We start from the raw sequence: 55,994 nt of genomic DNA, 5'->3' as shown, positions 1-55,994 counted from the left end.
GCTCGTTGGTGAACAGTGCGTAGCGCTGCTTGAATTCGCCCAGGTCGACGATGTCCACCGGCACGATGGTTTCCAGCGCGGCGGCAGCGTCAGCGCCCAAGAGGCGCACTTGGCCCATGTGCGAGACGTCGAACAAGCCTGCGGCGGCACGCGTGTGCTTGTGCTCGGCCATCACGCCCGTGGGGTATTGCACCGGCATTTCGTAGCCCGCGAAAGGCACCATCTTGGCGCCCAGTTCGAGGTGCAGCGCGTGCAGCGGGGTGGTCTTCAAAGCTTGGGGGGTGTCAGCAGACATGGTCAGGCAATTCCGAGGGCATTGAGCAATCACCCTGTCACGTTGGAATGCCGTAACCGGGGTGGATGATGCCCTCGCTGTCCGCTTTACCTGAGAGATTGGCCAGCGGCATACAACTGCCGCAGGCTTGCCCCTTCGGTGGGTGCTGCGGCCATGTAAAGCCGCGGCACCTCTCTCCAGTGAGGAACGCCCACGCATGGGCGTTTTGCCAGTCCTTTTGCCTGAGCGTTCGAAGCTGCGGGGCGAACCCTGCGGCCACTGCGCCTTCGGCGGCTCACCTCAGCGGGTGGGCTCTCTCCTGGCGGGGCGCATTGTAGCGGTGGCGCTGCTTCACGCGGGGGAGCTTTTGGGCCGCGCCACTGCGAAGCGTGCGCTGGGCAATGCGTTAAGAAATTCACGCTTTGTGCCGATACCCCCATCACGGCAGCGCCATGCGCGCAGACATGGGCGCCGCTCTCTGGGGAGGGCAACACGTCTAGCTGAGGTGGGTATGGAAGTCTGGACTACGGCGCTGCGGCAATTGCTGCTCATGGCGCACACCCTCGCGTTTGCTTTTGCCATCGTGGCCTTGCTCAGGGCCGATCTGGCCATGTTGCGCACCCAGCGCATTGATGCGGCCAAACTCGCGGCGACCGAGAGTTTGATTGCGCGAATGCTGGGCTTGCTGTGGCTCACCGGTGGGGCTTTGGTGTTGCTGGACCCCAATTTGCAATGGCATGCCTTGGTGCTGCCGCCCAAGCTGGCGACCAAGCTCACGGTGGTGACGCTGCTCACCATCAACGGCGCGGTGCTGCACTGGGTGGTGTTTCCCAAGCTGACCCAGCCGCAGGACTCGCCGCACGCGGCGGCGGCCCTTTGTGCGGTGACTGGCGCCATCAGCTCGGTGACGTGGCTCTATGCCACTTTCCTGGGCGTGGGTCGGCTGATTGCGCCCATCATGAACTACGGCCTTTTCATGGGCCTCTATGGCTTGGGCTTGATGGTGGGAGTGCTGGTGGCGATGCTGTTTGTTCGGCCGCGGCTGGAGCGGCTCATGGCCAGCGGCGGTCGGCCTGAGCTGCGCCAGGTGCGGGCCTGAGCTCAGTAGCGGCCCAGCACGTTTTTGTCGTGGTAGTGCTTGGCCAGGGAGGCCTTGAGTTCCGCACCCTGGTGGCGCACTTGTGCACTGGCTCCGAGACCCACACCGAAGAAGTAGAGGTCGTGGCTCTCGTAGTCGGTGTTGAAGGCGTGTTCGCTGAACCAGGCGGTGGGCGGGCATAGCGCGCTGAAGTCCTCAGCCGCCAGGTTGCGGTAGTAGTTTTGGCTCATGCCCACGGTGAGGGGTGAGTCGCCGGGCTGGAACTCGGCGGTGCCGTGCTGGCGCCGGCCGTGGGTGGCGCAGGTCATGATCATCAGCCCGTCGGGCTTGAGCATGCGCAGCATGTTCAGCCAGGTCGTGCGCCAGGCGGGGTTGTGCTCCATGGCCTCGCAGCTGATGATGACGTCGTAGCTCTCCGCCGTGGCACCGTGGTTCTCGCCGTGGCAGACCAGGTCCACATCCCGGCCCGGGCCGACATCCAGGCCCAGGTAGTCGCAGTCGGTGAAGAACTGGCGCACCGAGCCGTTGAGGTTCAGGCTGCCGATCTCCAAGACCTTTTTGCCCTGGAAGTGCTGAGGCAGAAACTGCTTGACACCGTTGACGAAGAAGAACTGCTGGATGTGTGCCATGTGGTGCTCTTGAGTGTGTGAAGGGGTGAGGGGTCAGGCGGCCAGACGCTGCACGCGCGCTTTGAGGCGCTCGGCACTGGCGGGTGCCAGTTGTTCCAGGGCGGGGAGCAAAAAGCCTGAGCGGCTTTGAATGATTCGGTCCGAGAGGTGGTCGACCAAGAAGTCCGGTGCGTTGCGATAGACCTGGGGCAGCCAGAAAAGGCCGTGAAAGCCAAAGGTCGGGTAGGGCACGGCAGGGAACTCCACCGAGAAGTGCGAGGCCACCGCGCGCGGCGCAAAACGCATGCCCTGCGCTTCAAGCTCTGGCCGCAGGCGCTGGCAGATCAGCAAATCTTCAACATCGATGGGGCCGGGCGGGGTCAGCGCGGCGGCGGCTTGCACCAAGCGGCGCGAGCGCCAGGAAAAACCGCCGTTGCCAACATCGTTGTGCTCGTCTTGGCCGGGCCAGGGGGCGCCGATGTAGTCGTAGTGATAGAAGTGCGGCGAGAACTCTTTGGAGTCCAAGATGAAGCCGTCGTACTGCACGGTCAGCACAAAGTCGGTGCGCAGGTGCTGGGCCAGGCCGCGCACGGCGATGTCGTTGTAAGCCTCGATGGAGCGGATCTTGGGGGTGGGGATGACGGGCAATCCCTCGAAGGCCTCAGGCAAGTCGCTGAAGATCAGCACCTCGTCAAAGTGCATGCTTGCCAGGCACTGACGCACGGCCTGGTTGGCCAAGACGTGCAGGTCTGTGTCGGCAATGAACAGGCTGAGACTGCGCTTATTGGGCATGGGAATGCACGGGGGATAGGGTCACCCAGCTTAAGCGCCGGTATCGCAGCGCTATGGCTTGAAAAGGGTGCCGTAGAGCGGACATTCCGGTGCTTTGCGCACGGGACTTCGCGCCTGAAGTGAGACCGTCGCAAAGTCTCGTGCGGGTCGCAGGTACTGGCCCGGCCGTAGCTTGCGCTGGGCACCTGGGTTAGGTAAGGCCTGGGTCGGCTATGCACTTGAGGCGGGAAGCGGTGACGCTGCCATGTCAAACGCTCATTCAGGGGGAGGGAGTCTTCGCGCCTAAGTCCTAGCCTTGCACTCGGCGGCGCCGTGCCTGCGGCCGCAGCGGTAACACAACGGTCCAAGGTTTCGGATGAAAGTACCCCAACCCACCGGGCGCACGAGGCTGTCCGGTCGCTTTTTGCGCCGCGTGGCCTTGGACGAGCTGGATCGTCCCGTGGGAGCGTTGCATCGGGGCTACCTCTTTGCGCTGAGCCTGCTGGCCATCTTGGCGCTGGCGAACTTCCTGATCTTGCGCTCCATGATCGCCGCGCAGAGCCAGGCGGTGGAGATCACGCGCATCGCCACCAATCAGCGCCAAACCTTTGCCCGTGTGGCCCGTATCGTGGAGCTGATCTTGCGCACCCAGGATCAATACGCGGGCGGCGGCAAGTGGTTGGCCGCCACGCGTGAGGAACTGCAGCTGCTGGCCCAGCGTGTGCGCGCCAACCAGACGCAGCTCAACGCCATGCTGCCGCCAGACGGGAAGTCTTGGCCGGCTTGGCTGAATTTTCGTGGTGGCGAGGACGGGGAGCCCGCTTATGCGGCTGTCACGCCAGAGCGCTTGGCAGACTTTTCCCGGCTGACCGCCCAGTTGGCGGACCAAATCGAAGATTTTTCCAAACTCGACGCCCAGCAGGTTGAATGGCACTTTTCACTGTGGGCGCCGATTGAGTTGACGCTGGCTGATCGCGGGGCGCTGGTCAGCGAGGTCAACGCATTGACCCATGACCTCTACGCCGCAGCACTCACTGGGGCGCGGCGCTTTTCGAGGGTGCACGAGTTGCTTGCGGCGGTGACCCTGCTGACTCTGCTGGCCGAGCTGATGTTCATCTTCCACCCGCTGCTGCGCCGCTTGGGTCAGCGCAACCGGCGCTTGTTGGTCACAGTGCGCAAGCTCCGCCAGGTGGTCACCCACGACATGCTCACCGGGTTAGGCAACCGGCTTTACCTCAACAGCCGTTTGCAGGAGCTGTTGGGGGAGCCAGTTCCCAAGCTCGCGCTGGTATTGGTGGACGTGCGCAACTTCCGATCTGTCAACGATGTGTTTGGCCACCACATTGGCGACCAATTGCTCAAGACCTTGGCGCAGCGTCTGAGCCGCGTGGAAGTTCCCAGCGAAGGGCATGTTTTTCGCACTGGCGGCAATGAGTTCGCGGTGATTTTTCTGCAGGACCTCAATGCAGCGGCTTTGTTGCAACGTGCACAGCGGCTCAGGGATGAGCTCAATGAGCCCATCTTCGAAGGCGGGCGTGAGCTGCAGCTCAAAGTCAGCATTGGTGCGGCCATTTTTGAACCCGCAGCATCAAAGTGTGGCGAGGACGACGAGGACGTTTACGCGCGGGTGGGTCCTGACTTGATGTCACCCGCTCCTGCTGACGATGTCAGTGGCCAGACTGCTGTGCAGCAGCAGGTGTCGCGGCTCATGCATCAGGCGGGCTTGGCCTTGCGCAGTGCCAAAGCGTCGCGCGCCGATACCGTCAGCTTGTTTGGCTCTGAGGACGAGGCCATGAGCTTGGTGCGCGACGCCCTGGCTCAGCGCTTGGTGCGCGCTGTGGGCGGGGGGGATATCGTGCCCTACTACCAGCCCATTGTGGAGGCTGGCAGCAATCGGTTGGTGGCGGTGGAGGCCCTGGCGCGCTGGATCACACCCATGGGCGTGGTGTTGCCACTGGAATTCCTGCTGGTCATGGAGGAATATGGGCTGCTGGACGCTTTGACCGATTGCATGCTGCAGGCCGTGATTGCCGATCGTGCGCGCTGGCAGGCTGCCGGTCTGCAGGTGCCGCGCATCGGTGTGAATTTTCCGGAGGTTACGCTGGCCGATCGACGCTTGCTCGCGCGGCTCGAGCGGCTCTCGGGCAGCGCGGATTTGAGCTGGCTGAGTGTGGAGATTGTGGAGACCGTTCTGCTGAGTCGCGCGCACGGGCTGGTGGAAGGCAACCTCAAGCAGTTGCGCCGCGCCGGGGCGCATATTGCGCTGGACGACTTCGGCACCGGACACGCCTCGCTCACGCATTTGCTGAGCCTGCCGTGTGACACCATCAAGATCGATCGCAGCTTTGTGTCCACCATGCTTAGCGACCACAGCAGCATGCTGATCGTGCGCGGTGTGGCGGACATTGCCACTGGGCTGGGCATACGCATCACCGTGGAGGGTATCGAATGCGCCGAACAATGGGCCGTCTTTCAAGCCTGGCCGGGCGTCTCAGGGCAGGGCCTGCTGTTTGGGGCCCCCATGCCCGCACAACAGCTGGCGCAGCGTCTGAGCTCCACGCACGCGGCCGTCTAGCTTGTGCCGCCCTGGCCGGATGGGTGCTGTGCTGCTCAGTGGGCGCGCTGCAAGCGGCCGCGCCTGAAGGGGCAGCCATGGATTTTGCGCACTACTGGATCTCGCCCAGCGAACGTGCCAGTCTGGACCAGGTGGCTCAGCGTTTTCGTGCCGCGGGTGGGCGCTGGACGGAGTCGGTCTCGCAAGACTATGAGTTCATGAAGCGCGACGCCGTCATGCGCATTGCCACCGGGTTTGCGCCGGGCGCCATGTGGCTGGGCGGCGAAGACATTGCACACATCGGTGCGCTGGGCCTGGTTAAGGCCATGGACGCACAAGCTACGCAAGACCGTTGGCCCGCGCTGATGCACGACTTTCTGCTGCAGCCGCCGCGCTATCGTGGCACCCTGATTGCTCAGCCCGTCACGCTGCACAACGAAAACTGGGCCTGGTTCAATGCCCGTATCTATCGCCGCCTCAAGCTGCCACTGCCCACCACCTGGGACGAATTCCTGGCCCAAGCCCCCAAGCTCAAGGCCGCCGGCGTGAACCCCCTTGCCATCAGCGACCAAGCCTGGAATGTGCGGCTTTTGTTCACCACCTTGGTGGCCGGTGCGGGCGGCCCAGCCATCTACAAGCGCTTGTTTGTGAACGAGGACGCCAGCGTGCTGGACGAAGCGCGCATGCAGCGCGTGCTGCGCTTGTTGGCTGAGTTGCGCCAATGGCGTCCTGCATCGGGTCAGATGCGCACCTGGGACCAGGCCACGCAGCAGGTGATCAAGGGGCGCGCGGCCATGCAAGTCATGGGTGACTGGGCCAAGGGTGAATTCAAGGTGGTCGGTGTCAAGCCAGGCATGGACTACATCTGCGCGCCTGTGCCCGAAGCGGGGGGGAGCTTCATCATGGCGCTGGACATGGTGGCTTATCCGGTGTCGAGCCAATCGGTCACCGAGGCGGGGCAAGGCCTGCTGGCCAAAACCTGGCTGGACCGCGATCTGCAGCTGGCTTTTGCCCGCAAAAAGGGCTCGCTGCCCGTGCGCAAAGACATACGCGCTGAAGACCTGGACGCCTGTGCTGCCGACAGCCTGCCGCGCCTGCTCGACGCCAGCAGGCGCCTGTCCGCACCCCGCCTGACCATGTCCGAGCCGGTGCGCACCGAGTTGCAGGCAGCGCTGGCTGCGTTCTGGGTTTCACCCCAGATGAGCGTGGAAGATTTGGCGCAACGCATGCGACGGGCGCTGTCGCGCCGATCTGACAAGTCCTAAGTCCCTGTGGGTGTGCCGGGTCCCATGCACAATGTGCGCCACCTCACCAGCACCCCTAGGAGCACTGCTTTGACCACCATCTTGGCCCTCAGCGGCAGCCTACGAGCTGCATCTCGAAACACTGGTTTGCTGCGCTGTGCGCAAGCCCAGGCACCACGCGGGGTGAGCGTCGAAATTGCAGACCTGCGCGACATTCCCTTCTACAACGCAGACCACCCCGAACCCACGCCTGCCGTGGCCCAGTTCTTCGCTCAGCTAGAGCGTTGCGACGCATTGCTGCTGGCCTGCCCGGAGTACAACTACTCCATCGCCCCGGTGCTCAAGAACGCGCTGGACTGGGCCAGCCGCGCGCCCAACAACAGCCTGCTGGCGGGCAAACCCACGGCCATCGTCAGCGCTGGCGGTGGCATGGGGGGCTCGCGCGCGCAGTACCACCTGCGCCAAGTCGCGGTGTGCCTGAAGCTCAATGTCTTGTTGGCGCCGGAGCTGTTCGCCAACGCCTTCGGGCCTGACTTCAACGAGGCTGGCGATGTGGTGGGCGAGCGCACGCGGGCTCTGGTGGCTGGGCAGCTCGACGCTTTGCTGGCCCTGCGATGAACTTGCGCTCATCACCCTTGGCTCTGGCTGCGGGCCTGACGCTGTCGGCTCTGTGTGCTGCGGCCACAGCGCAGGCACCGGACGCCACATCCAGCAGCGAGGCCCCCGCCGCCACACCCGAACCCATGCCCCATGCCAATGCTTCTAGCAGGCCGCTGTGGGAGCTGGGCCTGGTCAGCGTGGCCGCCTCGCAAACAGCATGGCCTGGCGCCCAGCAACGCGTCGGACGCTTCCTGGTGCTGCCCTATGTGGTGTACCGCGGCGAGCATTTGCGCGCTGACCGCGACAGTGCGGGTTGGCGGGCCTATAAAACCAGCGGCTTCGAGCTGGACTTGGGCGTGGGTGGCTCGCTGGGTGGAGCTGCCACCAACGAAGGCGTGCGCCAAGGCATGCCGCAACTCGGCACCTTGCTGGAGCTGGGGCCGCGCGCCAGCTGGACGCTGACGCAGCACCGTGACGAACAGGTGGTGCTGGAGCTGCCGCTGCGCGCCGCCTTGGACCTGAGCCACCGTGGCAGGCATCGCGGCTGGACGCTGGAGCCCAAGCTGCGCTGGGAACGCGCGCTGGCGGGCAACACTTTTGTGGCGGTGAGCACCTCGGCTGTGCTGGCCGATCAGCGCTTGGCCAGCTATTTCTATGGCGTGGAGCCACCCTACGCCACGACACAGCGCCCAGCCTACCAGGCCCGCGCGGGCCTGGTGGCCTGGCGCCTGTCGGCTTCCGGGGCCTGGCGCATTCACCCGCAATGGCGCGTGTTTGGCGCGCTGCGCGGCGAGGTGCTCAGCGGCGCGGTCAATCTGGACAGCCCGCTGGTGCAGCGCAAAACCGGCTATGCGGCAGCTCTGGGCTTGGTCTACACCTGGAAGCAATCCGAGCAACGCGGCGCCGATTGAGGGTGCGGGCGGGGTGCGCAAAGCACCTGCCCAATTTGCGCTGCGCGCTTTTCCCAATGTGTGGTACATTCGAGAGATAGATTCGCGCAAGACCGTTCTACCCAGGTCACATCTGCAGCCCCGCTGGCCTCCCCTAGGCCTCAGTTCGCGAGCGGCTCGCTTCAGCCCAACACCCGCTGATTGCTCTTGAGTGTTTCTGTCTCCGTAACGCATTCGCGTGCTCGGAGTCCCTTCTTCATCTATCCCTATTTATCAAGGAAACACCATGACAACTCAGTCCGGTACCGTGAAATGGTTCAACGACAGCAAGGGCTTTGGCTTCATCGCCCCGGCTGATGGCTCCAAGGACCTGTTCGCCCACCAAAGCGAAATCCGCAACAACGGCGGCTTCCGCACCTTGGCCGAAGGCGCGCGCGTTGAGTTCGAGGTGAAGGACGGCCCCAAGGGTCCCCAAGCCTCCAACATCCGCGTTCTGTAAGCACAAGCTGCAAGCCGCAGCATCCGGGCCTCAAGGCCCGGCCCAAAACCGCGCCAAGACGGTTCTCGCCGATCAAGGCGCACACCTCAAGCCATATGCATAACAACAGCATTGAGGTGGGGCGCTTCACTGTCTCACCCATGACTCATTCCGAAGCTGACGGTCGATTCGTCGCTTCGGTGTCTATCCGCTCCGGAAGAGGGATGGCCAGCACGGACCGCGTTTGGCGGTTCGAACAGCGCTTCCCCTGCTCGGAATCAGCCCTGCGTTTCGCAGCAGGCGAAGGCGTTGCTTGGGCCACCCAGCATTGACGGCGCCAGCCTTTCGAACAGGGCACCACCATGAGAGGTCTTGGTCGGCACCGACCGGGAGCTTTCCTTACCAAAGGGTCACATGGCCAAAGAAGAACTCATCGAGATGCGCGGTACTGTGGACGAGGTTTTGCCCGACTCCCGGTTCAGAGTGAAGCTTGAAAACGGCCATGTGGTGATCGCGTACACCGGCGGCAAGATGCGCAAGCATCACATCCGCATCCTGGCTGGCGACAGCGTGACCCTGGAGCTGTCGGCTTACGACCTCTCCAAAGGTCGCATCACCTTCCGGCATCTGGAGCGCCGCGCGCCCACGCCCAATCAAGGCTATCAGCGCCGCTGAAGCACTTGTGGCGCTGCACGGCTGCAGCGCCCCCGCTGCGGCCACGCCCGCAGCGCTAATTCATCACACATCGACGTGTTGCCAGCACAGCAAGAGATTGTTGGCTGGCATTTCCACGTGCTGGCGCAACTGCAGGCCCGCGGCCTGCGCAGCTTGTTCGGCGCTTCATACGTGGGCCAGAACCTTGCCCAGTTGCACCATGGGCGTGCCAGTTAAACCATTGGGCCGTGGTCGACCAAGCTGTAGCCGTGGCCTTGGTAGAGCTGGATCAAGCGCTGGTTACTGCCCGACTCGCTTTCGGCTTCAAGCGCCTGCAGCGTGATGATCAGCGGTGTTCTCGCTGGTGGTGTCTGCCATCCTCGCACGAAACAAGGTCAGGCGGTCCGATATGCCTGGACGTTGGATGAAGAAGAGTTGCATAGGGGTGAGTCGACGTCAGCGCTTGCCCAGGGCCCGCGCCAAAAAGTCCACCAGTACGCGTGTGAACTCAGGTGCCAAGGGCAGGGATGGGTTGCCATAGGAGGCCATTTGCTGCTGTGGATCGGCCTCGACCTGTTTCAACACATGGTTCATGCCTGTCACGATGCTCAGTTGGCAGCGTGACTGAGCGGCGCTGAGCCGTTTGGCATCACTGACTTGCACCTGAATGTCCGTATCCCCTTGGAGGATCAGGCAGGGGGCTTTGGTTTTGGCCAGCTCCTGCTCCGGTTGAATCTTGATCCACGATATCAGATAGGGTTGGACTGAGGGGCGGTAGAGTGCGGCCAGTTCGGGCGGAGCGTCTGGGACTGTTTTGCCTTGCTCCAGGGTTTTGAGCACTTCTTCGTTGCGTGCCGCAAGCGTGGCGGGGAGCCGCCCCGCCAACTGGCGCCGCAGTGTCGCCCCTGCGCTCTCGCCCGCGCCGGCGATCAGAACCAAGGCACTGAGTGAGCGCTGGGTCTGGGCGGCCATGGTGGCAATCAATGCGCCCTCGCTGTGACCGATCACACCCACGCGGCTGAAACGTTTGTCGGTGCCCAGCATGGCCAGCCAGTCCGCAGCGTCGCGCACAAAATGGTCAAAGCGCAGGTCGGCTTCGGCGGTGGCTGCTGCAACGCTTTCTGCCACACCCCGCTTGTCATAGCGCACCGAGGCAATGCCAGCGCTGGACAGCGCATCCGCGAGTTGCTTCAGGTTGTTGGACTGCAGTTGCGCGACCGGCCCGTTGCCGTTTCGGTCGGTAGGGCCCGAGCCCGCGATGATCAGGACCACCGGTGCAGGCGCACCAGTCTCGGGTTCACTCAGGGTGCCAAAGAGGCTACCCGTTGGCGTTTTCAATTCCATGGCTGACTCAGCGCCCAGCGCGGCAGTCAGCGAGCAGCAAAACAACGTGAAGGCCAGTAGAGGGGTTCGCATGGCACAAGGTCCAACACCTAGGGTGCAGGGGGAGTGGACATGTGAGCCACTCTACTGCAGTGCAACATGACCAGGCTGCGGGAATACCAGTGGCGAAGTCGATGCTGCGGGCACAAAAAAGCCCGCCGAGGTGGCGGGCTGCTTGGGTGCTCAAAGCGGCATGGGCCGCTTCGTTCAGGCGTTCACGCCCTTGGCCACGTCGGCGTACTCTTCGATCTGGTCGAAGTTCATGTAGCGGTAGACGCTGGCCTTGTCGGCGTCGATCACGCCCATCTCCTTGAGGTACTCCTCCTTGGTCGGCAGGCGGCCCAGGCGCGAGGCAATGGCTGCCAGCTCGGCCGAGCCCAGGAATACATTGGTGTTCTTGCCCAGACGGTTGGGGAAGTTGCGGGTGGAGGTGGAGATCACGGTGGCGCCTTCGCGGACCTGCGCCTGGTTGCCCATGCACAGCGAGCAGCCCGGCATTTCGGTGCGCGCACCGGCGGTGCCGAAGGCGGCGTAATGGCCTTCCTTGATCAGCTCGCTCTGGTCCATCTTGGTCGGCGGGGCGACCCACAGCTTGACCGGGATGTCGCGCTGGCCGCCCAGCAGCTTGGCTGCGGCGCGGAAGTGACCGATATTGGTCATGCACGAACCGATGAAGGCTTCATCGATCTTGGTGCCGGCCACTTCGGAGAGGAACTTGGCGTCGTCCGGGTCGTTGGGGCAGCAGACGATGGGTTCCTTGATGTCGGCCAGATCGATCTCGATCACAGCAGCGTACTCGGCGTCCTTGTCGGCTTGCAGCAGCTCGGGCTTGGCCAGCCAGGCTTCGACCTTCTCGATGCGGCGCTGCAGGGTCTTGGCGTCGGCATAACCGTCGGCGATCATGTTCTTCATCAGCACGATGTTGCTGGTGAGGTATTCCTTGATCGGCTCGGGGTTGAGCTTGATGGTGCAGCCAGCGGCCGAGCGCTCGGCTGAGGCGTCGCTCAGCTCAAACGCTTGCTCCACCTTCAGGTCGGGCAGACCTTCGATTTCCAGGATGCGACCCGAGAACACATTCTTCTTGCCGGCCTTGGCCACGGTCAGCAGACCGGCCTTGATGGCATAGAGCGGAATGGCATGCACCAGGTCACGCAGGGTGACGCCGGGCTGCAGCTCGCCCTTGAAGCGCACCAGCACCGACTCGGGCATGTCCAGGGGCATCACGCCCGTGGCGGCGCCGAAGGCCACCAGACCGGAACCGGCCGGGAAGGAGATGCCGATGGGGAAGCGGGTGTGCGAGTCACCGCCGGTGCCCACGGTGTCGGGCAGCAGCAGGCGGTTCAGCCAGCTGTGGATCACGCCGTCGCCCGGACGCAGGGCCACGCCGCCGCGGTTGGAGATGAAGGCAGGCAGCTCGCGGTGGGTCTTGACGTCTACGGGCTTGGGGTAGGCGGCGGTGTGGCAGAAGCTCTGCATCACCAGGTCGGCCGAGAAGCCCAGGCAGGCCAGGTCCTTCAGCTCGTCGCGGGTCATGGGGCCGGTGGTGTCTTGCGAACCCACGGTCGTCATCTTGGGCTCGCAGTAGGTGCCCGGGCGCACGCCCTGGCCTTCAGGCAGGCCGACTGCGCGGCCGACCATCTTCTGCGCCAGGGTGAAGCCGGCCTTGGATTCGGCAGGGGGCTGGGGCAGGCGGAACAGGGTGGAGGCGGACAGGCCCAGGAACTCGCGCGCCTTGGCGGTCAGCGAGCGGCCGATGATCAGGTTGATGCGGCCGCCAGCGCGCACTTCGTCGAACAGCACATCGCTCTTGAGCTTGAACTCGGCCACGGTCTGGCCGTTCTTCACCAGCTTGCCGTCATAGGGCAGCACGTCGATGACGTCGCCCATCTCTAGCTTGCTCACATCCACCTCGATGGGCAGGGAGCCGGAGTCTTCTTGCGTGTTGAAGAAGATGGGGGCGATCTTGCCGCCCAGGGTCACGCCGCCAAAGCGCTTGTTGGGCACAAAGGGGATGTCTTGGCCGGTGGCCCAGATCACCGAGTTGGTGGCGGATTTGCGGCTGGAGCCGGTGCCGACCACGTCGCCCACATAGGCCACGAGGTTGCCCTTTTTCTTGAGGTCCTCGATGAACTGCATCGGGCCGCGCTTGCCGTCTTCCTCGGGCTTGAAGGCCGCGTCGGGACGGGTGTTCTTCAGCATGGCCAGGTAGTGCAGCGGGATGTCCGGGCGGCTCCAGGCGTCGGGGGCGGGCGAAAGGTCGTCGGTATTGGTTTCGCCGGGCACCTTGAAGACGGTGACGGTGATCTTCTTCTCGACTTCGGGACGCGAGGTGAACCACTCGCCGTCGGCCCAGCTTTGCATCACTTGCTTGGCCCAGGCATTGCCGGCCTTGGCCTTGGCGGCCACATCGTTGAAGTAGTCGAACATCAGCAGGGTCTTCTTCAGACCCTCAGCGGCCACGCCAGCGACTTCGGCGTCGTCCAGCAGCTCGATCAGCGGATGCACGTTGTAGCCGCCCACCATGGTGCCCAGCAGCTCGGTGGCCTTGGCCTTGGAGATCAGCGCCACGCTGATGTCGCCATGGGCTACGGCGGCCAGGAACGAGGCCTTGACCTTGGCGGCGTCGTCCACGCCCGGGGGCACGCGGTGGGTGAGCAAATCAACCAGAAAGGCGTCTTCACCCGCGGGCGGGTTTTTGATCAGCTCGATCAGGGCCTCCACCTGCTTGGCATCCAAGGGCAGGGGAGGAATGCCCAGCGCGGCGCGCTCGGCAACGTGTTGGCGGTAGGCTTGCAGCATGACTAGCTCCTGAGTGGCTGAGGGCGGGTTGTGGCTCGGGCTCAAAGACTGGGCCGTATGAGTTTCAACCCTTTGAAATAGGTTTTGAAAAACGACTCGTCGGCGGTGATCAGTCCATTGCATTGCAACAGGGCATGGGCACCAACGAGGAAATCGGGCGAGGCGCGGCGGTCTGCCGCTTGGCGACTGCGGTGGCGGCGTTGCATTTCACCGGCGCGCACCGCGGCTTTTTGTTCGAGCGGGCTGTAGCGTATGCCCATGTCTTCGAGCACCTGCATGGCTTCGTCGCCGCCGTGCAGCGCGGCGCAGACCTCGGCCACCACTACATCGCACACCACCACGGGGCCACGGGTGAGCGCTTCGCGCAGCGCCGCTTCGGCCATATCGGCCCGCGCACTGCCTGAGAGCAAATCCACCAGCACCGAGGAATCGATGGCGATCACGGGTTTCAGGACTCCATGGGGTCGTTGGGGGCGCGGCCGCGCACGGCGCGCATGGCTTGGTCCACATCGCTAAAGCCATCCAGCTTGAAGCGGCCCCGCGCGCGGGAGATGGCGTCGTCAACGTTTTTGCGCAAGATGATGCGCGCACCATCAAGCTCGACTTTCAGCGTGGTGCCTTTGGTCAAGCCCAGCGCATCACGCACGGCCTTGGGCAGCGTGATTTGCCCCCGCTCTGCCACGGTGGCTTCCATGATGCGCTCCGGTGTTGTGCTCATTGCCTCTCCGGTATGGCTCGAAAAGTATGCATTCATTATACGTACCGAAGAGGTCCAAGCAAAACGCTCAGGTTTGACTGTGGGCGTGAAAAAGGCCCGCAAGCGGGCCTTTGGATTGTGCGGGGCAAGGGCCTTACTGTGGCTGTGTGATGCCAAGTCCAGTGCCTGGCGCGCTGGCGGCTTCAGCAGCCATGGCCGCGGCAAAAGACTTTTGTTCTTCATTGACGCAACTGTCGACCAAGCGCTGGCCGACTTTGGTGTTCATCAACATGCTTTTGGCCGGAATTTGCAACCACACCACGCCAGCATGTTTGTCCTCCAGGCGCACGGCGCCTGTGCTGGTGGGCTCAGGGGTCATGTTGTAAGTCTGCTTGCCAAACTGCAGCTTGAAGTGCCCAGCCTTGTTGGGGTTGGGTGTGATGAGTACTTTTTGGTTGAACTCGCAGTGCGCTTCGCCGTGAGCCACGTGCGGGGCCACGGCCAGCTGAGCGTCGCTCAAGGGCAGTTCCTCGACGCGCGCGGCCGGTGTTGCGGTCTTGGTGTTGCGGGTTTTGCTGGCGCTGCGCTTTTCACTGCTCTTTGTGGCTTGGGTCGATGGGCTGGGGGTGTTGGCCGCGAGGGCAGTCTCAGCTTGCAGGCCCAGGGTCAGTGCTATTGCCAGACACAAACGGTGGGTGGTCATGCTCATAAACGTACCTGTCTTTTCGATTTGTATTGAGACAAAAGGGGAGTGGGCCAATTGTCTGCTCAGCCGAGCCCGGCGCAGATCAGGGTTTGCGGCCAAGTTGTGTCAATCGGCTGCAAAAAACGCCTGACGCACTTCTTGCGGCAGATCTTGCCCAGTGCGATGTGCGCGCTGCAGAACTTGCCAGAAGTAGCGGTAGCTGGCGCGGTCGTGCAGGGTGTCGCGGTGCTGGATGGGGGCCCAGTGGGCGGCTTGTGCTGCCATCAGGATGTCGATGGCCTGGTCCACCTCGGCTGCACTGGGCGCAAACGCGTCCAGAATGGGCTGAATCTGTTGGGGGTGAATGCTCCACATGCGCGTGTAGCCAAACTCGCGAGCAGCGCGCTCGGCAGCTGCTTGCAGGGCGGCGGTGTTTTTGAACTCCGTCACCACGCAGTGCGAAGGTGTTTTGCCCCAGCAGTGCGCCGCCGCCGCCAATTCCAGCTTGGCGCGCACCACCAACGGGTGGGTGAACTGGCCGTGCGCGGTCATGGCGTACTGAGGAATGGCGCCACCGTGGGCCGAGACAAAGTCCATCAGGCCAAAGGACAGTGACTCAATGCGCGGATGCGCGGCAATGGCTTGCACATCCCGCAGTGCGCCGTGGGTCTCGATGAGGGTGTGAATGGGCAGACTTTGCGGCTGCAGGCCGTGGCGCCGCAGGGTGGCGTCAATCCAGTCAGCGGCGCGCTGCACGTCCTGCAGGCTCTGGGGCTTGGGCACCATGACGTAAGCGCAGCGCTGCGCGTGTGCGCATAGCGCCTCGACGTCGGCCTCAAATGCAGCGTGCCCCCAGGGGTGAACGCGCACGCCCACGCGGCCATGGGCGTTGTGCGCACTGTTGAGCAAGCTCAGCACCATCAGCATGTGCTCAGCTTCGCCGCCCACGGGCGCGCCATCTTCGCAGTCCAGTGTCACATCAAACACAGGCCCCATCTGGGCTTGCAGCTCCAAGCTCTTGCGCATGCGGGCTTCGACGCCGCAGTAGTGGTCGACCACCGGGAGCGCGATTTGTGAGGCTTGGTCCTCGAACAGGGCTTGATGGGGGTGCTGGGGTGCGGTCATGGCATGAGGCAATAAAAAAGGGCTGGCGAGAGCCAACCCTTTGGAGTGTCGCTCAAGCGCCGGCTGGCGCTTGGGGCTCACAGCAGATGCTTGACGCCGTCTTTCTCGCCTTCGAGCTCAGCCAGAGTCTTGTTGATGCACTCTTGGCTGAAGGCGTCGATTTCCAGGCCTTCGACGATTTTGTATTCGCCATTGGCACAGGTCACGGGGTAGCCGAACATGGTTTCCTTGGGGATGCCGTATTCGCCGTTGCTGGGGATGCCCATGGTCACCCACTTGCCGTTGGTGCCCAGTGCCCAGTCGCGCATGTGGTCGATGGCGGCGTTGGCAGCCGAGGCGGCGGAGGACAGGCCGCGTGCCGCAATGATGGCTGCGCCGCGCTTGCCCACGGTGGGCAGGAACACGTCACGGTTCCACACTTCGTCGTTGATCAGAGCCTTGACGCTTTGACCGTCGATGGTGGCAAAGCGGTAGTCCGCGTACATGGTGGGCGAGTGGTTGCCCCACACGGCCAGTTTCTCGATCGAGCCCACAGCCTTGCCGGTCTTGGTAGCGATCTGGCTGGCGGCACGGTTGTGGTCCAGGCGCAGCATGGCGGTGAAGTTCTTGGCCGGCAGGTCCGGCGCCGACTTCATGGCGATGTAGGCGTTGGTGTTGGCGGGGTTGCCCACCACCAGTACCTTCACATTGCGCGAGGCCACGGCGTTGAGCGCCTTGCCCTGGGCCGTGAAGATTTGAGCGTTGGCGGCCAGCAGGTCGGCGCGCTCCATACCGGGGCCGCGGGGACGGGCGCCGACCAGCAGGGCGTAGTCGGTGTCCTTGAAGGCAGTCATGGGGTCGCTGTGGGCTTCAATGCCAGCCAGCAGCGGGAAGGCGCAATCTTCCAGCTCCATGATCACGCCCTTGAGCGCGTTTTGCGCCTTTTCGTCGGGGATCTCCAGCAGCTGCAGGATCACGGGCTGGTCTTTGCCCAGCATTTCGCCAGAGGCGATGCGAAACAGCAGCGCATAGCCAATCTGACCAGCGGCGCCAGTAACGGCGACGCGAACGGGTTTCTTGCTCATCAGAGTCTCCGAGAGAGGGGCTAAAAAACTTGTGGCGATCGCAGCGCCCGCCCAAATGTGGCGCCGCACGCAGCGCGGCAAGTGTAGGGCAAGCGGCCTCGCGCCAAGTGTGCATTGCGGGCGTTGTTGGCGCTTTAGTGAGCCTATAGCGCAAGCTTTGCGTTGTGCTGACGGTCTTGTGTCTTATATAAGACATCCTGTGAATGTTTGGACAGCACGCTTGGCCTGTGCTGCAATTCTGCCCACCATGCCAGCCACGCGCCCGCCCAAGTCTTTGCCTGTGTCCGCTGCAGGTCTGCCAGAGTCCATGGCGGGCGAGGCGGCCGAGCGAGGCTTGGCCTTTGCGCCGCTGTACCGCCAAGTCAAAGCGCGCATCGTGGCGAGCTTGCAGTCGTGTGAGTGGCGCCCGGGTGAACTCATTCCCAGCGAAATGGAGCTGGCTGCGCGCCTGGGCGTGAGCCAGGGCACAGTGCGAAAGGCCGTGGATGAGCTCGCCGCTGAGAACCTGCTGGTGCGCCGACAGGGGCGGGGCACGTTTGTGGCCACGCACGCCGAGCAGCGTCAGCAATACCGGTTTTTGCGCCTGATGGCTGACGAGGGTGGCGTGCCGCTGCTGGAGCGAGAGTTGCTGGAGTGCCGCCGGCTGCGCGCGCCGGGCTGGGTGGCCAAGGCGCTGCAGTTGCGCAGCGGCGATGGCGTGATCGAGATTCGCCGCCTGCTGCGCGAGGTGCCAGGGGCTGAGCAGGAGCGCGGTGCGGGCACGCCCGTCGTGCTTGACGACATTTGGCTGCCCGGCGCGCTCTTCAAGGGTTTGAATACAGAGATGCTGATGGCCCACAAAGGGCCGTTTTATGGTTTGCTTGAGACGCGCTTTGGGGTGCAAATGATTCGTGCCCAGGAGCGCATTCGGGCTGTGGCGGCTGACGAGGAGACTGCGGCCTTGTTGCTTCAGCCCCAGGGAGTGCCGCTCTTGAGCGTGGAGCGTCTGTCCTACACCTACGCAGACAAGCCAGTGGAGCTGCGACGCGGCTTCTACAGCACGGCGCGGCATTTTTATCGGAATGAATTGAATTGAAATGCGCTGTGACTGGACAAAAAGGGGCAAAGCTGTGTCACTTACAGCTGTTGCATTGCAATAAAATCTTTAGGTTTAACACCACTCAAGGTCTGACATGACGGACATCACCAAGGACACGCCAAGACCGCGCGCGGTCTATCGCAACATCCACGTGACGCAGATCCTGGCATACCGGCTGCCTCCAGCTGGCATTGTTTCCATCCTGCACCGCGCCAGCGGCATGCTGATGTTTCTGCTGTTGCCCTTCGTGGTTTGGATGTTTGACAACAGCGTCAGCTCGGAAATCTCTTTCGATGCGTTCACCAACGTCTTTGTCGCGGGCTGTGGCTTTGTGCCAGGCTGGGCGGTCAAACTCGTGGCGCTGGGTCTGATCTGGGCCTATTTGCACCACTTCATCGCGGGCGTGCGCCACCTCTGGATGGACGCCACCCACAGCGTCAGCAAAGAGCAGGGGCGTTCGAGCGCCGTCATCACCCTCGTGCTGGGTGTGGTTTTGACCTTGGCTCTGGGCGCCAAGCTGTTTGGTCTGTATTGAGTTTTCTCAGGCAACCCCAGTCCTGATTTCAAGACGAGGCAACCCAAGTTATGAGTACTTATGGCTCCAAGCGCACGGTAGTCGGTGCGCACTACGGGCTGCGCGACTGGTTGGCGCAACGCGCTACCGCCGTGCTGATGGCCCTGTTCACCATCGTGCTGTTGGTTCAAGTCCTGTTCACCGCTGAGCCCCTGGGCTACGAGCTGTGGGCCGGCATCTTTGACCGGCAGTGGATGAAATTCCTGACCTTCACGCTGATCCTGTCCCTGGCTTATCACGCCTGGGTGGGTGTGCGTGATATTTGGATGGACTACGTCAAATCGGTGGGCCTGCGCCTGGCGCTGCACGTGTTCACACTGGTTTGGCTGCTGGGTTGCGCGGGTTGGGCGATCCAAGTGATCTGGAGGCTTTAAGAAATGCAAGTAGGAACCTCGCTGCCCAAGCGCAGATTTGATGTGGTGATCATCGGCGCTGGTGGCTCCGGCATGCGCGCCTCGCTGCAGTTGTCGCTGGCTGGCCTTAACGTGGCCGTGCTCTCTAAGGTCTTTCCCACGCGCTCCCACACCGTGGCCGCTCAAGGCGGCATCGGTGCGAGCCTGGGCAATATGTCCGAAGACAACTGGCACTATCACTTCTTCGACACCGTCAAGGGCTCAGACTGGCTGGGCGACCAAGACGCCATCGAGTTCATGTGCCGCGAAGCGCCCAAGGTCGTCTACGAGCTTGAGCACTTTGGCATGCCGTTTGACCGCAATCCCGACGGCAGCATTTATCAGCGCCCCTTCGGTGGTCACACCGCCAACTACGGCGAAAAGCCTGTGCAACGCGCTTGTGCTGCGGCTGACCGCACCGGCCACGCGCTGCTGCACACGCTCTACCAACAAAACGTCAAAGCCAAGACCCAGTTCTTCGTGGAGTGGATGGCCCTGGACCTGATCCGCGACGCCGAAGGTGACGTGGTGGGCGTGACGGCGCTGGAAATGGAAACCGGCGAAGTGCACATCCTGCAGGCCAAGACCGTGCTGATGGCCACGGGCGGTGCGGGCCGCATCTACGCGGCTTCGACCAACGCCTTCATCAACACCGGCGACGGTCTGGGCATGGCCGCGCGCGCGGGCATTCCGCTCGAAGACATGGAGTTCTGGCAGTTCCACCCCACCGGCGTGGCCGGCGCGGGCGTGCTGCTGACCGAAGGCTGCCGCGGTGAGGGGGCGATTTTGCGCAACGCCAACGGCGAGCGCTTCATGGAGCGTTATGCGCCGACCCTGAAGGACTTGGCCCCGCGTGACTTTGTGTCTCGCTCCATGGACCAGGAAATCAAGGAAGGTCGCGGCTGCGGTCCCAACAAGGACTATGTGCTGCTGGATATGACCCACCTGGGTGCCGAGACGATCATGAAGCGTCTGCCCTCGGTGTACGAGATTGGCCACAACTTCGCCAACGTCGACATCACCAAGGAACCCATTCCTGTGGTGCCGACCATTCACTACCAGATGGGTGGCATCCCGACCAATATCCACGGTCAGGTGGTCGTGCCCAACAACGGCAAGCACAACGACATCATCAACGGCCTCTACGCCGTGGGCGAGTGCTCCTGCGTGTCGGTGCACGGCGCCAACCGCCTGGGCACCAACTCGCTGCTGGACTTGGTGGTGTTTGGCCGCGCGGCGGGCCGCCACATCGTCGAGTTCAACCTCAAGAACCGCGAGCACAAAGACCTGCCCAAGGACGCGGCCGACCGCACCTTGGAGCGTCTGGCACGCTTGGATTCGACCACCAACGGCGAATACGCCCAGGACGTGGCCAACGACATCCGCGCCACCATGCAAAAGCACGCCGGTGTGTTCCGCACCCAAGCCAGCATGGAGGAGGGTGTGCAGAAGATCATGGAAGTTGCCGAGCGCGTCAAGAGCATTGGCCTGAAGGACAAATCCAAGATCTTCAACACGGCACGTGTTGAGGCGCTGGAAGTCGAAAACCTCATCGAGGCGGCCAAGGCCACCATGACCTCGGCGGCGGCGCGCCCCGAGTCCCGTGGCGCCCACGCTCACAACGACTACCCCAACCGCGATGACGCGAACTGGATGAAGCACACGCTGTGGTATTCCGAGGGTAACCGGCTGGACTACAAGCCCGTGAACCTCAAGCCACTGACGGTTGAATCCGTGCCCCCCAAGGTCCGTACGTTCTGAGCGTCGAGTCGAGGTATTGAATATGAGCCAAAAGCGAACTTTCCAGATCTACCGCTACGACCCGGACAAGGATGCCAAGCCCTATATGCAGACCATCGAGATCGAACTCGATGGGAACGAACGCATGTTGCTGGACGCCCTGGTCAAGCTCAAAGCGGTGGACCCCACCCTGAGCTTCCGTCGCTCCTGCCGCGAAGGCGTGTGCGGCTCCGACGCCATGAACATCAACGGCAAGAACGGTCTTGCTTGCTTGACGAATATGCGCTCGCTGCCGCAAACCGTGGTGCTCAAGCCCCTGCCGGGCCTGCCCGTGGTGCGCGACCTGATCGTCGACATGACGCAGTTCTTCAAGCAGTACCACTCGATCAAGCCTTTCTTGATCAACGACACGCCGCCGCCCGAGAAGGAGCGTCCGCAGTCGCCTCAAGAGCGCGAAGAGCTCGATGGTCTGTACGAATGCATCTTGTGCGCGAGCTGCTCGACGAGCTGCCCCAGCTTCTGGTGGAACCCCGACAAGTTCGTGGGTCCTGCCGGTTTGTTGCAGGCCTACCGCTTCATTGCGGACAGCCGCGACCAAGCCACCAGCGAGCGCCTGGACAACCTTGAAGACCCCTACCGTTTGTTCCGCTGCCACACCATCATGAACTGCGTCGATGTCTGCCCCAAGGGTTTGAACCCCACCAAGGCCATTGGCAAGATCAAGGAATTGATGGTTCGCCGCGCCGTGTGATGAATGTCATGACTGCCGATGTACACACCCTGGTCGATGAGCGGGCGCTCTCCAAGCTGAAGTGGCGCTGCCGCCGCGGCTTGCTTGAGAACGATTTGTTCATTGAGCGTTTTTTCAAGCGCTACGAAGGCAGTTTGACCGCATTTCAAGCCGAAGGGCTGCGCCAGCTGATGGATTTGTCCGATAACGACTTGTTGGACTTGCTGCTGCAGCGCAAGCAGCCCGAGGGCGAACTGACGCGCCCGGAGGTGCTGGAGGTTTTGGGCATGCTCAAAACTCCAGCCTGATCGCAGCCAAAAGCCAACCACCATTTCACCCGTAGTCAAAAGGAAAGCTTATGACCCCCTCTGACGTCAAAGCCACCCTGTCGTTCTCGGACGGCAGCCCCAGCATGGATCTGCCCCTCTACAAGGGCAGCATCGGTCCGGACGTGATCGATATCCGCAAGCTTTACGCTCAGACGGGCAAGTTCACTTACGACCCCGGCTTCCTCTCGACGGCTTCGTGCAACTCCACCATCACCTACATCGATGGCGACAAGGGTGAGCTGCTCTACCGCGGCTACCCCATCGAGCAGCTGGCGGTGTCGTGTGACTACCTGGAAGTCTGTTATCTGCTGCTCAACGGCGAACTGCCCAACGAGTCGCAAAAGGCCGAGTTCGAGCACAGCGTCATGCACCACACCATGGTGAATGAGCAGATGCAATTCTTCCTGCGCGGCTTCCGCCGCGATGCTCACCCCATGGCCGTGATGACCGGCTTGGTGGGCGCGATGTCGGCCTTCTATCACGACAGCACCGACATCAATAATCCCGAGCACCGCAAGATTGCGGCGATTCGCTTGATTGCCAAGATGCCCACCCTGGTGGCCATGGCTTACAAGTACACCATCGGGCAGCCCTACATCTACCCGAAGAACGACCTGTCCTACGCTGGCAACTTCATGCGCATGATGTTCGCCACGCCCTGCGAGGAGTACAAGCCCAACGAGGTGCTGGTGCGTGCCATGGACCGCATCTTCACGCTGCATGCCGACCACGAGCAAAACGCCTCCACGTCGACCGTGCGTCTGTGCGGCTCCTCGGGCACCAACCCCTTTGCTGCCATCGCCGCTGGCGTGGCTTGCCTGTGGGGCCCGGCGCACGGTGGTGCCAACGAGGCCTGCCTCAATATGCTGGCCGAAATCCAACAAATGGGTGGCGAAGCCAAGATCGGCGAGTTCATCAAGCAGGTCAAGGACAAGAACAGCAACGTCAAGCTGATGGGCTTTGGTCACCGGGTCTACAAGAACTACGACCCGCGCGCCAAGCTCATGCGCGAAACCTGCCACGAGGTGCTGAGCGAGCTGGGTCTGCATGACGACCCGCTGTTCAAGCTGGCCATGTCGCTGGAGAAGATTGCGTTGGAAGACGAATACTTCGTCGCCCGCAAGCTCTACCCGAACGTGGACTTCTACTCGGGCATCGTGCAGCGCGCCATCGGCATCCCGGTGCCGCTGTTCACGGCCATCTTCGCTCTGGCTCGTACCGTGGGTTGGATTGCCCAGCTCAACGAAATGATCAGCGACCCCGAGTACAAGATCGGCCGTCCGCGCCAGCTCTTCGTTGGTGCCGCTCCCCGCAACGTCACGCCTTTGGCTCAGCGTTGATGGCTTGAGGCTGCGCTCGCGGCTGGGGCCCTTGCTCCAGCATTGGGTGGCCTTGGCTGCACACAAAGCCCTCGTCCCTGCGGCCGAGGGCTTTGTGTTTTTGACAGCATTTTTGCCCGTAGACGCCATGGATGCGGGGCATGCGGATGCGCGGCGACAGCACCGCGTTTGTTTCAAAAAGCGGCTTGATGGAATGGAGTGCTGACCGTTCCAATAGCTGCTTTGGTGCGTGCGGCCGCCCAGGTCGCGCCGCCATTTTTAGGAGATATGTACATGACACAAGCTGTTTGCGTGCTTATGCCACGTTGGCTTATCACCATGACCCCAGGCTGTCCGGTGCTGGAGCAGCATGCGCTGGTGATGCAAGGGCAGCGTATTGCTGCGGTGCTGCCTCGCGATGAGGCGCTGGCGCGCTACGCCGATGCCCAGCGCGTGGAGCTGCCCGACCACGTACTGATTCCCGGTCTGATCAATGCCCACACGCACTCGGCCATGAGCCTGCTGCGCGGCGTGGCGGACGACCTGGCTTTGATGGACTGGCTCAACAACCACATCTGGCCGCTGGAGCGTCAGTGGGTGAGTGAAGACTGGGTCTATCAGGGCTCGCTGCTGTCCGCAGCTGAGGCCATCCGTGGCGGCGTGACCTACCTGAATGACATGTATTTCTTCCCCACGGCCATGGCACGTGCGGCGGTGGACAGCGGCATTCGTGCGGGCGTGTCCATCAACGTCATCGACTTCCCCACGGGCTATGCCAGCGGGCCGGATGACTACATTGCCAAGGGCCTCGCTGCATACGAGCAGTACAAGGGCGAAGCCTTGCTGGACTGGACCAGCGCACCGCACGCGCCCTACACGGTGTCGGACGAGACTTTTGTGAAGCTGCGCGAGCTGGCGGAGCGGCTGGATTTGCAGCTGCACTGCCACATTCACGAGACGCAAGACGAGATTGACGGCAGCCTCAAGCAGCACGGCGTGCGCCCGCTGGAGCGCCTGCACAAGCTGGGCCTGCTGAACTCGCGCATGATGGCCGTGCACATGGTGCACCTGAACGAAGCCGAGATTCAGCTCGTGGCACAGCAGGGCGTGCACCTGGTGCACAACCCGAGCTCCAATCTCAAGCTGGCCTCGGGTGTGGCGCCGCTCAAGGCGCTGGAAGCCGCGGGCGTCAACACCGTGTTGGGTACGGATGGCGCGGCGTCCAACAACCGCCAGGACATGTTTGCCGAAGTGCGTGCGGCAGCGCTGCTGGCTAAGGGTGTGACCGGGGACCCGCTCACGGTCAACGCCCGCACCGCGCTGGAGATGGCCACTGTGCGCGCGGCGCGCGCCATGGGCCGTGCCGACGATTTGGGCACCCTGGAAGTGGGCAAGCTGGCTGATGTGGTGGCTGTGTCGCTGGGCGCGCTGGAGTGCCAGCCTGTCTACCACGCAGACGCGCAGCTGGTGTATGTGGCTGGGCGCGAGCACGTCAGCGACGTGTGGGTGGCTGGTCGCCAGTTGCTGCGCAATCGCGAACTCACCACCATCGACAGCGGCGCTTTGCTGGCGCGCTGCGGCGACATCGTCGCGCGCATGAAAGCAGGGCGCTAAGCGCCCTGCTACAGCGCCCCCGGCTTGATGTGCGGGGGCGCTTTTTCGCCATCAACCCGGCTGGATGTGGATGACGGCGGCGACCAGCACGCCGTTGCTCATCTGGCCCTTGATGGAGACCTTCACGCCATTGGCGAGTTGGCTCAGCGTGCCGTCTTTGACCACCACGCTGGCCGCACTGGCATCGACGCGCTGTCCGTTCACGGTGAACTGCGCCGGGCTCGCAAAGTCCGCAATCAAGCCGCTGGCGTAGCTCATGCCTTGGGTGTTTTTGCCATCTTCCACCTCAATCTTGAGCGCCGTCAGGCTGACCTGCCCGTTGACCAAGCTGGCGCTGGCTTTGACTTCGACGCGCTTGCCGCTGACCAAATCGGCCAAGGAATTGCTCGGGCCTTCGACGCGGGTGGTGCTGGAGAGGGCTACGGTGTAGCTGCCAAGCTTGAAGCTGTTGGTGCCAACTTCGGAGATCACACCGCTCAAGCCCACCGTGCGTTCAGTCGGTAGGGGTGATGCCACGGTGATGGAGCTGGCCAACAGCGTAGCGCTGCTGGCCGAGTAGCTGCCTTCCACCACCAGCATGGCGCCCACGCTGAGGTCGGCGGCTGACTTGCCGCTGGGCAAGAAGCGGGTGCTCTCACCCCATTGCACGGGCACGCCCAGCAGGGTGAATTGGCGTGCCGCGGCATTGACGGCGCTGAGCGCACCTGCCAAGCGCGCGGGCTTGTCCGCCGGTGGCGTGGTGACTGTGATGTCCTTGGCCTGGACGCCGTTGGCGGTGATGGCGCCGCTGATCTGCACCCAGGTGCCCAGCGCCAAGTCACTGGCTTGGCCGCGCACAAAACGAGCTTGGGAGCCGTCCACCGTCGTGCCGCGCACGCTGAACTGAGAGAGGCTGACAAAGTCGCTGATCTGGCCGATGAGCAGGGCTTTGATGGCTGTGTCTTGCTTGAAGACCTTGAGCTTGTTGGCCACCAGTACGCCGTTGACCACGGTGCCGCTGGCCACGGCCTGCGCACCGTTGGCGATATCGGCCGCTGTGGTGCCATCGGTCAATGCTGCCTTGCTGGCGTCGACCGCCACATCGCCGATATAAAAGGCCGAAAGGCTTAGGAACTGCGAGATCACGCCGCCTGCGGCCAAGCTGGCGCCCTCTGTGGGTTTGCCTTTATGCACATCCACCTGGCTGGCTTGCAACACGGTGCGGCCACCGCTGGTGCTGGGGCTGCTCAGGGCGATGACGCTGACGCGGGTGCCGTTGGCAATGCTGGCGCCTGCGGGCAGCAAGCTGGCTTTGGCGTAGTCCACCACCACGCTGCTATTGCCCACCAGGCCAAAGGTTTTGGCGCTGCCGTCCACGTCGCGCACCATGCCGCTGAGGCGGAAGACTTCGGTGCCGTCTTTGGCGCGGCGCTCGATGCGTGTGGCCGTCACGCTGCCGTCTGCGGCCACAGTACCCGCCACACGCACCAAGTCGCCCACCACCAGCTGATTGAGGCCTGTAAAGCCCTCGTACTGCGTGGGCAGCTGCCCGCTGCTGACGACGTTGATGGCTTGCCCGAACACGCGCAGGTTGCCTTGGGTCGCATTCACCGCATCCACTGTGCCCACCATTGCAAAGTTCACGGTCAGGGCGTTGAGCAAGCCGTCGCTGCCCAGGCTGGCGCTGACTCGCATGCCTGTGCGCAGCTCGCCGAGCGAGGCGGCGGTCAGGGCATCCGCCTTGTGGGCAAAGCCCACGGTGGTGCGGCTGTCGTCGTAGCGCACGCCATCGATGACGACACTACCAAAGCCCGTGACGGTGCCTTCCAGGGCGGTGATGGCTGCCGGCTCCGGTGTGGCAGGCGAAGGCTGTGCGGGGGCGGCAGTGCTACCGCCACCACCACAGGCGCTCAAGAGTGCGGCAGTCAGCAGGGCGCTGCACAGCGCTAGCGTTGCGGCAAAGTGTTTCATGTTGGACCTCATGGAGTTGGCCAAGTAACGCAGGACTGGCGGCGCGAGAGCAAGCCAGTCAGTGCCAGAAACTGTAGGGGCGAATGCCGCACGGAATGCTTAGATTTGTAAAGTGATGGCGGGCTTGTTGCGTGCAGGCCTGGTCAGAAGTCACGCCCAACGGCAGCGTGTACTTTCCCAGTCTTGTCTCGACTTCTCAGGGCAATCACGGATGCTGGGCTGCGGCGCGGGCTAAAATTTTGGATTCCGTGCCGCTATGGCGGCGCATCGCAAACTCCAGCCCTACCCTCGGGACTCCATGGCCAGCCAGACCTCCTCCAAGCATCTGTTTCACTTTGAAGGGGGCAATGCGCTCTCCAGCTTCCGCGCCCAGGCCTTGCTGGCCCAGTTGCAGGCCGCGCACCCCGCGCTGGCTGCGCGCGTGAGCGACATCCAAGCCCGGCATGTGCATTGGGTTTGGGCCGAGCGGGACCTGGCCCCGGCCGAACAACAGCGGCTGGGTGATTTGCTGAACTATGGCGACGCCTACGCCGGGGCCACCGAGGGGCCGCTGGTGGTGGTGGCACCGCGCCTGGGCACGCTCTCGCCCTGGGCCTCCAAGGCCACGGACATTGCCCACAACTGCGGTTTTGACATCCGCCGCGTTGAGCGCGTGACCGAGTATCGCGTGGTGCTCAAGACCGGCTTGCTGGACAAAGTGGTGGGCACCAAGGCCCTGACACAGGAGGAGCTGCTGGCGCTGGCGGGCTTGCTGCACGACCGCATGACCGAAAGCGTGCTGCTGTCGCGCGAGGATGCGCGCCACCTGTTTGACGATAAAGAGGCGCAAGCCCTGGCCCATGTGGACGTGCTGCAGCGCGGCCGCGCGGCGCTTGATGAAGCCAATGTGGCTTGGGGCCTGGCGCTGTCGGACGACGAGATCGACTACCTGGCCAGCGCCTTCCAGAAACTGGGTCGCAACCCCAGCGATGTGGAACTGATGATGTTCGCCCAGGCCAACAGCGAACACTGCCGCCACAAAATCTTCAACGCCCAGTTCACTGTGGACGGCCAAGCGCAGCCGCTGTCGCTGTTTGGCATGATCCGCAACACCGAAAAGCTCAGCCCTCAGCACACGGTGGTGGCCTATTCGGACAACGCCGCCATCATGGAAGGCCACGCCATCGAGCGCTGGATGCCGCAGATTGGCGCCGAAGGCAGCCTGCGTGCGCCGCAATACCAAGCACGGCCTGAAACCGCCCATGTGCTCATGAAGGTGGAGACACACAACCACCCCACGGCCATCTCGCCGCACCCCGGTGCGTCCACAGGCGCGGGCGGTGAAATTCGCGACGAAGGCGCCACGGGCCGCGGCGCCAAGCCCAAGGCGGGCTTGACGGGCTTTTCGGTCTCCAACTTACACCTGCCGGGCTTGGTTGAGCCTTGGGAGCAGGGCGCGGTGGGCAAGCCCGAACACATTGCCAGCGCGCGCCAAATCATGACCGAAGGCCCGCTGGGTGGCGCGGCCTTCAACAACGAATTCGGGCGCCCCAATCTGGGCGGCTATTTCCGCGTGTACGAACAGGCCGTGGACGGCGTGGTGCGCGGCTATCACAAGCCCATCATGATTGCCGGTGGCCTGGGGGCCATCCGCGCTGACCAAACGCACAAGATCGAGTTCCCCGCAGGCACGCTGCTCATCCAGCTGGGCGGCCCGGGCATGCGCATCGGCATGGGCGGTGGCGCGGCCAGCTCCATGGCGGCGGGCACCAACACGGCGGACCTGGACTTCGACTCCGTGCAGCGCGGCAACCCCGAGATCGAGCGCCGTGCGCAAGAGGTCATCAACCACTGCTGGGGCTTGGGCGAAGCCAACCCCATCCTGGCCATCCACGACGTGGGCGCGGGCGGCATCTCCAACGCCTTCCCCGAGCTGGTCAACGACGCCGGACGCGGTGCCACTTTTGACCTGCGCCAAGTGCCGCTGGAAGAGTCGGGCCTGGCCCCCAAGGAAATCTGGTGCAACGAAAGCCAGGAGCGCTACGTGCTGGCCATCGCGCCGCAAAGCCTGCCGCTGTTTGAGGCCCTGTGTGCGCGCGAGCGCTGCCCCTTCGGCGTGGTGGGCCGCACCACCGAGCAGCGCGACCTGGTGCTGGAAGACGGGCCTCAGGGCGAGCGCGCCATCGACATGCCCATGGACGTGCTGCTGGGCAAGCCGCCCAAGATGCACCGCCAAGTACAGCGCGTGGCGCGCAGCGGCGGCGCGCTGGACCTGGGCGCGGTTGACCTGCAGCAGGCGGCGCTGGACGTGCTGCGCCACCCCACGGTGGCGAACAAGCGCTTTTTGGTGACCATTGGCGACCGCACTGTGGGCGGCCTCAACCATCGCGACCAAATGGTCGGCCCCTGGCAGGTGCCAGTGGCTGATTGCGCCGTGACGCTGGCGGACTTCAGCGGCTTTGCGGGCGAAGCCATGGCCATGGGCGAGCGCACGCCGCTGGCCGCGGTGAACGCTCCGGCGTCGGGCCGCATGGCCGTGGCCGAGGCCATCACCAATTTGCTGGCCGCACCGATTGAACTCTCGCGCGTGAAGCTGTCGGCCAACTGGATGGCCGCCTGTGGCGAGCCCGGCGAGGACGCCGCCTTGTTCGACACCGTGCATGCCGTGGGCATGTCGCTGTGCCCGCAGTTGGGCATCTCCATCCCCGTGGGCAAGGATTCGCTGTCCATGCGCACACGCTGGAGCGATGCCGACGGCCAGGTGCGCCAAGTCACCGCGCCGGTGTCTCTCATCATCACCGCCTTTGCCAGTGTGGCCGATGTGCGCAGCACGCTGACCCCGCAGCTGCAAGCCGGCGACACCACGCTGGTGCTGGTGGACTTGGGCCAAGGCCGCATGCGCATGGGCGGCTCCATCCTGGCGCAAACGCGCCAGCAGTTCGGCCCCGAAGTGCCCGATCTGGACGACGCCGAGCAGCTCAAGCAGCTGGTGCTGGCCGTCAACGCGCTGCGCGAGCAAGGCCACATCCTGGCCTACCACGACCGCAGCGACGGCGGCCTGTTTGCCTGCGTGGCTGAAATGGCGTTTGCTGGCCGCCAAGGCGTGGCGCTGAACGTGGACATGCTGGTGACTGAGGGCGACGGCATCAACGACAGCCGCGCCGATGTGGGCGACTCCAAGAACTGGGCCGCCCAAGTCAGCGCCCGGCGCGAGGAGCTCACGCTCAAAGCGCTGTTCAACGAAGAGCTGGGCGTGGTGCTGCAAGTGCCCACCGAGGCTCGTGATGCCGTGCTGCAAACCCTGCGCACGCATGGCCTCTCGCGCCACAGCCATGTGGTGGGCAAGACCACGGCGCAGACCGCGCTGGAAGTCTGGCGCGACACCAAGAAAATCTTTGGCGCCGAGCTGACCGAGCTGCTGCAGGCCTGGGACCAAGTGTCTTGGCGCATTGCCCGCGAACGCGACAACCCGGCCTGTGCAGACCAAGAGCACAGCCAGACCTGCGCCGTGGGCCCAGCCCCCCTGGTGTGGGCGCCGAGCTTTGATCCGGCCGACGATGTGGCCGCCCCGTTTATTGCCAGCGGCCAGCGGCCCAAGGTGGCCATCCTGCGCGAGCAGGGCGTGAACTCGCATGTGGAAATGGCCTATGCCATGGCGCAAGCGGGCTTTGATGCCTACGACGTGCACATGAGCGACCTGCAAGCCGGTGCGGTGGACTTGAGCGGCTTCAAGGGCTTCATCGCCTGCGGCGGCTTCTCCTACGGCGACACGCTGGGTGCGGGTGAGGGCTGGGCGCGCTCCATCCTCTTCAACGCCAAGCTCAAAGAGGCCTTTGAAGCCTTCTTCGCGCGTCAGGACAGCTTTGCCCTGGGCGTGTGCAACGGCTGCCAGATGCTGGCCGCACTCTCGCCCGTGATTCCCGGTGCCCAGCACTGGCCCAAATTCACGCGCAACAAGAGCGAGCAGTTCGAGGCCCGACTGAGCCTGGTGGAAGTGCTGGATTCGCCCAGCCTCTTCTTCCAAGGCATGAGCGGCAGCCGCCTGCCCATTGCCGTGGCTCACGGTGAGGGGTTTGCCGACTTCTCGCAGCGCGGCGACGCCGCCCAGGTGCTGCGCGCCATGCGCTTCGTGGACGGTCAGGGCCAAGCCACCGAGCACTACCCGCTCAACCCCAACGGCAGCCCGCAGGGCCTGACCGCTGTGACCACGGCCGATGGCCGCTTCACCGCCATGATGCCGCACCCCGAACGCGTGTTCCGCAATGCCCAGCTGAGCTGGCATGGTGGCGACATCAGCGCAGCCAGCCCGTGGCTGCGCATGTTCCGCAATGCGCGCAAATGGGTGGGGTGAGGCGCCAGTCCGCTAGAATCCCGCGTTTCTCTCTGACACTTTCATTCGACTCGGAGCCACCATGGGCAACAAGATCATCACCGAAGCTGACCGCCGCGCCACGCCGCGCCCTGTCGCCCCCAAGGGCGTGACCATCACCACCGTGCGTGGCCAAAAGAGCAGCCTGGAGCGTGGCAGCCACACGCGCAGCAAGAAGAACCCCGGCAAGCGCCCGCATTCGGGTTGAGTGCCCAAAGGCATTGGCACCACCCCTTGCGGGCTTGGTGCTGAGGCCTTCGCCTGGTTTTAGGCGTTTGCAACAAACAGGCCCCGCCGCTCGCGTCCGGGCCTGTTTTGTTTTTGTTGCCGCCGCTGTTGTTTCCTTCTTGCTTGATCACTAGCCCTGATCCACCGCAACCATGATCCGCATCACCGAACTGCGCCTGCCGCTGCACCACAGCGAGTCCGAGCTGCGCCCGGCCATCGTTCAACGCCTGGGCCTGCAGGACGCGCAATTGCTGTCCTACACCGTCTTCAAGCGCAGCTACGACGCGCGCAAGAAAACCGCCATCACCCTGAGCTACACGCTGGACTGCGAGGTGCAGGACGAAGCGGCCACGTTGGCGCGCTTGAGCGGCGAACACACCATCAAGCCCACGCCCGACACGTCTTACAAATTCGTGGGCCATGCGGCAGCGGACTTCTACACCGGCGGCGAGCGGTTGCGCCCTGTGGTGGTGGGCTTTGGCCCTTGCGGCATTTTGGCGGCCTTGGTGCTGGCGCAGATGGGCTTGCGCCCCATCGTGCTGGAGCGCGGCACGCAGGTGCGCGAGCGCACCAAAGACACCTGGGATTTGTGGCGCAAACAAAACCTGCACCCCGAGTCGAACGTGCAGTTCGGCGAGGGCGGGGCGGGCACGTTTTCTGACGGCAAGCTCTACAGCCAGATTTCCGACCCCCGCCACCTCACCCGCAAGGTGCTCACGGAGTTCGTCAAAGCCGGTGCGCCGGAAGAAATTCTCTACGTCAGCAAACCCCACATCGGCACCTTTCGCTTGGTGAGCATGGTCATCAAGATCCGCGCGGAAATCGAACGCCTGGGCGGCGAGATTCGTTTCCAGCAAAAGGTCACGGACGTGTTGATCGAGCCCGGCCAGGACGGCCTGCGCCATGTGCGCGGCGTGCAGCTGCAAAGCGGCGAGCAGCTGCGCACCGACCACCTCATCGTGGCCCTGGGGCACAGCGCGCGCGACACCTTCACCATGCTGCATGAGCGCGGCGTGTTCATGGAGGCCAAGCCCTTTTCCATAGGCTATCGCATCGAGCACCCGCAGTCGCTCATCGACGCGGCGCGCTTTGGTCCCAACGCCGGGCACCCGCTGTTGGGTGCGGCGGATTACAAGCTGGTGCACCACGCCAAGAACGGGCGCTCGGTCTACAGCTTTTGCATGTGCCCCGGCGGCACGGTGGTGGCTGCCACCTCCGAACCCGAGCGCGTGGTGACCAATGGCATGAGCCAGTACTCGCGCGCCGAGCGCAACGCCAATGCGGGCATTGTGGTGGGCATCAGCCCCGAGGACTATCGCCAGGACGGCAAGCGCGATGGCAGCCCGGTCAACCCGCTCGATGGCATGGCCTTTCAGCGCATCTGGGAGAGCCGTGCTTATGAGCTGGGCGGCGGCGGCTATATCGCGCCGGGCAGCTTGGTGGGTGACTTCATCAAGCGTCAGCGCTCGAGTGACTTTGGCGCCGTGCAGCCGTCCTACAAGCCCGGCGTGCTGTTGACCGATTTGCAAGACAAGCAACGCGGCAGCCTGCCGGACTACTGCCTGGAGGCCATCCGTGAGGCCTTGCCTGCGTTTGCGCGCCAAATCAAAGGCTTTGACCGCGCTGATGCTGTGCTCACCGGCGTGGAAACACGCACCTCCAGCCCGCTGCGTATCACGCGTGGGCGCGACTACCAAAGCCTCAATGTGCGCGGCCTCTACCCAGCGGGCGAGGGCGCGGGCTATGCCGGCGGCATCATGAGTGCGGGGGTGGATGGCATCGAGGTGGCCGAAGCCCTGGGCCGCGCGCTGCTGGGCGAGCAAGCCCAGATCGACCCCCAGGCATGAGCCCTCAAGCACGCCAAAACGTATCGGTGCAGCCATTGCAGGCCAGTGACGAGGCTGAGTTCCTCGCTGCCGTTGCGCGCTCCCGCGCTTTGCATCGGCCCTGGGTGGCACCGCCAGCCACAGCGCAGGCCTATGCCGACTACTTGGCGCGCATGCAGCCGCCGCTCAACCATGCTTGGGCGGTGAAGCGCCGCAGCGATGGTGCGCTGGTGGGGGTGATCAACCTCAGCAACATCGTGATGGGTTGCTTTCGCAGCGGCTATCTGGGCTACTACGCCTTCAGTCCCTATGCCGGGCAGGGGCTGATGAAGGCGGGCTTGCAGGCCGCTTTGCGCCAAGCCTTTGGCGTGCTCAAACTGCACCGGCTGGAGGCCAACATCCAGCCCGACAACACAGCTTCGAAGGCACTGGTGCAGTCCTGCGGTTTCGAGCAAGAGGGCTACTCGCCCAAATACCTCAAGATCGGCGGGCGTTGGCGCGACCACGAGCGCTGGGCCTGCCGGGCGGACTGATGGCGCTGCGCTCAGGGCGGCGCCAAAAACCGTCAGGGGCCGCGCCGATGCGCTTGCAGCAAGGCCGCCAAGCCCTGGTGCGCATCGCTGCCTTGACCCTCAAGCGCCTGCACCAAAGAGCGCTGGTTTTGCTCAGGCTGGTTTTGCCCCACTTTGAACTTGCCTTGCAGGCGGTGAATGGTGAACTCCACACCGACGATGTGCTGCAGCATGGTGTCGATATAGGCGGGCGGCGCTTCGTCAAGTCGCCAGGGGTGGGGCAGGCCGGCCTCATGGCGCTGGCTCAGGTCTGACACCAGCTGCCGCAAGGCCTGGGGCTCGTGCACGGCCCTGAGCGTGCAGTGGGCATGCACCACCGCGTAGTTCCAGGTGGGAACCACCTTGCCATTGGCCGTCTTGCTCTCGTACCACGAGGGTGTGATGTAGGCGCTTGGCCCCTGAAACACCAGCAGCAACTCTTGCTCAGTGGCTGACTGCCACAAGGGGTTGGCTTTGGCCACATGGCCACGCAAGCAACCCAGCGTGCCCGCCACAGCTTGGTGCATGACGGGAATGTGGTCGGCCTCAAAAACACCGCCAGCACTGTGCCGCACCACGGTGGCCAAGGGGTGCTGGTGCATCAGCGCCAGCAAAGCATCTGGGTCGTTTTGCTGAAAGTGGGCGGGGCAGTACATGGGTGTGAGAACTCCATCGGTGGCCGGGTGAGGGCAGTATCGGTGTGCCTATGCAGTGGGTCAGTTGTGACAGCCGGTACTGATGGGGATTGCCACATGAGAATTTTCCCAGCCCCTGAGTCGGGTGGGCTGCGGGTTTAGGAAGGTTCCGGCGGATTTGCATCGTTGCTTCAATCTCACCTCTGAGAAATCAGGGGGCATGTTTTGCATATTGAGGAACTTGCGATGCAGTTTTCGAACAAGGTTTTGGTGTTGAGCGTGCTGGCAGTCGCCTCGCACGGTGTGTGGGCACAAAGTAGTGCGCTGGAAGTGGATGTGAGCGTGCCCACAACGGCCAGCGCATCAAAGGCTGTGCTGGCGCGCGTGACGCTGCGCAACACCAGCGCTCAGCCGGTCAAGGTGCTGAAGTCGCTCTTGCCTGTGGCAGGTCAGTCCAGCATGTTGTTTGACATCAGCCGCGATGGTCAGCCTCTGCCATACGTGGGGGCAGTGCGCTTGCGTCGCGCGCCTGTGGCCTCGGACTATCTGACACTGGCTGCAGGCAAGTCGGTGAGCTACTCCGTAGACCTGCGTGAGCATGTTGACTTCAGTGCGAGCGGGCACTACACGGTGCGCTATCGGGTGGAGTCGCCCGATGGCGATATGAGTGTGCTCACCTCGCTGCCCCGCACCGTGTGGATTTCCGCAGCGCCGACCGTTCGCTCCATCGAGGCGGCCTCTGCGGTGTCGCAGATGACGCGCTCTTTTGGTGGCAATGTGACATTTGATGGCTGCTCGGCGCAGCAGCGCGAAGACATCAATGCCGCGTTTGCACAAGCGCGCAGCTATATCCGCAATGCCGTGGCACACCTGGAAAACAACAACTGGGGTACGGTGCGCTACACCACCTGGTTTGGTACTTATGACCAAGCGCGGCATGACGAGTTGCTGGGCAAGATGCGCAACATCCGCGATACCTTTGAGAACGAAACCATCACGGCGGACTGTGGCTGCAACACCAGTGACTACGCCTGGGTGAAACCGGGCATCAAATACCGTGTCCACCTGTGCAAGTCCTTCTGGCCTGCGCCTGTGGCAGGCACTGATTCCAAGGCCGGAACGCTGATTCACGAGACCAGCCATTTCCACGGTGTGGGCAACACCAGCGACATTCGCTATAGGCAAGACCGTGCTCAGCTTTTGGCGCAGCGCTTCCCCGAACGCGCCATTCACAACGCTGACAGCTACGAGTACTTCAGCGAAAACAACCCCAAGTTGGATTGAGGGTGCAAAGCCGCCGTCAGCGCTCTTTCAAGGCGGCGCTGAGGCGGCTTTGGGCGCTTGGCTTCATGGGGGCTTGCGCCGCCGCGGCAAGGGTGGGCAGCCAGTCCATGGTGATGGCCACTTGCTCGCTCACCCCGGGCTTGAGCTGAGCCGGCCAGCTCATGATGGTGGGCACGCCCGGCGCGGTCGCGGTGCGAGAAGTAGTCCAAGCCCCCGCCCAGATTGCCGTGGCGCTGCGGGCTGTACTGGGCTCCGCAGCCGAGATGCCATTTGCCTACCAAGGCGCAGTGGTAGCCCGCTGCGGCCAAGGTCAGCGGCAGCTGACCCTCACCATTGGGTAGTCCCTGTGTGGACTTGGGGCCGGGAATGGGCTCTTCGAGCCCCATGCGCAAGCGGTAGTGGTAGCGCCCGGTGATGAGCGCCGTGCGCGAGGGCGAGCACACAGGCGAGGCGGCATAGGCCTGGCGCATGCGCACGCCGCTGGCGGCCAGGGCGTCCAGGTGCGGTGTGCTGTAGTCGGTTTGGCCAAAGCAGGAGAGGTCAGCCCAGCCCAAGTCGTCGGCCATGATGAAGACGATGTGGGGGGCTCGCCCAGGTCTTGCAGTTGCTGGCGACGAAGCTGCGAACGCAGTTTGGGCAAGGGCCGGGGCGGCGGCCGTGCTCAGCCGAGTGTTCGTATTGCACGAAGTCACAAATAAGATTTCGCGGAAATTCATTGAATGCGCGAAGACTAGAATGCCTGCAGCCCGCCACCGCCACGCTGCTTGCCTTTGTCGTCATGCGTCTGGACTTAACCACGCTCAACCTGGTGCTCGCCATCGAGCAGACGCGCTCCATCACGCGTGGAGCCGAGCGTGAGCATCTCGCGCTGGCCGCGGCCAGCAAGCGCTTGTCGGACCTGGAGTCGCGCCTGGGTGTGCAGCTGTTTGAGCGCCGGGCACGCGGGGTGGAGCCCACCGAGGCCTGCCGCGCGTTGGTGCGCCACATCCGCAGCCTCAACGCCTCGCTGCATGCGCTCGAGAGCGAGGTGGTGGAGTTCGCGCGCGGCATCAAAGGGCATTTGCGACTGGTGGCCAATGCCAGCGCCATCAGCGAATGCCTGCCACCAGACTTGGTGGCGTTTTCGCAGGCTCACCCGCAGATCCGGATCAGCCTGGAAGATCTCACCAGCGCCGAGGTGCAAACCGCGGTGGCAGAAGGGCGCGCCGATGTGGGCGTGTTCACGCCGCCGCTGCTGGATTCCCGGCTGCAGACCTGGCCTTATCGCAGCGGGCGCTTGGCGGTGCTGGTCCCGCAGGGGCATGCCCTGGGCGAGCGCGAGGCGCTGCCTTTTGTCGACTTGCTCGATTACGACCTCATCGGCCTGCACGCGGGGGCTTCGGTGCAAGAACTCATGCGCGAGCAGGCACTGACCCATGGCCGCACGCTCAAAGCCCGGCTGCAGGTGCGGGGCTTTGACGCCATTGCGCAGCTGGTCGAAGCCGGGCTGGGTGTTGCCGTCCTGCCTGAAGGACCGGCGCGGCGCCTGGCTCAGGTGTTTCGCGTGCAGGTGCTGCGCTTGGACGAGCCCTGGGCGCAGCGCCAGTACCTGCTGGGCGTGGCCGCACAAGAACGTTTGCCGCTGGTGGTCCAGCGCTTCACAGACAGCCTGCTGCAATGCGCAGGCACACATCCTGAACAGGAGCCCTCATGAGCCCCCGTACCCTCTACGACAAACTCTGGGACGCTCACGTCGTCCACACCGAAGAAGACGGCACGGCCGTGCTCTACATCGACCGGCATTTGCTGCACGAAGTCACCAGCCCCCAAGCTTTTGAGGGCTTGGAACTGGCCGGGCGCAAGCTCTGGCGCCTCTCGGCCAATCTGGCCGTGAGCGACCACAACGTGCCCACCACCGACCGCAGCCAAGGCATTGCCGACCCCATCTCCAAGCTCCAGGTCGACACGCTGGACGCCAACTGCGACCGTCACGGCGTGACGCAGTTCAAGATGGGCGATCTGCGCCAAGGCATCGTGCACGTCATCGGCCCGGAGCAGGGCGCCACGCTGCCGGGCATGACGGTGGTGTGCGGCGACAGCCACACCTCCACCCACGGTGCCTTCGGCGCACTGGCCCATGGCATTGGCACCAGCGAGGTCGAGCACGTGATGGCCACGCAAACCCTGCTGGCCAAAAAGGCCAAGAACATGCTGGTCAAGGTGGAAGGCAAAGTGGCCAAAGGCGTGGGTGCCAAGGACATCGTGCTGGCCATCATTGGCAAGATTGGCACTGCAGGTGGCACCGGCTACACGATTGAATTTGCAGGCTCGGCCATTCGTGCGCTGAGCATGGAAGGCCGCATGACGGTGTGCAATATGGCGATTGAGGCGGGCGCGCGCGCCGGCTTGGTGGCCGTGGACGACACCACGCTGCGCTACGTGCAGGGCCGCCCCTTCAGCCCGCAAGGTGTGGAGCTGGAGCAGGCCGCGGCCTACTGGCGCACGCTGCACTCCGACGACGGTGCGCACTTTGACAAGGTCGTGGAGCTCGACGCGGCGCAGATCAAGCCCCAGGTGACCTGGGGCACCAGCCCCGAGATGGTGCTGTCCATCGAAGACCGCGTGCCCGACCCCGACAAGGAAAAAGACGCCGTCAAGCGCGGCGCCATCGAACGCGCGCTGCAATACATGGCGCTGGAACCCAACAAGGCGCTGGCCGATGTGCGCATCGACAAGGTCTTTATCGGCTCCTGCACCAACAGCCGCATCGAAGACATGCGCGAAGCCGCCGAGGTCGTCAAGCGCGTTGGGGGCCGCATTGCCGCCAACGTGAAACTGGCCTTGGTGGTGCCGGGCTCAGGCTTGGTCAAAGCCCAGGCTGAGGCCGAAGGGCTGGACAAAATCTTCAAAGCCGCAGGCTTTGAGTGGCGCGAGCCCGGCTGCAGCATGTGCTTGGCCATGAATGCCGACCGTCTGGAACCCGGCGAGCGCTGCGCTTCCACCAGCAACCGCAATTTCGAAGGCCGCCAAGGCGCGGGGGGGCGCACCCACTTGGTCAGCCCAGCCATGGCTGCCGCCGCGGCGATGGCGGGACATTTCGTAGACGTGCGCCGCGTGGCCTGAGTGCCGCGTGAACCGCTTTGACACAGGAGTTGACTCATGCGTTACCTCAGCGCCCTGATCTTGTCCTTGGTCCTGTTGACCCTCGCTGGCTGCAACACCATGCAGGGCTTGGGCAAGGACATTCAAAAAGCCGGTGAGACGCTCGAAGGCGCCGCCAAAAAGAAATAAGACCATGCAAGCATTCACCCTGCACAAGGGCCTGGTGGCCCCCATGGACCGCGAGAACGTCGACACCGACGCCATCATCCCCAAGCAATTCCTCAAGTCCATCAAGCGCACGGGCTTTGGCCCGAACTTGTTTGACGAGTGGCGCTATCTGGATGCGGGCGAGCCCGGGCAAGACCCTGCCTCGCGCAAACCCAATCCCGACTTCGTGCTCAACCAGGCCCGCTACCAAGGCGCCAGTGTGCTGATTGCGCGCGACAACTTCGGCTGCGGCTCCAGCCGCGAGCACGCGCCCTGGGCGCTGGAGCAGTACGGCTTTCGGGCGCTGATTGCGCCGTCTTTTGCCGACATCTTCTTCAACAACTGCTTCAAAAACGGCGTGCTGCCCATCGTGCTGCCGGCCTCGCAAGTGGCGCAGCTCTTCGATGAAGTGCATGCCTTCCCCGGCTACCAGCTCAGCATCGACTTGCCGCGCCAAGTGGTCGTCAAGCCCGATGGCACCGAGCTGCCCTTTGAGGTGCAGGCCTTTCGCAAGTACTGCTTGGTCAACGGCTTTGACGACATCGGTCTCACGCTGCGCCACGCCGACAAAATCAAGGCCTATGAGGCGCGGCGCCTGGCCACCATGCCCTGGCTGGCCACGCGGCTGCTGGGCTGAGTTCCCCCTTCAACGGATTTGAGAGGCTATTCATGGCAATGAAGATTGCAGTGCTGCCGGGTGACGGCATCGGGGTCGAAATCGTGGCCGAGGCCGTGCGCGTGCTGAACGTGCTGGACCTGCCCTTCGAGATGGAAGAGGCCAAGGTGGGCGGTGCCGCCTATGAAGCCCATGGCCACCCGTTGCCCGACAGCACCCTGGCCCTGGCCAAGGCAGCCGACGCCATCCTCTTCGGCGCGGTGGGCGACTGGAAGTACGACACCCTCGAGCGCCCGCTGCGCCCCGAGCAAGCCATCCTGGGTCTGCGCAAGCACCTCGGGCTGTTTGCCAACTTCCGCCCCGCCATTTGCTACGAGCAGCTCACCCACGCCTCCAGCCTCAAGCCTGAGCTGGTGGCGGGCTTGGACATCCTCATCATCCGCGAGCTCACGGGCGACATTTACTTCGGCCAGCCGCGCGGGCGCCGCACCGCGGTGGACGGGCACTTCCCCGGCGCGCAAGAGGCGTTTGACACCATGCGCTACTCGCGCCCAGAGATCGAGCGCATTGCCCATGTGGCCTTCCAGGCCGCCAGAAAGCGCAACCGCAAAGTCACCTCGGTCGACAAAGCCAATGTGCTGGAGACCTTCCAGTTCTGGAAAGACGTTGTGACCGAAGTGCATGCCCAGTACCCGGACGTGGAGCTGGAGCATATGTATGTGGACAATGCCGCCATGCAACTGGTCAAGGCGCCCAAGAAGTTCGACGTGGTGGTCACCGGCAATATGTTTGGCGACATCCTCTCGGACGAGGCCGCCATGCTCACGGGCTCCATCGGCATGCTGCCCTCGGCCTCGCTGGATAAAAACAACAAGGGCCTCTACGAGCCCAGCCATGGCAGCGCGCCAGACATCGCAGGCAAGGGTGTAGCCAATCCTCTGGCTACAATCCTCTCCGCTGCCATGATGCTCAAGTTCTCCCTCAACCAGCCTGAAGCCGCTGCTCGTATCGAGCAGGCGGTGCAATCCGTGCTGGCCCAAGGTCTGCGCACCGCAGACATTTGGAGCGAGGGCACGCAAAAGGTCGGCACGCGCGAGATGGGTGATGCCGTCGTCAAGGCCATCACCATGACCAAAACCATTAAGAGCTAGTCCAGCTCCGGTTCGTCTCGCCCCTACACCCCCAAGGCGAAACGAGCCGGAAGGGGAAGAGTTCGAAGTCTTTCAACTCAATTCACGTAAGGGCGAGAGGTAACACGATGACGACACTGGTAGGACTGGTTGGTTGGCGCGGCATGGTCGGCTCTGTGCTGATGGACCGCATGGTGGCTGAGCGCGATTTCGATCTGATCGAGCCGCTGTTTTTCAGCACCTCCAACGCCGGGGGCACCGCCCCCGCTCAGGCAAAAAACGAAACCCGCCTGCAAGACGCGTATGACATCGAGCAGCTCAAGCGCTGCGAGATCATCATTACCGCTCAGGGCGGCGACTACACCAGCGAGGTTTACCCCAAGCTGCGCGCCGCGGGCTGGAGCGGGCACTGGATTGATGCCGCCTCCACCCTGCGCATGGCGCAGGACGCCGTCATCGTGCTGGACCCCGTCAACATGCCCGTCATCAAAGACGCGCTGAGCAAGGGCGGTAAAGACTGGATTGGCGGCAATTGCACGGTGTCTTGCATGCTCATGGGTGTGGGCGCGCTCTACAAAGCCGGGCTGGTGGAGTGGATGTCCACCCAGACCTACCAAGCCGCCAGCGGCGGCGGTGCCCAGCACATGCGCGAGCTGCTCACGCAATACGGCACGCTCAACGCTGAAGTCAAAGCCCTGCTGGACGATCCCAAGAGCGCCATTTTGGAGATCGACCGCAAGATCATCGCCAAGCAACGCAATCTGTCTGCGGGCGAAGTGGCGAACTTCGGCGTGCCGCTGGGCGGCTCGCTGATTCCCTGGATCGACAAAGACCTGGGCAATGGTCAGTCCAAGGAAGAGTGGAAGGGCATGGCCGAGACCAACAAAATCCTGGGGCAGGGCGAGGGTTTTGGCACGGCTGCGATTCCCGTTGACGGTTTTTGCGTGCGCGTGGGCGCCATGCGCTGTCACAGCCAGGCCCTGACCTTTAAGCTCAAGAAGGACGTGCCGCTGGCGGACATCGAAGCCTTGATCGCCGCGGACAACGCTTGGGTGAAAGTGGTGCCCAACACGCGCGAGGCTACGCTGCAAGATCTCACGCCTGTGGCGGTCACCGGCACCATGACCATACCCGTAGGCCGGCTGCGCAAGCTGGCCATGGGGCCGGACTATCTGGGCGCCTTCACCATCGGCGACCAGCTGCTGTGGGGCGCTGCCGAACCCCTGCGCCGCATGCTGCGCATCCTCATTGAGCGTTGATTCGGATGCAGCCACCCGTTGCCCTCATGCGACATGGCGGTAACGGGTGGTGAACAGTCCGGCACGCCTGTGCTGATTTCTGGTTCGTGCTGGATGATGAAACGGCTATGCTTGCCGCCGTTGTTATTCACGGCACAAGCGACGGGTGACGTTTTAAATCCCAGCGGAGCATGCGCAAAGCAATACCAAAAATGACCGATTTATGGGGTGCGCAAAATCCGCGGCTCGTCGCGCTGGATGGGGAGAAGTCTTGAGTATGACCACCTGCGCGCGCGCGCGATTTGCTTGGAGCAAGCTGGCAGTGGCTTGCGCCTTGGGCAGTTGGGTCACCGCAGCCTCGGCGCTGGGTTTGGGCAAGCTCACTGTGCTGTCCGCACTGGGTGAGCCGCTGCGTGCCGAGGTGGAGATTCAATCCATCTCGCCTGACGAGCAAGCCACCCTGGTGTCGCGCATTGCCTCGCCAGATGCTTTTCGGCTCAGCGGCCTGGACTACAACTCACTCCTGACCTCCACGCAGGTTCAGTTGCGCAAGCGCGGTGATGGGCGCATGGTCTTGCTGCTGACCAGTGAGCGCGCGGTGCAGGAACCTTTTGTCGACGTGATCGTCGAGATGAACTGGAACAGCGGTCGGCTGGTGCGTGAGTTCACCCTGCTGTTCGACCCGCCCAGCAATTTGCGCGCTGCGTTGGCAGAGCCGCCCGCACCACCCGTTGTAGTGCCTGCACAGCAGGGCAACCCCCAGGTCAAAGAAGCTCCTGTGGCCAAGGCGGCGGAACCCGCGCCAGCGGCTCGGCCCACGCCGACGCGGCCAGCGCCACCTAGCCAGGAGGCGCGTGAGCCTGCCAGCAGCACTCAGCAGTACCTCGTTCGCCCAGGCGATACGCTCTACCGCGTGGCCACGCGCACGCGCAGCGGCGAGGTGACCTTGGAGCAAATGCTGGTCGGCCTCTATCGCAACAACCAAGATGCATTTGTGGGCGCAGACATGAACCGCCTCAAGGCTGGTGTTGTGTTGCGCGTGCCCTCGGCCGAAGTGGCAGGTGCTATTCCTCAGCCCGAAGCGCGCCAAGAGATTGCAAGCCATTCGGCGGACTTTGGTGCCTATAAAGAACGTTTGGCGACACATGCGCCCAAGGTGCGGCAGGAGTCGCCCGATCAGCAACTCAAAGGGCGCGTGCAGCCTGCGGTCAAAGAGGCCCGTGACGCTGTCGCCGCCACGCCTGACCGCCTGACCTTGAGCAAGCCTGGCGCTGCCAGTTCTGAGGTGGCCGTTTCGAAGGAGACTCAGCGGCAGGAGTCTGCTTCTCGCGTGGCCGAGCTGTCTCGCAACGTCCAGGAGCTCAAGCAGCTGGCGGCCAAAGTGGGCTCGACTGCTCCCGCGCCTGGGGCTGCCAGCTCACAGCCAGCTTCGGCGGGATTGGCAGCGCCTGTGGCGCTGGCCAGCGCATCCGCAGCTCCGGCATCTGAGGCGCAGGCTGCGTCTCAGCCCGCTTCCAAGCCTGCGCGAAAGGCTTCAGCGCCGTCTCTGCCGGCCTCGTTGCCGGAGTCACAACCCGCTGCAGAGCCCGAACACGGCTTGATGGACCGCCTGGGTGATTTTGCGGTGCCGCTGGTGGGCTTGCTCGTGGCATTGCTGGCAGGTCTGGGTTTGATGCGTTGGCGTGCGCGTCGCCAACTCCAGGCACCGGGTGAGACCGGCTTTATCGAAAGCCGTCTGCAGCCAGACTCATTCTTTGGCGTCAGCGGCGGGCAGCGGGTGGACACGCGCGAGGGAGGCTCTTCTCAGTCTTCCATGAGCTACTCCTTGAGTCAGCTCGACGCCATTGGCGATGTCGACCCGGTGGCCGAAGCAGATGTGTATCTGGCCTATGGCCGCGATTTGCAGGCCGAGGAAATTCTCAAAGAAGCGCTGCGTGCCACGCCAGACCGCCTGGCCATACGCCACAAGCTGCTGGAGGTTTACGCCAAGCGGCGCGATGTCAGAGCCTTTGAGCAGCTGGCCATCCAGCTCTATGCCGAGACCCAAGGTCAGGGCGAGGATTGGGCGAAAGTGCAGGATTTGGGGCAGCAGTTGGACCCCGACAACCCGCTCTACCGCCCGGGTGGCGCTCCAGTGGTGGCCGATGACGAAGAACAACGTCCCGAGCCCATGAATGCCTCGACCTTGCCCGCCACCAATTTGTCGCCGTCGACGGTGCCATTGGGGGTGACGCCGGTTCGTGTCGATGCGCTGTCTGATGTCGATCTGGACTTGGATTTGGGCCAGTCCAATGCGACGGCACTGCCGAGTGTGCCCAGTCTGGACGACGGCGGTGCGACATTGGTGACTGAGCTGGCGGATTCACAGCCCCAAGCAGAGGTGGCAAGCGATGCGCTTCCAGGGTTGGACTTTGACCTTGAAGAGCTGGCTGAGACGCAGCTTGCCGACGGTCAAAAGGCCGCGATAGATGTAGAGGCGCGTCAGGTGTCCGATTCCTCGTTGGGCTTTGATTTGGCAGACCTTGATTTGGGCTTGGAAAAACCCGCTGAAACCACGCCACCGGCGGGTTTGGCCGCCAGTTTGGATAAGGTTGCCGAGGCTGCCCGCCCCTCAGTGATTGATTCGGGTACGGTGTCTTTCGCTGATCTGGGTGTGGATCTGGACAGCGGCTTTGATGACAACGATCCCGAGGCCTTGCAACGCCAGTTGGACTTGGCCGAGGAGTTCCGTCAAATCGGCGACAGCGAAGGTGCGCGCGACGTGCTGCAGGAGCTGATACAGCGCTCCAGCGGCGAGATCCAAGAGAAGGCGCAGGCCATGCTCAAAGAGCTGAGCTAAAGTCCGCGCTCAGTCAGAGTGAATCAAAGCCTCAAGGGGCGCTCGGCCAGTCCGTGCGCCCCTTGGCATTTGGGAGTTGTGCTTATGCGCGTGGCCCTGGGGGTCAGTTATCGGGGAGGTGCCTACAAGGGCTGGCAGAGTCAGCCCGGTGGAGGCACGGTGCAAGATGCCCTGGAGTTGGCACTGAGCCGCTTTGCCGACCGGCCCGTTCGAACCCTTTGCGCGGGCCGGACCGACACCGGCGTGCATGGCCTCAACCAAGTGGTGCATTTCGACACCGATGCCGTGCGCGAGCCTTTCTCTTGGGTGCGCGGCACCAACCGCTACTTGCCGCCCGATATTGCTGTGCAGTGGTGCGCCTTTCCAGGCGACGCCTTTCATGCGCGCAACTGGGCGCGCGGGCGGCGCTACTGCTATGTGCTGCTGGAATCCGCTGTGCGCCCAGCCATTGAGCAGGGTGCTGCAGGCTGGATATTTCGTCCCTTGGACGGCGTGGCCATGCAAGACGCCGCTCAACGCCTCATTGGCGAGCATGACTTCAGCTCCTTTCGCTCATCAGAGTGCCAGGCCGCTTCTCCCGTGAAAGTCATGCGGCGCATTGAGGTGCAGCGGCGCGGCGCCTATTGGCGCTTTGAGTTCGATGGCTCAGCCTTTTTGCACCATATGGTGCGCAATGTGATGGGCTGCCTGGTGGCTGTGGGCTCTGGGCAGCGGCCCGCGTCTTGGATGGACGAGGTGCTGGCTGCGCGCTCGCGTGATGCTGCAGCGCCCACCTTCGCGCCCGATGGGCTCTACTTTGTGGGGCCGTACTACGACGCCCATCTGGGGCTGCCCGAGCATGTGGCCGCCATGGACTGGCTGCCTTGAGGCCGCCTGCGCCAAGACAAGGAGATACCTCGCTGTGAACCGCACCCGAATCAAGATCTGTGGCCTGACGCGCGAGGCCGATGTGGACGCCGCAGTGGCTGCCGGCGCCGACGCCATTGGGCTTGTCTTCTACGACAAAAGCCCGCGTGCGGTGACGGTGGCGCGCGCAGCCGAGCTGGCGCGCCGGTTGCCGCCGTTTGTCACGCCGGTGGGCTTGTTTGTCAACGCCCAGCCCCAGCTCATCCAGGAGGCTGTGCTCGCCATCCCGCAGCTGACGCTGCAGTTTCATGGCGATGAAGACGAGGCCGCCTGCACGCGCTGGCAACGCCCCTATCTGCGGGCTGCACGTGTGCGCGAGGGCTTTGATTTGCTAGACTTCGCAGCTCAATTTTCGAGTGCCCAAGCCATTTTGCTCGACGCCTTTGTCGACGGTTATGGCGGTGGCGGAAAGGTGTTTGATTGGTCACTGCTGCCTCCAAGCGTTCCCTCTCCGGTCGTTTTGTCTGGTGGGTTGAGTGCAGCCAACGTGACCGATGGTGTGAGGCGTCTGCGGCCCTGGGCCGTTGACGTCAGCTCCGGCGTTGAGGAGGCCAAAGGCCTCAAGAACGCAGCGCTGATGCAGGCTTTCTGCGCTGCGGTTCGGCTTGCCGACGCAGGCTGATTCACGCTTCACACACCCGTCGGTGGTCCTTGGCTGACCGCCGCCTTTGCACCGCGAGGTTTTCTCATGTCCAGCTATTCCCAACCCGACGCCCAAGGGCGCTTCGGCCCCATTGCTCATCCGCTTGATGGCTCGCAGAGCTATTACGGTGGCCGCTTTGTTTCAGAAACCCTGGTTCACGCACTCGACGAGCTGCGTGAGGCCTACGCCCACTACAGCAAAGACCCGGAATTCGTGGCTGAGTTTCAGCACGAGCTGGCGCACTTCGTGGGTCGTCCCAGCCCCATCTACCATGCGCGGCGTTTGAGTCAGGAGCTCGGTGGTGCACAAATCCATCTCAAGCGCGAGGACTTGAACCACACCGGCGCGCACAAGGTCAACAACACCATTGGCCAAGCGCTGCTGGCGCGGCGCATGGGCAAGCGGCGCGTGATTGCCGAGACTGGCGCGGGCCAGCACGGTGTGGCCACGGCCACCATTTGCGCCCGTTTCGGCATGGAGTGCGTGGTCTATATGGGTTCGGAGGACGTCAAGCGCCAGTCGCCCAACGTCTACCGCATGAAGCTGCTGGGTGCGACCGTGGTGCCGGTGGAGTCGGGCTCCAAAACCCTCAAGGATGCGCTCAACGAGGCCATGCGCGACTGGGTGACGAATGTGGAGTCGACCTTCTACATCATTGGCACCGTAGCGGGTCCGCACCCTTACCCCATGATGGTGCGGGACTTCCAGCGCGTCATCGGTGATGAATGCCTGCAGCAAATGCCCCAGCAGATTGGCCGCCAGCCTGATGCGGTGATTGCCTGCGTGGGCGGTGGCAGCAATGCCATCGGCATCTTCTACCCCTATATCGAGCACCGCGATGTGCGCCTCATCGGCGTGGAGGCGGCCGGCGAGGGTCTGGCCAGCGGCAAGCACGCCGCCACGCTGCAAGCGGGCACGCCTGGCGTGTTGCATGGCAACCGAACCTATTTGATTCAGGACGCGCACGGCCAAATCATCGAAACGCATTCGATTTCTGCGGGGCTGGACTACCCCGGCGTGGGCCCCGAGCACGCTTACCTCAAAGACATCGGCCGGGCTGAATACGTGGGCATCACCGACGCCGAGGCGCTGGCGGCTTTCCACCGCCTTTGCCGCACCGAGGGCATCATTCCCGCGCTGGAGTCCAGCCACGCGCTGGCGCACGCCGTGAAGTTGGCGCCCACCCTGAGGCCCGACCAGCACTTGCTGGTGAATCTCTCGGGCCGTGGTGACAAGGACATCGGCACCGTGGCCGATTTGTCCGGCGCGGACTTTTTCTGCCGACCCACCTGCCAAGGCCAGACGGTCAAAGGCGGCGGTGTGGCCGTGCGCGTGGTTCAAGGAGGTGCAGCATGAGCCGCATTGCCCACTGCTTTGCCCAATTGAGCGCTTCTGGGCGCAAGGCCTTGATTCCCTACATCACGGCGGGTGACCCTTATCTGGATGCCACGACCGAGCTGATGCTGGCCATGGCCGATGCAGGAGCCGATGTCATCGAGCTGGGTGTGCCGTTTTCCGACCCCATGGCGGACGGGCCCGTGATCCAGCGCGCCAGCGAGCGAGCACTTGCGCGTGGCATGAATCTGTCCTTGGTGCTGGAGCAGGTCAAGCAATTCCGCCAGCGCAACACGCACACGCCGGTGGTGCTGATGGGCTACGCCAACCCCGTGGAGTGCTATGGCGTGGCCGCCTTTGCGCGCGACGCTCAAGCCTGTGGGGTGGATGGGGTGTTGATCGTCGACTACCCGCCCGAGGAGTGCGAGGGCTTTGCCAGCTTGCTGCGCGACCACGAGATGGACCCCATCTTCCTGCTGGCGCCGACCTCCAGCGATGCGCGCATCCAGCAAGCCGCGCGGCTGGGCAGCGGCTATGTCTACTACGTCTCGCTCAAGGGTGTGACCGGCGCAGCCCACCTTGACACCGACGCTGTGGCCCAGGCTGTGCCGCGCATCAAAGCCCATGTTTCGGTGCCCGTGGGCGTGGGTTTTGGCATTCGCGACGGGGCCACGGCTGCCGCAGTGGCGCGCCATGCGGACGCTGTGGTCATCGGCTCAGCCTTGGTGCAGCGCCTGGAGTCTCAGACGCGCGATAATGTCGCCCAAGAGGCCGCCGCTTTCATCCGAGACGTGCGCGCCGCGCTGGACGCCTGAACCAGGTCTGCCCACACCCAACACGAGAGGACTGCGCCATGAGTTGGCTCGAAAAACTTCTGCCCCCCAAGATCCAGCAGACCGACCCGGATCAGCGCCGCACCGTGCCCGAAGGTCTTTGGATCAAGTGCCCCTCATGCGACACCGTGCTCTACAAGACGGACTTGGAGCAAAACATCAACGTCTGCCCCAAGTGCAGCCACCACCACCGCATTGGCGCGCGCGCGCGCCTGGATGCGTTTTTGGACGGGGAAGGGCGCTACGAAGTCGGTCAGGAAGTTTTGCCTGTTGATCCGCTGAAGTTCAAAGACAGCAAAAAGTACCCAGACCGGCTCAAAGAGGCGTTGGATACCACGGGCGAGACCGACGCGCTGGTGGTGATGGGCGGCGCAGTGCGCTCCATTCCCGTGGTGGCAGCCTGCTTCGAGTTCGACTTCATGGGCGGCTCCATGGGTTCGGTGGTGGGTGAGCGTTTTGCGCGCGGCGTGGAAACGGCGCTGGAGCAAAAAACACCGTTCATCTGCTTCACCGCGACGGGTGGCGCACGCATGCAGGAAGGTTTGCTGTCGCTGATGCAAATGGCCAAAACCAACGCGGCCCTGTCGCGTTTGGCCAAGGCCAAGCTGCCCTACATCAGCGTGCTCACCGACCCGACCATGGGCGGTGTGTCTGCCAGCTTTGCTTTCGTGGGCGACGTCGTGATTGCCGAGCCCAAGGCGCTGATCGGGTTTGCCGGCCCACGCGTGATTGAAAACACGGTGCGCGAAAAGCTGCCGCCTGGCTTCCAGCGCGCTGAGTTCCTGTTGGAGAAGGGCGCCGTGGACATGATCGTCGACCGCCGCGAGCTGCGCGACACCATCGCCCGTAACTTGGCCATCTTGCAGCGCCAAAGCGCTGACGCTGTGGCCTGAGGTTCAGCCCAGCGCTGCCTTTGATGGGTGACGGCCAGACCCCTCGGTCTGGCCGTTGTTGTTTTGCCTTGCCCTTTGCACACCCTGCTGCGTGGGAGATTCACCATGCCCGATACCTTGCCCCCCGCGTTTGACGCCAGCGCCAGCCCCGCAGCGGCGCAGCAACTTCTGGACCAATGGCTGGCGCATTGCGAGCGCGCTCATCCCAAAGAAATCGACATGGGGCTCACGCGCGTCAACGCCGTGCGCGATGCTCTGGGCTTGCGCTTTTCGCCCGACACCGTGGTGGTCATGGTGGCCGGTACCAACGGCAAGGGCTCGACCTGCGCCATGCTCGAGAGCATTGCCTTGCAGGCGGGCTACCGCGTGGGGCTCTACATCAAGCCGCATCTGGTGCATTTCCAGGAGCGCTGCCGGGTGGGCGGGGAGCCGGTGCAGGCGGCGTCTTTGCTGCCGCATTTCGAGGCCGTGGAGGCGGCTCGCGGCGCGCACTCGCTGACCTATTTCGAGCACACCACGCTGGCGATTTTGCGTCGGCTCGCCAGTGAGCCTTTGGATTTGGTGATTTTGGAAGTGGGGCTGGGCGGACGGCTGGATGCCGTCAACACCATCGATGCCGATTGCAGCGTGATCACGAGCATCGACCTCGACCACACCGAGTACTTGGGTCCGGACCGCGAGTCGATTGGTCTGGAGAAAGCCCACATCATGCGCAGCGGCCGCCCGGCTGTGGTGTCTGATCCAGTGGCTCCCGCCTCCATCGAGCAGTACGCGGCGCGCATCGGTGCCGATGTGCGTTTGCTCGGACGAGACTTCCAGCATGGCGGCGACCGCCAACAGTGGCAATGGTCGGGGCGCAGCAAACGCTTCAGTGGCTTGGCCTACCCGGCGCTGCGCGGCGTGAACCAATTGCTCAACGCCTCGGGCGTGTTGGCCGTGCTTGAGGCTTTGGCCGAGCGGCTGCCTGTAAGCGCGCAAGCCGTGCGCTCGGGACTGGCTTTGGTGAGCTTGCCGGGGCGTTTCCAGGTGGTGGCGGGTTCGCCCACGCTGGTGCTGGACGTAGCGCACAACCCGCACGCGGTGGCGGCGCTGGCGCACAACCTCGATCAAATGGGATTCTTCCCGCGCACGCACGCTATTTTTGGTGCCATGGCCGACAAAGATTTGCAAGCCATCATGCAGCGCATGGCGCCACTGGTGGACCACTGGCACTGCTGCGATTTGCCGCTGCCCCGTGCGGCCAGTGCAGAAGCCCTGGCCCAGCAGCTGCGGCAGCTCGACGCGCAACAGCTGCTCAAAACACCTGGTGGACTGAGTGTCAGCACCCACGACAGCCCCATGAGCGCCCTCAATGCCGCAACAGCTCAAGTGGGGCCCGCTGATAGAATTTTGGCCTTCGGTTCCTTCTTTACCGTGGGTGGCATCTTGGCCAATGGCTTGCCGCGCCTGGGTGAGGGTGCGGGCCGCTCCGATCCGGCTTCAGCCCCTGCCGCGGGTGGCTAGGGTCGGTTCATCTCCCCAGGCGTTTGTGCGTGGTTTTGGCGCCTGGCCTTGCTGACTTGGGGTCTGTGTGCATGGCCTGCTCTTGGGCGCTGAATACTCTGCAAAAAGGTTGAGACACGATGGGCTGGTGGAGCTTCTTCAGGCGCGGTGAAGGTGAGGGCAGCAGCAACCGGGCCGGTGCTGATATGGCGCAAGACCTGCAACAGCTGCGCATGCAGGCCCGTCACAGGCTCATTGGCGCTGCGGTGCTGGTGCTGGCGGCGCTGATTGTTTTCCCCATGGTTTTTGAAACCAAGCCGCGCCCAATTCCCGCTGACTTGCCACTGAACTTGCCGCAACAAGCGGCTGTCGAGGTGCCTGCGCCTGTTGCGCAGGTCAAGACCGCCAGCCTTCCCGTGGCCCCTGTGTTGCCGCCGGTGGCGGCGGCCAGCCGCCAGCCGCATGCACCCGCCGCGCCTGAGGTGGTGATGGAAGACTTGCACGGCGCAGGCCGGGAAGTTGTGCCTCCTGAGAAGCCTGCATCGAGCGCTCAAGCGCTTGCTGCTGCGCCCCGCGCATCCGCAGCCAGCGCGCACCCCGTCAAAGAAAAACCTGCCACAGCAACACGCGTGGCAGAACAAGAGGTCGCCAAGCCTGCCGCACGGCCCAGTGAAAAAGCCGCGCCGCGCGCCGAGCGGCCTGCTGCAGAGCCCGCACCACGCGCTGTGACGGAGCCCAAGCGTGAAGCGCCGCCCGTTCAAGCCAAGCGTGACGAGCACGCCCAATCACAAGAACGCGCTCGCGCTTTGCTGGAAGGCCGGGACCCCGCTAGCACGGCCGCCAAGCCCGCGCAGACAGGGCGCTACATCGTTCAAATCGGTGCATTCAGCGATAGCAAATCGGTTCAAGAGCTGCGCGACAAGGTCGAGCGCATGGGCTTCAAGACCTACACCCAAGCCATTGAAACGGCTCAAGGCAAGCGCGTGCGTGTGCGCATCGGGCCCTATGCCGCTCGGGATGAGGCCGACAAAGCCGCCGCCCGTTTGCGCAGCGCTGGGCTTGGCTCTGCCGTGCTGACGCTGTGATTTCACTCATGGCATGGATAGACATTGCGTTTTGGGGTGGGCTTGGCCTGTCCGTGGTATTGGGGTTTTGGCGCGGTTTGACTTTTGAGCTGCTGTCTCTGTTGGGCTGGGTGGCGGCCTACTTTGCCGCACCTTTTCTGCAGCCTCTGGTGGCTGCGAATTTGCCGGCCATGCCCATGGGACAGGGCGCCACGCTGGTGGTGGCGTGGGTGCTGAGTGCATTGCTGATTTTGGTGCTGTGGGGCTTGGCGGCCAAGGTGGTCCGTGCACTGCTGCACGCCACGCCACTGAATGTGCTGGACCGCATGGGTGGTGCGGTGTTTGGTGCGTTGAGAGCTTTTTTGTTGTCGCTGCTGCTGGTTGTGTTGGTGGGCATGACGCCCGCGGTAAATTGGCAGGCTTGGCAATCGTCGCAGTGGGTGCCGTGGTTACAGCTTGGCCTTTCGGGGCTCAAGCCCTGGGTGCCACCGGCCGTGCAGCAGTATTTGTCGCCTCGGGAGTCACAAGCCCCCATGGCGATCTAACGTTTGAGCATTCTGAGAAGGACTAAGGCATGTGCGGCATCGTCGGTGTGATTTCTAAGGCGCCGGTCAACCAACTCATCTATGACGCGCTGTTGCTGTTGCAACATCGCGGCCAAGATGCAGCAGGCATCGTGACTATGCAAGGCAACAAGTGCTTTATGCACAAGGCGCGCGGCATGGTGCGTGATGTGTTCCGTACCCGCAATATGCGAGCCTTGCCCGGCACCATTGGGCTGGGGCAGGTGCGCTACCCCACGGCGGGGAACGCCTATAGCGAAGAGGAAGCTCAGCCTTTTTACGTCAATGCGCCCTACGGCATTGTGTTGGTGCACAACGGCAATCTCACCAACGCGCATGCGTTGAAAGACGAGTTGTTCGAAATCGACCGCCGTCACATCAACACCGAGAGTGACACCGAGGTGCTGATCAATGTGCTGGCGCATGAGCTGGAGCGCGTTGCCGATGCCGTGCCACTCACGCCTGATGCGGTATTTGCCGCTGTTGCCGCGGTGCACAAGCGCATCAAGGGTTCCTATGGTGTGATCGCGTTGATTGCGGGTCAGGGCTTGCTGGCATTTCGTGACCCTTACGGCATTCGCCCCTTGTGTTTTGGTGAATCCGAGCAAGGTGAAATCATGGTGGCCAGCGAAAGCGTGGCTCTGGAGGGGACGGGGCACAAACTGCTGCGTGACGTTGCTCCAGGCGAGGCCATCTTTATTGATATCAATGGCCAAATCCACAGCCGCCAATGTGCAGAGAATCCGCAGCTCCACCCTTGCATGTTTGAGTTCGTGTATCTTGCGCGGCCTGACTCGGTGATGGATGGCATCTCCGTCTATCAGGCGCGCCTGAACATGGGCGAGACGCTGGCGCAGCGCGTGATCTCAACCATCCCGCCTAGCGAGATTGATGTTGTGATTCCCATCCCGGAGTCCAGCCGTCCATCGGCTATGCAGCTGGCTCACCGTATTGGCAAGCCCTATCGCGAAGGTTTTGTGAAGAACCGCTATGTGGGGCGTACCTTCATCATGCCAGGGCAGGGCGCACGAAAAAAATCGGTCCGTCAAAAGCTCAATGCCATTGGTCTGGAGTTCAAGGGCCGTAACGTGCTGCTGGTGGATGACTCCATCGTGCGCGGCACGACCTCCAAAGAGATCGTGCAAATGGCGCGCGAGGCTGGAGCCAATAAGGTTTACCTCGCTTCTGCGGCTCCTCCGGTGCGTTTCCCGAACGTCTACGGCATCGACATGCCCACCAAGAGTGAATTGATTGCGCACGGGAGAACCATTGAGGAAGTGCGTCAGTACATCGGTGCCGATGCTTTGATCTACCAAGACGTTGATGCCATGAAACGTGTGGTGGGGGTCTTGTGCCCGCAGCTTAGGGGCTTTGAGGCCTCTTGCTTTGATGGCAGCTACATCACGGGTGATGTTTCCGCCGAGGACTTCGCGGTCATTGCCCAGCAACGCAGCTCCCAGGGCGATGAGGAAGACGGCGCCGCTCGCAGTCGCCTGGCTTTGCAAAGCGGAACGGAATCCACATGAGCGCCAACGCACCCACCCCCGATCGTCGCCCTTTGCCCCCTGGCTTGCGCCGTGAAACGCTGGCGGTGCGCACGGCGCTGCCACCGAGCCAACATGGCGAAAACAGCGAAGGTCTGTTTCTGAGCAGCGCCTTTGTGCAGCCCGATGCACAAACCTCGGCGCAGCGTTTTGCCAATTCGGAGGACTTCACCTACGCGCGCACCAGCAACCCGACGGTGCGCAGTTTTGAAGCCCGCTTGGCGGCCTTGGAAGGCACCGAGGCCTGTGTGGCCACGGCCACGGGCATGAGCGCCATCTTGCTGATCATCATGGGCTTGCTCAAAGCAGGCGACCATGTGGTGTGCTCGCGCTCTGTGTTTGGCTCCACACTCAATCTCTTTGCCAAGGAATTTGGCAAGTTCGGTGTGCAGACCAGCTTTGTCTCGCAAACCGATCTGGCGCAGTGGCGCGAGGCCGTGCAGCCCAATACCCGGCTGTTCTTTGCCGAGACGCCCACCAATCCCTTGACCGAAGTGTGCGACATCACCGCCTTGGCGGACATCGCCCACGCGGCAGGCGCTTTGCTGGCGGTCGACAACACCTTTTGCTCGCCTGCACTGCAGCGCCCGGTGGAGCTGGGCGCCGACCTCGTCATGCACGCCGCCACCAAGTATTTGGACGGGCAGGGACGCGTCATGGGCGGCGCGCTGTGCGGTTCCAACGCCTTGATTCGCGATGTGTTTGGCCCCACTGTGCGCACCGCGGGCATGACGCTCTCGCCCTTCAATGCCTGGGTGTTGATCAAGGGCCTGGAAACCCTGGCGCTGCGCATGCGGGCCCAAAGCGAAGCCGCCCTGGCGGTGGCGCATTGGCTCGAACAACAGCCTCAAGTCTCGCGGGTTTACTTCCCGGGCTTGGCATCCCACCCGCAACACGAGTTGGCCATGCGCCAGCAAGGCGGGTTGGGCGGTGCTGTGGTGTCGTTTGACGTGCGTGCCGATAGCCCGGAGGCTGCACGTGCTGCGGCGTTTCACGTCATCAACAGCACTCAGGTCTTGTCCATCGCCACGAATCTGGGCGACACCAAATCTCTCATCACCCACCCCGCGACCACATCGCACGGTCGACTCTCCGAAGAACAACGCCAAGCCGCAGGCATTGGTCAAGGCCTGATCCGTCTGGCCGTTGGTCTGGAGCATGTGCAGGACATCTGCGATGACTTGCAGCGCGGGCTCACCACACTGAATCAGGCATGAGCGCTATTCCTCCCATTCGCACCCGCATCGCACCGTCGCCCACAGGCTTTTTGCACCTGGGGACGGCCCGCACCGCCCTGTATTCCTGGGCATACGCCAAACACCACGGTGGGCAGTTCGTTCTGCGCATCGAAGACACGGATGTGGCCCGCTCCTCGCAGGACTCTGTCGAGCAAATCCTGGCCTCCATGCACTGGCTGGGCTTGGACTACGACGAAGGCCCGATCTATCAAATGCAGCGCCTAGAGCGGTACCACGCCGTGGCCCAGCAGCTCATTGCGGCGGGGCGGGCGTACTACTGCTACTGCACGCCGCAGGAGCTCGATGAAATGCGCGAGGGTCAGAAAGCGCGCGGCGAGAAAACTCGCTACGACGGCCGCTGGCGCCCGGAGCCTGGCAAAACCTTGCCAGCAGTGCCTGCTGGTGTTCAGCCCGTGGTGCGCTTCAAAAACCCGCTGGAAGGTGACGTCAGCTGGCAAGACTTGGTCAAGGGCACCATCACCATCAACAACCGGGAAATTGATGACCTGATCATCATTCGCCCCCCGGCTGCCGACGCTCCAGCGGGCACGCTGGGCGTGCCAACCTACAACTTTGCCGTCGTGGTCGACGACTGGGACATGAGCATCACCCATGTGTTCCGAGGCGACGAGCACATCAACAACACGCCCTGGCAGATCAATATCTTTGAAGCCTTGGGGGCACGCCTCCCGGCCTTTGGTCACATCCCGGTCATTCTTGGCGACGACGGGCTCAAACTCTCCAAGCGTCGTGGTGCTGTCAGCGTCACCGCCTACGAAGAGCAGGGCTATTTGCCCGAGGCCATGCTGAACTATCTGGCGCGTCTGGGTTGGAGCCACGGCGACGACGAGCTCTTCAG

The 55,994-nt window shown here is 63.4% G+C and carries 51 protein-coding genes, 1 pseudogene and 2 riboswitches (2 of these 54 cut by a window edge); of the genes and pseudogenes, 38 read left to right on the top strand and 14 right to left on the bottom strand.

Features of this window, described 5'->3' with window-relative positions:
• A protein-coding gene (gene gcvT, locus ACG0Z6_RS13735; protein WP_394462318.1) for a glycine cleavage system aminomethyltransferase GcvT crosses the window boundary here: on the bottom strand, nt 1–295 show its beginning. Its footprint begins 833 nt before the window's first position; 295 of the gene's 1,128 nt are visible here — the first part of the coding sequence; its start codon is at nt 293–295; its stop codon lies off the left edge, out of view.
• 67 nt (nt 296–362) lie between these two features.
• Nucleotides 363–485: riboswitch (glycine riboswitch) on the bottom strand.
• A 9-nt stretch (nt 486–494) separates the two neighbouring features.
• Nucleotides 495–606: riboswitch (glycine riboswitch) on the bottom strand.
• Between the two features lie 179 nt (nt 607–785).
• Here gcvT and ACG0Z6_RS13730 point away from each other — a divergent pair.
• Complete coding sequence (locus tag ACG0Z6_RS13730; protein ID WP_394462316.1) at nt 786–1,373, top strand: hypothetical protein; 588 nt, start codon at nt 786–788, stop codon at nt 1,371–1,373.
• 2 nt (nt 1,374–1,375) lie between these two features.
• Here the strand turns inward: ACG0Z6_RS13730 and ACG0Z6_RS13725 are convergent, their stop codons facing one another.
• Together ACG0Z6_RS13725 and ACG0Z6_RS13720 are read right to left on the bottom strand one after the other, a co-directional pair.
• Nucleotides 1,376–2,002: a class I SAM-dependent methyltransferase gene (locus ACG0Z6_RS13725; RefSeq protein WP_394462314.1), complete on the bottom strand. Its 627-nt coding sequence runs from the start codon at nt 2,000–2,002 to the stop codon at nt 1,376–1,378.
• A gap of 33 nt (nt 2,003–2,035) precedes the next feature.
• A complete protein-coding gene (locus ACG0Z6_RS13720) occupies nt 2,036–2,773 on the bottom strand; it encodes a DUF5672 family protein (protein ID WP_394462312.1) in 738 nt (245 codons plus the stop codon).
• A 355-nt stretch (nt 2,774–3,128) separates the two neighbouring features.
• On the opposite strand from ACG0Z6_RS13720, the gene ACG0Z6_RS13715 reads away from it, so the two are divergent.
• The 6 genes from ACG0Z6_RS13715 (at nt 3,129) to infA (ending at nt 9,193) form a co-directional block, all read left to right on the top strand.
• Entirely contained in the window at nt 3,129–5,327 is a 2,199-nt protein-coding gene (locus ACG0Z6_RS13715) for a putative bifunctional diguanylate cyclase/phosphodiesterase (protein WP_394462310.1), read from the top strand.
• Nucleotides 5,328–5,404: 77 nt separating this feature from the next.
• A complete protein-coding gene (locus tag ACG0Z6_RS13710; RefSeq protein WP_394462308.1) occupies nt 5,405–6,571 on the top strand; it encodes an ABC transporter substrate-binding protein in 1,167 nt (388 codons plus the stop codon).
• A 69-nt stretch (nt 6,572–6,640) separates the two neighbouring features.
• Nucleotides 6,641–7,168 (top strand): NADPH-dependent FMN reductase, encoded by a 528-nt coding sequence (locus ACG0Z6_RS13705; protein ID WP_394462306.1) that lies wholly within the window; start codon nt 6,641–6,643, stop codon nt 7,166–7,168.
• Entirely contained in the window at nt 7,165–8,061 is an 897-nt protein-coding gene (locus ACG0Z6_RS13700; protein ID WP_394462304.1) for a MipA/OmpV family protein, read from the top strand. Before ACG0Z6_RS13705 ends, ACG0Z6_RS13700 begins: the two co-directional genes overlap by 4 nt.
• 265 nt (nt 8,062–8,326) lie before the next feature.
• Nucleotides 8,327–8,539, top strand: a complete 213-nt coding sequence (locus ACG0Z6_RS13695; RefSeq protein ID WP_394462302.1) for a cold-shock protein — start codon at nt 8,327–8,329, stop codon at nt 8,537–8,539.
• A gap of 393 nt (nt 8,540–8,932) precedes the next feature.
• Entirely contained in the window at nt 8,933–9,193 is a 261-nt protein-coding gene (infA, locus tag ACG0Z6_RS13690; RefSeq protein ID WP_394462869.1) for a translation initiation factor IF-1, read from the top strand.
• Between the two features lie 63 nt (nt 9,194–9,256).
• Here infA and ACG0Z6_RS13685 read toward each other — a convergent pair.
• The 8 genes and pseudogenes from ACG0Z6_RS13685 to ACG0Z6_RS13650 all read right to left on the bottom strand — a co-directional run.
• A pseudogene (locus ACG0Z6_RS13685) lies at nt 9,257–9,340 on the bottom strand (hypothetical protein); the annotation flags it as partial.
• Nucleotides 9,341–9,628: 288 nt separating this feature from the next.
• Entirely contained in the window at nt 9,629–10,588 is a 960-nt protein-coding gene (locus ACG0Z6_RS13680) for an alpha/beta hydrolase (protein ID WP_394462300.1), read from the bottom strand.
• 174 nt (nt 10,589–10,762) lie between these two features.
• The gene (acnB, locus tag ACG0Z6_RS13675; protein WP_394462298.1) at nt 10,763–13,354 is read right to left on the bottom strand and encodes a bifunctional aconitate hydratase 2/2-methylisocitrate dehydratase; all 2,592 of its coding nucleotides are present in this window, start codon (nt 13,352–13,354) and stop codon (nt 10,763–10,765) included.
• A 41-nt stretch (nt 13,355–13,395) separates the two neighbouring features.
• Nucleotides 13,396–13,797: a type II toxin-antitoxin system VapC family toxin gene (locus ACG0Z6_RS13670; protein ID WP_394462296.1), complete on the bottom strand. Its 402-nt coding sequence runs from the start codon at nt 13,795–13,797 to the stop codon at nt 13,396–13,398.
• Between the two features lie 5 nt (nt 13,798–13,802).
• Entirely contained in the window at nt 13,803–14,072 is a 270-nt protein-coding gene (locus ACG0Z6_RS13665; protein ID WP_394462294.1) for an AbrB/MazE/SpoVT family DNA-binding domain-containing protein, read from the bottom strand.
• Nucleotides 14,073–14,205: 133 nt separating this feature from the next.
• A complete protein-coding gene (locus tag ACG0Z6_RS13660; RefSeq protein WP_394462292.1) occupies nt 14,206–14,760 on the bottom strand; it encodes a hypothetical protein in 555 nt (184 codons plus the stop codon).
• 102 nt (nt 14,761–14,862) lie between these two features.
• On the bottom strand, nt 14,863–15,861 hold the full coding sequence (locus ACG0Z6_RS13655) for an HpcH/HpaI aldolase/citrate lyase family protein (RefSeq protein WP_394462290.1): 999 nt from the start codon (nt 15,859–15,861) through the stop codon (nt 14,863–14,865).
• 77 nt (nt 15,862–15,938) lie between these two features.
• Nucleotides 15,939–16,925 carry a malate dehydrogenase gene (locus tag ACG0Z6_RS13650; protein WP_394462288.1) on the bottom strand — a complete coding sequence of 329 codons (987 nt, stop codon included), beginning with the start codon at nt 16,923–16,925 and terminating at the stop codon, nt 15,939–15,941.
• A gap of 247 nt (nt 16,926–17,172) precedes the next feature.
• Between ACG0Z6_RS13650 and ACG0Z6_RS13645 the strand changes: the two genes are divergently transcribed.
• From ACG0Z6_RS13645 to ACG0Z6_RS13610, 8 genes are all read left to right on the top strand, one after another.
• Entirely contained in the window at nt 17,173–18,000 is an 828-nt protein-coding gene (locus ACG0Z6_RS13645) for a GntR family transcriptional regulator (RefSeq protein ID WP_394462286.1), read from the top strand.
• A gap of 97 nt (nt 18,001–18,097) precedes the next feature.
• Entirely contained in the window at nt 18,098–18,538 is a 441-nt protein-coding gene (gene sdhC, locus ACG0Z6_RS13640) for a succinate dehydrogenase, cytochrome b556 subunit (RefSeq protein ID WP_394462284.1), read from the top strand.
• Nucleotides 18,539–18,588: 50 nt separating this feature from the next.
• The gene (gene sdhD, locus ACG0Z6_RS13635) at nt 18,589–18,951 is read left to right on the top strand and encodes a succinate dehydrogenase, hydrophobic membrane anchor protein (protein WP_394462282.1); all 363 of its coding nucleotides are present in this window, start codon (nt 18,589–18,591) and stop codon (nt 18,949–18,951) included.
• 3 nt (nt 18,952–18,954) lie between these two features.
• Entirely contained in the window at nt 18,955–20,730 is a 1,776-nt protein-coding gene (gene sdhA, locus ACG0Z6_RS13630) for a succinate dehydrogenase flavoprotein subunit (RefSeq protein WP_394462280.1), read from the top strand.
• Nucleotides 20,731–20,752: 22 nt separating this feature from the next.
• Nucleotides 20,753–21,460 (top strand): succinate dehydrogenase iron-sulfur subunit, encoded by a 708-nt coding sequence (locus tag ACG0Z6_RS13625; protein ID WP_394462278.1) that lies wholly within the window; start codon nt 20,753–20,755, stop codon nt 21,458–21,460.
• Nucleotides 21,460–21,747 (top strand): FAD assembly factor SdhE, encoded by a 288-nt coding sequence (locus ACG0Z6_RS13620; protein WP_394462276.1) that lies wholly within the window; start codon nt 21,460–21,462, stop codon nt 21,745–21,747. The genes ACG0Z6_RS13625 and ACG0Z6_RS13620 overlap by 1 nt, the downstream gene beginning before the upstream one ends.
• A gap of 50 nt (nt 21,748–21,797) precedes the next feature.
• Nucleotides 21,798–23,108, top strand: coding sequence for a citrate synthase (gltA, locus tag ACG0Z6_RS13615; RefSeq protein ID WP_394462275.1), 1,311 nt, complete (start codon nt 21,798–21,800; stop codon nt 23,106–23,108).
• 267 nt (nt 23,109–23,375) lie between these two features.
• On the top strand, nt 23,376–24,701 hold the full coding sequence (locus ACG0Z6_RS13610; RefSeq protein WP_394462273.1) for a TRZ/ATZ family hydrolase: 1,326 nt from the start codon (nt 23,376–23,378) through the stop codon (nt 24,699–24,701).
• A 51-nt stretch (nt 24,702–24,752) separates the two neighbouring features.
• Here ACG0Z6_RS13610 and ACG0Z6_RS13605 read toward each other — a convergent pair whose 3' ends face one another.
• Nucleotides 24,753–26,651, bottom strand: a complete 1,899-nt coding sequence (locus tag ACG0Z6_RS13605; protein ID WP_394462271.1) for a DUF5666 domain-containing protein — start codon at nt 26,649–26,651, stop codon at nt 24,753–24,755.
• Between the two features lie 298 nt (nt 26,652–26,949).
• On the opposite strand from ACG0Z6_RS13605, the gene purL reads away from it, so the two are divergent.
• The 4 genes from purL to ACG0Z6_RS13585 all read left to right on the top strand — a co-directional run bounded on the left by purL (nt 26,950) and on the right by ACG0Z6_RS13585 (nt 33,586).
• Nucleotides 26,950–30,981 carry a phosphoribosylformylglycinamidine synthase gene (gene purL, locus ACG0Z6_RS13600; RefSeq protein WP_394462867.1) on the top strand — a complete coding sequence of 1,344 codons (4,032 nt, stop codon included), beginning with the start codon at nt 26,950–26,952 and terminating at the stop codon, nt 30,979–30,981.
• A 61-nt stretch (nt 30,982–31,042) separates the two neighbouring features.
• Nucleotides 31,043–31,207 (top strand): hypothetical protein, encoded by a 165-nt coding sequence (locus ACG0Z6_RS13595; protein ID WP_394462269.1) that lies wholly within the window; start codon nt 31,043–31,045, stop codon nt 31,205–31,207.
• A 172-nt stretch (nt 31,208–31,379) separates the two neighbouring features.
• Nucleotides 31,380–33,074: an NAD(P)/FAD-dependent oxidoreductase gene (locus ACG0Z6_RS13590; RefSeq protein ID WP_394462267.1), complete on the top strand. Its 1,695-nt coding sequence runs from the start codon at nt 31,380–31,382 to the stop codon at nt 33,072–33,074.
• The gene (locus ACG0Z6_RS13585) at nt 33,071–33,586 is read left to right on the top strand and encodes a GNAT family N-acetyltransferase (RefSeq protein WP_394462265.1); all 516 of its coding nucleotides are present in this window, start codon (nt 33,071–33,073) and stop codon (nt 33,584–33,586) included. Before ACG0Z6_RS13590 ends, ACG0Z6_RS13585 begins: the two co-directional genes overlap by 4 nt.
• A 32-nt stretch (nt 33,587–33,618) precedes the next feature.
• Here ACG0Z6_RS13585 and ACG0Z6_RS13580 read toward each other — a convergent pair whose 3' ends face one another.
• Entirely contained in the window at nt 33,619–34,260 is a 642-nt protein-coding gene (locus tag ACG0Z6_RS13580) for an FMN-binding negative transcriptional regulator (protein WP_394462263.1), read from the bottom strand.
• Between the two features lie 225 nt (nt 34,261–34,485).
• Between ACG0Z6_RS13580 and ACG0Z6_RS13575 the strand changes: the two genes are divergently transcribed.
• The gene (locus ACG0Z6_RS13575) at nt 34,486–35,523 is read left to right on the top strand and encodes a M35 family metallo-endopeptidase (RefSeq protein WP_394462262.1); all 1,038 of its coding nucleotides are present in this window, start codon (nt 34,486–34,488) and stop codon (nt 35,521–35,523) included.
• Here the strand turns inward: ACG0Z6_RS13575 and ACG0Z6_RS13570 are convergent.
• Complete coding sequence (locus tag ACG0Z6_RS13570; RefSeq protein ID WP_394462261.1) at nt 35,484–36,239, bottom strand: sulfatase-like hydrolase/transferase; 756 nt, start codon at nt 36,237–36,239, stop codon at nt 35,484–35,486. The genes ACG0Z6_RS13575 and ACG0Z6_RS13570 overlap by 40 nt on opposite strands.
• A gap of 62 nt (nt 36,240–36,301) precedes the next feature.
• Here ACG0Z6_RS13570 and ACG0Z6_RS13565 point away from each other — a divergent pair, with 62 nt between their 5' ends.
• From ACG0Z6_RS13565 to gltX, 18 genes are all read left to right on the top strand, one after another.
• Nucleotides 36,302–37,216 carry a LysR family transcriptional regulator gene (locus tag ACG0Z6_RS13565; RefSeq protein WP_394462258.1) on the top strand — a complete coding sequence of 305 codons (915 nt, stop codon included), beginning with the start codon at nt 36,302–36,304 and terminating at the stop codon, nt 37,214–37,216.
• Complete coding sequence (leuC, locus tag ACG0Z6_RS13560) at nt 37,213–38,625, top strand: 3-isopropylmalate dehydratase large subunit (protein ID WP_394462257.1); 1,413 nt, start codon at nt 37,213–37,215, stop codon at nt 38,623–38,625. The genes ACG0Z6_RS13565 and leuC overlap by 4 nt, the downstream gene beginning before the upstream one ends.
• A gap of 36 nt (nt 38,626–38,661) precedes the next feature.
• Entirely contained in the window at nt 38,662–38,793 is a 132-nt protein-coding gene (locus tag ACG0Z6_RS13555) for an entericidin A/B family lipoprotein (RefSeq protein WP_394462256.1), read from the top strand.
• 4 nt (nt 38,794–38,797) lie between these two features.
• Entirely contained in the window at nt 38,798–39,448 is a 651-nt protein-coding gene (gene leuD / locus ACG0Z6_RS13550; RefSeq protein ID WP_394462254.1) for a 3-isopropylmalate dehydratase small subunit, read from the top strand.
• 38 nt (nt 39,449–39,486) lie between these two features.
• Nucleotides 39,487–40,578, top strand: coding sequence for a 3-isopropylmalate dehydrogenase (gene leuB / locus ACG0Z6_RS13545; protein ID WP_394462865.1), 1,092 nt, complete (start codon nt 39,487–39,489; stop codon nt 40,576–40,578).
• Nucleotides 40,579–40,685: 107 nt separating this feature from the next.
• Nucleotides 40,686–41,816 (top strand): aspartate-semialdehyde dehydrogenase, encoded by a 1,131-nt coding sequence (asd, locus tag ACG0Z6_RS13540; RefSeq protein WP_394462252.1) that lies wholly within the window; start codon nt 40,686–40,688, stop codon nt 41,814–41,816.
• 256 nt (nt 41,817–42,072) lie between these two features.
• Nucleotides 42,073–44,634 (top strand): motility hub landmark protein FimV, encoded by a 2,562-nt coding sequence (locus tag ACG0Z6_RS13535; protein WP_394462863.1) that lies wholly within the window; start codon nt 42,073–42,075, stop codon nt 44,632–44,634.
• Between the two features lie 84 nt (nt 44,635–44,718).
• A complete protein-coding gene (gene truA / locus ACG0Z6_RS13530; protein WP_394462250.1) occupies nt 44,719–45,501 on the top strand; it encodes a tRNA pseudouridine(38-40) synthase TruA in 783 nt (260 codons plus the stop codon).
• Between the two features lie 34 nt (nt 45,502–45,535).
• Nucleotides 45,536–46,162 carry a phosphoribosylanthranilate isomerase gene (locus ACG0Z6_RS13525; protein WP_394462248.1) on the top strand — a complete coding sequence of 209 codons (627 nt, stop codon included), beginning with the start codon at nt 45,536–45,538 and terminating at the stop codon, nt 46,160–46,162.
• A gap of 66 nt (nt 46,163–46,228) precedes the next feature.
• Nucleotides 46,229–47,539 (top strand): tryptophan synthase subunit beta, encoded by a 1,311-nt coding sequence (gene trpB, locus ACG0Z6_RS13520; RefSeq protein WP_394462246.1) that lies wholly within the window; start codon nt 46,229–46,231, stop codon nt 47,537–47,539.
• Nucleotides 47,536–48,333 (top strand): tryptophan synthase subunit alpha, encoded by a 798-nt coding sequence (gene trpA / locus ACG0Z6_RS13515; RefSeq protein ID WP_394462245.1) that lies wholly within the window; start codon nt 47,536–47,538, stop codon nt 48,331–48,333. The genes trpB and trpA overlap by 4 nt, the downstream gene beginning before the upstream one ends.
• A 38-nt stretch (nt 48,334–48,371) precedes the next feature.
• Nucleotides 48,372–49,244 carry an acetyl-CoA carboxylase, carboxyltransferase subunit beta gene (gene accD, locus ACG0Z6_RS13510; protein WP_394462243.1) on the top strand — a complete coding sequence of 291 codons (873 nt, stop codon included), beginning with the start codon at nt 48,372–48,374 and terminating at the stop codon, nt 49,242–49,244.
• A 105-nt stretch (nt 49,245–49,349) separates the two neighbouring features.
• Nucleotides 49,350–50,747 (top strand): bifunctional tetrahydrofolate synthase/dihydrofolate synthase, encoded by a 1,398-nt coding sequence (gene folC / locus ACG0Z6_RS13505; protein WP_394462241.1) that lies wholly within the window; start codon nt 49,350–49,352, stop codon nt 50,745–50,747.
• Nucleotides 50,748–50,866: 119 nt separating this feature from the next.
• Nucleotides 50,867–51,811 (top strand): SPOR domain-containing protein, encoded by a 945-nt coding sequence (locus tag ACG0Z6_RS13500; protein ID WP_394462239.1) that lies wholly within the window; start codon nt 50,867–50,869, stop codon nt 51,809–51,811.
• Nucleotides 51,812–51,819: 8 nt separating this feature from the next.
• Nucleotides 51,820–52,335, top strand: coding sequence for a CvpA family protein (locus ACG0Z6_RS13495; RefSeq protein ID WP_394462237.1), 516 nt, complete (start codon nt 51,820–51,822; stop codon nt 52,333–52,335).
• Nucleotides 52,336–52,364: 29 nt separating this feature from the next.
• Entirely contained in the window at nt 52,365–53,879 is a 1,515-nt protein-coding gene (purF, locus tag ACG0Z6_RS13490) for an amidophosphoribosyltransferase (RefSeq protein ID WP_394462236.1), read from the top strand.
• Nucleotides 53,876–55,114 carry an O-succinylhomoserine sulfhydrylase gene (locus ACG0Z6_RS13485; RefSeq protein WP_394462234.1) on the top strand — a complete coding sequence of 413 codons (1,239 nt, stop codon included), beginning with the start codon at nt 53,876–53,878 and terminating at the stop codon, nt 55,112–55,114. The genes purF and ACG0Z6_RS13485 overlap by 4 nt, the downstream gene beginning before the upstream one ends.
• Nucleotides 55,111–55,994: the 5' portion of a glutamate--tRNA ligase gene (gltX, locus tag ACG0Z6_RS13480; protein WP_394462232.1), read on the top strand. 541 nt of this gene lie beyond the right edge of the window; the window shows 884 of its 1,425 coding nt (coding positions 1–884); the start codon lies at nt 55,111–55,113; the stop codon falls past the right edge of the window. The genes ACG0Z6_RS13485 and gltX overlap by 4 nt, the downstream gene beginning before the upstream one ends.

Source organism: Roseateles rivi, from assembly GCF_043555845.1.
Lineage (GTDB): Bacteria > Pseudomonadota > Gammaproteobacteria > Burkholderiales > Burkholderiaceae_C > Roseateles > Roseateles rivi.
This window is presented reverse-complemented; position numbering and strand designations above follow the sequence as displayed.

Bases quoted from the DNA above. Each gene is read 5' to 3' on its own strand.
- ACG0Z6_RS13730 (WP_394462316.1), top strand. From the start codon at position 786: ATGGAAGTCTGGACTACGGCGCTGCGGCAATTGCTGCTCATGGCGCAC.
- ACG0Z6_RS13725 (WP_394462314.1), bottom strand. From the start codon at position 2,002: ATGGCACACATCCAGCAGTTCTTCTTCGTCAACGGTGTCAAGCAGTTT.
- ACG0Z6_RS13720 (WP_394462312.1), bottom strand. From the start codon at position 2,773: ATGCCCAATAAGCGCAGTCTCAGCCTGTTCATTGCCGACACAGACCTG.
- ACG0Z6_RS13715 (WP_394462310.1), top strand. From the start codon at position 3,129: ATGAAAGTACCCCAACCCACCGGGCGCACGAGGCTGTCCGGTCGCTTT.
- ACG0Z6_RS13710 (WP_394462308.1), top strand. From the start codon at position 5,405: ATGGATTTTGCGCACTACTGGATCTCGCCCAGCGAACGTGCCAGTCTG.
- ACG0Z6_RS13700 (WP_394462304.1), top strand. From the start codon at position 7,165: ATGAACTTGCGCTCATCACCCTTGGCTCTGGCTGCGGGCCTGACGCTG.
- ACG0Z6_RS13695 (WP_394462302.1), top strand. From the start codon at position 8,327: ATGACAACTCAGTCCGGTACCGTGAAATGGTTCAACGACAGCAAGGGC.
- infA (WP_394462869.1), top strand. From the start codon at position 8,933: ATGGCCAAAGAAGAACTCATCGAGATGCGCGGTACTGTGGACGAGGTT.
- ACG0Z6_RS13680 (WP_394462300.1), bottom strand. From the start codon at position 10,588: ATGCGAACCCCTCTACTGGCCTTCACGTTGTTTTGCTGCTCGCTGACT.
- acnB (WP_394462298.1), bottom strand. From the start codon at position 13,354: ATGCTGCAAGCCTACCGCCAACACGTTGCCGAGCGCGCCGCGCTGGGC.
- ACG0Z6_RS13665 (WP_394462294.1), bottom strand. From the start codon at position 14,072: ATGAGCACAACACCGGAGCGCATCATGGAAGCCACCGTGGCAGAGCGG.
- ACG0Z6_RS13660 (WP_394462292.1), bottom strand. From the start codon at position 14,760: ATGAGCATGACCACCCACCGTTTGTGTCTGGCAATAGCACTGACCCTG.
- ACG0Z6_RS13655 (WP_394462290.1), bottom strand. From the start codon at position 15,861: ATGACCGCACCCCAGCACCCCCATCAAGCCCTGTTCGAGGACCAAGCC.
- ACG0Z6_RS13650 (WP_394462288.1), bottom strand. From the start codon at position 16,925: ATGAGCAAGAAACCCGTTCGCGTCGCCGTTACTGGCGCCGCTGGTCAG.
- ACG0Z6_RS13645 (WP_394462286.1), top strand. From the start codon at position 17,173: ATGCCAGCCACGCGCCCGCCCAAGTCTTTGCCTGTGTCCGCTGCAGGT.
- sdhC (WP_394462284.1), top strand. From the start codon at position 18,098: ATGACGGACATCACCAAGGACACGCCAAGACCGCGCGCGGTCTATCGC.
- sdhD (WP_394462282.1), top strand. From the start codon at position 18,589: ATGAGTACTTATGGCTCCAAGCGCACGGTAGTCGGTGCGCACTACGGG.
- sdhA (WP_394462280.1), top strand. From the start codon at position 18,955: ATGCAAGTAGGAACCTCGCTGCCCAAGCGCAGATTTGATGTGGTGATC.
- ACG0Z6_RS13625 (WP_394462278.1), top strand. From the start codon at position 20,753: ATGAGCCAAAAGCGAACTTTCCAGATCTACCGCTACGACCCGGACAAG.
- ACG0Z6_RS13620 (WP_394462276.1), top strand. From the start codon at position 21,460: ATGAATGTCATGACTGCCGATGTACACACCCTGGTCGATGAGCGGGCG.
- gltA (WP_394462275.1), top strand. From the start codon at position 21,798: ATGACCCCCTCTGACGTCAAAGCCACCCTGTCGTTCTCGGACGGCAGC.
- ACG0Z6_RS13610 (WP_394462273.1), top strand. From the start codon at position 23,376: ATGTACATGACACAAGCTGTTTGCGTGCTTATGCCACGTTGGCTTATC.
- ACG0Z6_RS13605 (WP_394462271.1), bottom strand. From the start codon at position 26,651: ATGAAACACTTTGCCGCAACGCTAGCGCTGTGCAGCGCCCTGCTGACT.
- purL (WP_394462867.1), top strand. From the start codon at position 26,950: ATGGCCAGCCAGACCTCCTCCAAGCATCTGTTTCACTTTGAAGGGGGC.
- ACG0Z6_RS13595 (WP_394462269.1), top strand. From the start codon at position 31,043: ATGGGCAACAAGATCATCACCGAAGCTGACCGCCGCGCCACGCCGCGC.
- ACG0Z6_RS13590 (WP_394462267.1), top strand. From the start codon at position 31,380: ATGATCCGCATCACCGAACTGCGCCTGCCGCTGCACCACAGCGAGTCC.
- ACG0Z6_RS13585 (WP_394462265.1), top strand. From the start codon at position 33,071: ATGAGCCCTCAAGCACGCCAAAACGTATCGGTGCAGCCATTGCAGGCC.
- ACG0Z6_RS13580 (WP_394462263.1), bottom strand. From the start codon at position 34,260: ATGTACTGCCCCGCCCACTTTCAGCAAAACGACCCAGATGCTTTGCTG.
- ACG0Z6_RS13575 (WP_394462262.1), top strand. From the start codon at position 34,486: ATGCAGTTTTCGAACAAGGTTTTGGTGTTGAGCGTGCTGGCAGTCGCC.
- ACG0Z6_RS13570 (WP_394462261.1), bottom strand. From the start codon at position 36,239: ATGAATTTCCGCGAAATCTTATTTGTGACTTCGTGCAATACGAACACT.
- ACG0Z6_RS13565 (WP_394462258.1), top strand. From the start codon at position 36,302: ATGCGTCTGGACTTAACCACGCTCAACCTGGTGCTCGCCATCGAGCAG.
- leuC (WP_394462257.1), top strand. From the start codon at position 37,213: ATGAGCCCCCGTACCCTCTACGACAAACTCTGGGACGCTCACGTCGTC.
- ACG0Z6_RS13555 (WP_394462256.1), top strand. From the start codon at position 38,662: ATGCGTTACCTCAGCGCCCTGATCTTGTCCTTGGTCCTGTTGACCCTC.
- leuD (WP_394462254.1), top strand. From the start codon at position 38,798: ATGCAAGCATTCACCCTGCACAAGGGCCTGGTGGCCCCCATGGACCGC.
- leuB (WP_394462865.1), top strand. From the start codon at position 39,487: ATGAAGATTGCAGTGCTGCCGGGTGACGGCATCGGGGTCGAAATCGTG.
- asd (WP_394462252.1), top strand. From the start codon at position 40,686: ATGACGACACTGGTAGGACTGGTTGGTTGGCGCGGCATGGTCGGCTCT.
- ACG0Z6_RS13535 (WP_394462863.1), top strand. From the start codon at position 42,073: ATGACCACCTGCGCGCGCGCGCGATTTGCTTGGAGCAAGCTGGCAGTG.
- truA (WP_394462250.1), top strand. From the start codon at position 44,719: ATGCGCGTGGCCCTGGGGGTCAGTTATCGGGGAGGTGCCTACAAGGGC.
- trpB (WP_394462246.1), top strand. From the start codon at position 46,229: ATGTCCAGCTATTCCCAACCCGACGCCCAAGGGCGCTTCGGCCCCATT.
- trpA (WP_394462245.1), top strand. From the start codon at position 47,536: ATGAGCCGCATTGCCCACTGCTTTGCCCAATTGAGCGCTTCTGGGCGC.
- accD (WP_394462243.1), top strand. From the start codon at position 48,372: ATGAGTTGGCTCGAAAAACTTCTGCCCCCCAAGATCCAGCAGACCGAC.
- folC (WP_394462241.1), top strand. From the start codon at position 49,350: ATGCCCGATACCTTGCCCCCCGCGTTTGACGCCAGCGCCAGCCCCGCA.
- ACG0Z6_RS13500 (WP_394462239.1), top strand. From the start codon at position 50,867: ATGGGCTGGTGGAGCTTCTTCAGGCGCGGTGAAGGTGAGGGCAGCAGC.
- ACG0Z6_RS13495 (WP_394462237.1), top strand. From the start codon at position 51,820: ATGGCATGGATAGACATTGCGTTTTGGGGTGGGCTTGGCCTGTCCGTG.
- purF (WP_394462236.1), top strand. From the start codon at position 52,365: ATGTGCGGCATCGTCGGTGTGATTTCTAAGGCGCCGGTCAACCAACTC.
- ACG0Z6_RS13485 (WP_394462234.1), top strand. From the start codon at position 53,876: ATGAGCGCCAACGCACCCACCCCCGATCGTCGCCCTTTGCCCCCTGGC.